Source organism: Corynebacterium sp. HMSC034A01 (genome assembly GCF_001838175.1).
In the GTDB taxonomy this organism is placed as follows: domain Bacteria; phylum Actinomycetota; class Actinomycetes; order Mycobacteriales; family Mycobacteriaceae; genus Corynebacterium.
This window is the reverse complement of the sequence record NZ_KV835974.1, coordinates 1-56,006: the sequence shown is the minus strand read 5'-3', so window position 1 is coordinate 56,006 and position 56,006 is coordinate 1. Positions and strand designations below refer to the sequence as shown.

Here is a 56,006-nt window from a genome sequence, read left to right as displayed (position 1 = left end):
TCGCTGTTTCGGGGCGTGCCGCCTCGTTGCCTACGCATGCGGGCACGGCAGGCTCACGATAGGCCCCGAAGCGCTAAAACTGTTCCATTTCCGCCCCCGAGCATGCAGGGGGCGGGCGAGTAGAGATAAGGGGTAACCCTCTATGTACGCGATCGTCAAGACCGGCGGCAAGCAGTACAAGGTTGCCGAGGGCGACCTCGTCAAGGTCGAGAAGCTTGAGGGTGAAGCAGGCGACAAGGTCGAACTCACCCCGATCCTTCTCGTTGATGGCGCAGACGTCACCTCCGGTGCCGACGCACTGTCCAAGGTCAACGTGACCGCAGAGATCGTCGAGCACGGCCGTGACAAGAAGGTCGACATTCTGAAGTACAAGAACAAGACCGGCTACAAGGTCCGCCAGGGCCACCGCCAGCCGCAGACCACCGTCAAGATCACCGGCATTAAGTAACCACTAGGAGAAATTGAACAATGGCAACCAAGAAGGGTGCATCCAGCTCCTCGAACGGTCGTGACTCTGAGTCCAAGCGCCTCGGTGTGAAGCGCTTCGGTGGCCAGCAGGTCAAGGCCGGCGAGATCCTCGTCCGTCAGCGCGGCACCAAGTTCCACCCGGGCGACAACGTCGGCCGCGGCGGCGACGACACGCTGTTCGCACTGACCGCAGGCTCCGTCCAGTTCGGCATCAAGCGTAAGCGCCGCATCGTCAACATCGTCCCGGCCGACGGCCAGGGTGTTGCTTCCGAGGTCCTCGAGCAGGCCGAGGCAGCAGGCGTTGTCGACGAAGGCACCGCCGAAGAGGCAACCGCCACCGCGTAACCGCGAGGCGTCAGCGCCGCCGGTCCAATAGGGCCGACGGCGCTTTTTGCATATCATCGTCCGTGTCCGAGAGAAAGGCGGCAAACCACCATGGCCCAATTCGTTGATCGCGCAACCCTGCACCTGCAAGCAGGCGACGGCGGCCACGGCTGCACCTCCGTCCACCGCGAAAAATTCAAGCCGCTCGGCGGCCCCGACGGCGGCAACGGCGGCCACGGCGGCGACATCATCCTCGAGGTGTCCACCCAGGTGCACACGCTGCTGGACTTCCAGTACCGCCCCCACATCAAGGCGCAGCGCGGCGCAAATGGCGCGGGCGACTGGCGCAACGGTGCACGCGGCGAGGACCTCGTGCTGGAGGTGCCGGTGGGCACGGTGGTGCGCAGCGAGGACGGCGAGGTGCTCGCGGACCTGACCGTCCCCGGCACCCGCTTCATTGCCGCGGAGGGCGGCTTCGGCGGCCTGGGCAACGCCGCCTTGGCGACGGCGAAGCGCAAAGCCCCCGGTTTCGCGCTGAAGGGCGAGCCGGGGGAGGCGCACGACCTGATCCTGGAGCTGAAGTCGATGGCGGATGTGGGCCTGGTCGGGTTCCCGTCGGCAGGCAAGTCGTCCCTTATTTCGGTGGTTTCCGCCGCGAAGCCGAAGATCGCGGACTACCCGTTCACCACGCTTGCGCCGAACCTGGGCGTGGTCAACGTCGGCCACGACACGTTCACCATCGCGGATGTGCCCGGCCTGATCCCTGGCGCGAGCGAAGGCAGGGGCCTGGGCCTGGACTTCTTGCGCCACATCGAGCGCACCGCGGTGCTCGCGCACATCGTGGACGTGGCCACGATGGAGCCGGGCCGCGACCCGATCTCCGACATCGAGGCCCTCGAGCACGAACTGGACACCTACGCCGATGCCCTCGACATGGATTCCGGCCTGGGCGACCTGCGCGAGCGCCCGCGCCTGGTGGTGCTGAACAAGATGGACATCCCGGAGGCGAAGGAGCTCGCCGACTTCTTGCGCGCGGACATCGAGGAGAAGTTCGGCTGGCCGGTGTACATGATCTCCACCGCCACCCGCGAGGGGCTGGATGAGTTGAAGTGGGCGATGTGGGACATCGTCAAGCGCACCCGCAAAAAGCGTCGCACCATGCCTATCGCCGAACCACAGGTCATCCGCCCCAAAGCCCTCAGCCGACGCGGCGAGGACGGCGGCGTCGAAGTCGTGCGCGACCCCATGTACCCGGAGGGCTGGCTGGTCACCGGCGAGAAGGTGGAGCGCTGGGTGCGCCAGACGGACTTCGAGAACGACGAGGCCGTCGGCTACCTGTCGGACCGCCTGAACAAAGCGGGCGTGGAAGACATGCTTCGCAAGGCTGGCGCCCACGAGGGCGACACGGTGACCATCGGCGAGATCTCTTTCGACTGGGAGCCGACTATCGGCGGCGACCCGACCCTGGCCGGGCGCGGCCAGGACGCGCGCCTGGGAGGCACGGACCGCACGTCCGCGGCGGAACGCAAGCGTGCTTCGCAGGCCCGCCGCGGCCTGATCGACGAGTACGACTACGGCACGGGCGAAGAAGCCGACCGCGAGCGCTGGCAGGGCTAGGGCCCTGAGCGGGTTAGCCACAGGCGTAGACTTCACACGCATGACTACGCTTCGCAACCAGATCGCCGCTGCCCGCCGCATTGTGGTCAAGCTGGGCACAAGTTCCCTGGTCAACGCCGCGGGCGAGCTGGATCCGGCGAAGATCGACCGCATCGTGGACGCTATTGAACACCGCATCGCGCGCGGTTCCGAAGTGGTCGTGGTGTCCTCGGGCGCGATCGCGGCGGGTATGGGGCCGCTGGGGCTGAAGGCGCGCCCGCGCGATTTGGCCACCAAGCAGGCGGCCGCGTCGGTGGGGCAGATCCACCTCGCGCAGGTGTGGGGCGCCTCGTTCGCGCGCTACGGCCGCACGGTCGGCCAGGTGCTGCTTACGCAAAGCGACGCCGGGTCCCGCGAGCGCGCCCGCAACGCGCAGCGCACCATCGACCGGCTGCGCCAGATGGGAGCGGTGCCGATTGTCAACGAGAACGACACCGTTGCCACCTCCGAGATGCGCTTCGGCGACAACGACCGCCTCTCTGCCATCGTGGCCACCCTCGTCTCGGCGGACGCGCTGGTGCTGCTGTCGGACGTGGACGGCCTCTACGACAAAAACCCGTCCGATCCAGGGGCGAAGCTTCTCGACGAAGTCCGTTCCGGCAATGACCTCACCGACGTTGAAGCCGGCGACGGGGGTGTGTTCGGCACCGGCGGCATGGCGGCGAAGGTGTCGGCGGCGCGCCTGGCCACCCGCGGCGGCGTGCCGGTGCTGCTGACTGCCACTGAGAGGATCGGGGACGCGCTCGGGGACGCGTCGGTGGGCACCGTCTTCCACACCCGTCCGGAGAGCAAGCTCAACGCGTGGAAGTTCTGGGCGCTTTACGCGGCGGACGCGGAGGGCGTGCTGCGCCTGGACGAGGGCGCCGTCGAGGCCGTCACCCGCGGCGGCACCAGTCTGCTCGCGGTGGGGATCACCGGCATCGAGGGCGAGTTCCACGCAGGCGACATCGTGGAGATTTTGGGCCCGGATTCGGAGGCTGTGGGGCGCGGCGAGGTGGCCTACGATGCCGCGGAGCTTGCCGCGATGTGCGGCCGCCACTCCGACGAGCTGCCCGCGCACCAGCGCCGCGCGGTGGTGCACGCGGACTACCTGAGCAACTACGCCACGCGTTTGTAGTAGCTAGTCTGGGCGGGCATGAAGTTCACGTTTTTGCCCAAGCCCAAAGACGAGCCGATCGCAGCACTGGAGGCGCAGGCCCACCAGCATGTGGCCTTGGAGGACAACCCGGACATGATCCTCTTCGGCGGCGGCCCGAAGGATTTCCCGGACAAACTGCCCGAGTCGGTCAAGGTCGTGCAGATCCAGTACGCCGGCGTGGAGAACCTGCAGGACGTCTTTGCCAAGCACTCGGCGAACGGCGTGCGTTTCGCCAACGCCGGCGGGCTGTACGACGACACCGTCGCCGAGTCCACCCTCGCCCTGCTTCTCGCTGTGGAGCACCGCATGAAGGCCGTTGACCCCGAGTGGAACAACACGCAGCTGTTCGAGGAGAAGCAGTACCTCTTCGACAACAAGAAGCTCGCGATCATCGGCGCCGGCGGCATCGGCAAAACGCTTATCCGTTTCCTCGAGCCGTTCGGTATGGAGATCACCGCTGTGAACCGCTCCGGCAACCCCGTCGAGGGCGCGGATCACACCGTGACGCTTTCCGATGACGTCTGGTCCAACCACGACTACTTCGTGCTGCTTGCCCCGCTCACCGAGGAAACACGCCACATGGTCAACGCGGAGACCATCGGGAAGATGCGGGACAGCGCCGTGATTGTGAATGTGGGGCGCGGGCCGCTCGTGGATACGCAAGCGCTCACGCAGGCACTTGCCGACGGCCACCTGCGCGGCGCCGGCCTGGATGTCACCGAACCCGAGCCGCTGCCCGCCGACCACGAGTTGTGGGGGCTGGACAATTGCGTGATCACCCCGCACGTGGCCAACATCCCGCGCTTTATGGAGCGCCGCATCGGCGGGCTGGCCGCGAAGAACTGGGAGCTGTACGAAGCGGGCGAGAAGATGGCCACAGAGGTCGACGTCGACGCTGGGTACTAGCGCTAGGATTGCTGCATGAGTGCGCAGCAGACTGACCAGCAACGACAGGCCGAGCGCGAGGAGGTGCTCGCGAAGGCGCGCCGCGCAAAGGGGGTCGCGCCCGAGGTCGCCGCGCTGCCAGCCCCGGCGAAGGACGCGGTGCTGCTGGCAGCCGCGGCGGCGCTGACGGAGCGCGCCGGGGAGATCCTCGAGGCCAACGCCCGCGACCTTGAGCACGGCCGCCAAAACGGCCTCGCGGAGTCGGTGCTGGACCGGCTTGCGCTGGACACAGACCGCATCGAAGGCATCGCCGGTGGCCTGCGCCAGGTGGCGGGCCTTAAAGACCCGGTGGGGGAGGTGCTCACCGGCCGCACGCTGCCCAACGGCATCCAGATGAAAAAGGTCCGCGTCCCGCTCGGCGTGATGGGCATGGTGTACGAGGCCCGCCCGAACGTCACCGTCGACGCATTCGGCCTGGCGCTGAAGTCCGGCAACGTGGCGCTGTTGCGCGGCTCGAAGACGGCGCGGCACTCCAACGAAAAACTGGTCCACATACTGCAGGACACCCTCGCGGCACACGACCTGCCGCGCGAAGCGGTGCAGCTGCTGCCGTGCGACTCGCACGATTCGGTCCAGGACCTCATCACCGCGCGCGGGATTGTCGACGTGGTCATCCCCCGCGGCAGCGCCCGCCTCATCGAGGCGGTGGTCACCGGCGCGACCGTGCCCACCATCGAGACGGGCACCGGCAACTGCCACTTCTACATCGACGCCTCCGCGGACCTGGACAAGGCCATCGCGATGCTCCTCAACGGCAAGACGCGCCGGGTCAGCGTGTGCAACGCCACCGAGACGGTGCTTATTGACGCCGCCCTCGCGGACGAGGACAAGCGCGCGGTCATCGCTGCGTTGCGGGAAGTGGGGGTTGAGGTGCACGGAGACGTCGAGAAGCATGCTGCGTTCGGTGCGGACGTTTCGCCTGCAACCGAGGCCGATTTCGCCGAAGAGTACCTCAGCATGGACATCGCGAGCGCCGTCGTGGACGGCGTCGAGGGGGCGATCGCCCACATCGCGCGCTACTCCAGCGGCCACACCGAGGCGATTGCGGCCCAGGACGCACATGCTTTACGACGATTCGCCGACGCCGTCGACGCCGCCGCCGTCGTACTCAACGCATCGACCGCGTTCACGGACGGGGAGCAATACGGCATGGGCGCGGAAATCGGCATCTCCACCCAAAAGTTGCACGCCCGCGGGCCGATGGCGCTGCCGGAGCTGACCACCACCAAGTGGATCCTGGAAGGTACAGGGCAGGTGCGCTAGTCTATTCGCGTGAAAAAATACCGGACTTCCTGGCGCGCCCGTATCGGCCTGTTCGCCACCGCTGTCGCCACCGCCGTGACAGCCACTGTCACCCCCGTCGCGCCCGTGCAGGAAGCCGAGGCGCAAACCCGCTGCCCGGCCGTCGCGGTCATCGCCGCCCGCGGCTCCGGCCAAAACAGCCAGATCTACCCCACGCGCTACTCCGGCGGGGCGGCCTGGACCTCCAACGGCTGGGAGGCGGAGACCATCCGCGCCTTTTTGCAGCACGCGGAGCGCCGCTACGCCGCCACCCACGGCGGCAACTCGCTGATGAAGGACGTGGAGGTCATCGGCCTCGAGCCGCGGTACTACCCGGCGACGTTCCCGGAATACGACGTGCCTGAGGTTGCCGTGCCGTCGACGCTGCTGCAGGCGTTGGGTCTTGCGGTGCAGTGGGCCAGCCCGATGTTCATGATGGCGCGCACCGCCGCGAACCAGTTCCTGGACTCGGTGAAGATCGGCCGGGGCGGTGTGATGCAGATGGTCAACGACTACGAGCGCGCCACCGGCTGCCGCCCGAAGTACATCCTGTCCGGCTACTCGCAGGGCGCGATGATCCTGCTGGAGCACGAGCGTGAACTGGCCCGCCGCGGCCAGCTCGCCGGCGTGGTCTACTTTGGCAACCCGAACACCGCAGCGGGCGACTGGTCCACCGTGGGTGTGGCTGGAGGCGGCGCGGGCGGCATCCTTGGCGCGCTGCCGTTCAACACCAAGACCGCGGCCGCGACCCGCAACCGCGTGAACTACTGCCTGCCGCTGGACGCCGTGTGCGACCTGTCGCGCCAGACGCTGGAGGCGTCGCGCCCCACCGGCGGGAACCACGCCCGCTACTTCCGCTGGCACTCCCGCTGGGACAACCAGGTCTCCGATGCGTTCGGCCGCTTTGTTGATCAGGTACGGTACGGCTAATGAAGCAGCTCATCCGGACCGCCGCCGCAGCAACAGCCTGCGTCGTCGCGCTTTCCGCCGCCCCCGCGGGCGCGGAGGCCATCAAACGCGACTCCAAGGAGCGCGTGGTGGTGGAAAAAATCTGCGAATGGGAAGTGGACGCCAACGGCAAGCCGATCCTGGACGCTGGCGGCAACCCGATCCCGGTGAAGGTGGACGGCAAGCAGGTGTGCAAGGAGAAGAAGGTCTCCTCCGGCTCCTCGAGCAGCGCCAGCAAGTGGGCGGACGACACCACTGACGAGCTGCGCATCGGCGCCGTTGTCGGCGTGATCGGCGCGCTGCTCGCCCTGCTGCTCGGCGGCGGGCTGCTGTTCATCGAGTCTGTGGACATCACCATGCTGCCCCCGGCGAGGTAGGCGCGAATGGCTGAACACTACGCCGCCTCCTTGGACGAGGCACGGCGCATCGGCGTTATGGGCGGCACGTTCGACCCCATCCACCACGGCCACCTTGTCGCCGCGAGCGAAGTGGCGGACCGGTTCAACCTGGACGAGGTCATCTTCGTGCCCACCGGCCAGCCCTGGCAGAAGGCGGGCAAGACCATCAGCCCGGCGGAGGACCGCTACCTGATGACGGTGATCGCCACCGCCTCCAACCCCCGCTTTTCCGTCTCCCGGGTAGACATTGACCGCGACGGTCCGACCTACACCATCGACACCCTGCGGGACCTGCGCCAGCAGTTCCCGGACGAGGCGTTGTACTTCATCACCGGCGCCGACGCGCTGGCCTCCATCATGTCCTGGCACGACTGGGAGGAGATGTTCCAGCTCGCCGAGTTCGTCGGCGTGACCCGCCCCGGCTACGACCTGCGCGAAGACATGCTGCCGGCCGACATTCAGAAGCGTGTGCACCTGGTGGAAATCCCGGCGATGGCCATCTCGTCCACGGACTGCCGCGCGCGTGCCGCCGAAGGCCGGCCCGTCTGGTACCTGGTGCCGGACGGGGTGGTGCAGTACATCACCAAAAACGCCCTCTACGCCTAAGTAGCACTCTTCGGCCGTGTCGTGGGACAATGGCGGAGTCTGTCCAACCAACGAAGGGTTTGCCACTTGACCGCTCCGCAGATCTCCATCGACCGGGCCAAGATTGCCGCTAAGGCGGCCGACGAGAAGCTTGGTAAGAACATCGCTGTTATCGACGTCTCCAACGTCATGGCCATCACGGACGTGTTCGTGATCGTCTCCGCCGACAACGAGCGCCAGGTCGCCGCCATCGTCCAAGAGGTCGAAGACGACCTGACGGACGAGGGCGTGGAGCCGAAGCGCCGCGAGGGCAACCGCGAAAACCGCTGGGTGCTGCTGGACTACGGCAACTTCGTCGTGCACATCCAGCGCGACGCCGAGCGCGAGTTCTACGGCCTGGACCGCCTGTACGCGGACTGCCCGGCCATCGAGGTGGACGGCCTGGAGCCGTACGAGCGCCCCGCCACCTTCGGCAACGAAGCGGAGATGCGCGAGGCCCAGAACATCGAGGACCTGCCGCTCGCGGGCGAGGGCCCGGCGGCCGCAGACGACGAGTTCTAGGCCGCGGCCATGCAACGACGTTTGATCCTGCTGCGCCACGGCGAAACGGACTACAACGCCACCTCCCGCATGCAGGGGCAGCTGGACACGACCCTGTCCGAGCGCGGCGTGAACCAGGCCCACGCCGCGGCCAAAGAGCTGCGCGACCTGGGCATTGCCAAGATCATCTCCTCCGACCTCGTGCGGGCGAAAGACACTGCTGACGTGGTGGCGGCGGATCTGGGGTTGGCTGTGGACGTCGATACGCGGCTGCGTGAAACGCACCTGGGCGACTGGCAAGGCAAGACCCACACCGAAGTGGACACCGAGCACGAAGGCGCGCGCGCAGTGTGGCGCACGGACGCGACGTGGGCGCCGCCGCGCGGCGAAAGCCGCCTCGAGGTCGCCGCACGTGCGCAAGCGGTGGTGGACGAGCTCATGCGCGACTACGACGAGTGGGACAACTCCGCGGTGCTCCTGGTTTCCCACGGCGGCACCATCGCCGCGCTGACCGCCTCACTGCTCGGCTTCGTGGTGGCGCAATACCCCGCAATCAAGGGCCTGGGCAACGCGAACACGGCGCGCCTGGTGGCAATGCCGCGCCTGGAGGAACCGACGCAGACGCGCTGGTTCCTCGAAGCCTGGAACCGGGGGCTGAACTAAATGGCAGTGCGCGTGGTAGTGGATTCCTCGGCGGGGCTGCCGCCCGAGGTGGTCCGCGAGCTGGACATCACAGTTGCAGGCATGCACGTGATGGGCAGCGGCGACGACAAGGGCACCTCCGGGCTGTCCTCGTTGGAGCTTGCGGCCTGCTACGCGCGCCAGCTGGAGCGCGGCGGCGACGACGGTGTGATCGCGCTGCACCTGTCCAAGGCGCTGTCGTCGACGTGGTCCGCGGCCGTAACCGCATCCGCGGTGTTTCCCGGCACAGTGAAAGTGGTGGAGACGGACGCCGCCGGCATGACCATCGGCGCAGCCGCCATGGCCGCCGCCACCGTGGCCCAAGAGGGCGGGGACCTGGATGCGTGCGAGGCGATGGCGAAGTCCACCTTGGCCCGCTCCGAGACGTGGGTGTACCTGCACCAGCTCGACGACCTGCGCAAGTCCGGCCGCCTGCCCACCGGCACCGCGGTGCTCTCGGCGGCGCTTCTGGCCAACAAGCCGATTTTGCGCATCCACGACGGCAAGCTGGAGCTCGCCGGCAAGACCCGCACGCAGTCGAAGGCGTTTGCCAAGCTCACGGAGCTGGTGGTCGAGCGCGCCGAGGGGCAGCCGGTGTTCGCGGCGATCCAGCACGCGGACGCCGAGGAGGCGGCCGAGCAGCTGGCGTCCTCGCTTGAGGCTCAGTTACCGCAGGGCTCGCGGGTGATGTGCGAGCCGCTTGTCGACGTCCTCGCGGTCCACACCGGACCCGGCGCCATTGGCCTGTCGGTTGTCTTTTCTTCTCGGGAATCTGCCCAGTAGGTGTGGACAACCCGCCCTGTTTGGTGACGTTGCAACAACGTTATCCACAGGTTTGCGGTTGGGGTCTTCCGGTGCGGGGTTTGTGGGCCTAGCGTGCCGGGCATGAACGCCATCGACCGCCTCCAGGAGCTCACCCGGCCTACCGGGGAAGAGGATCTCCTTGCCGTGCGCTATCCCGCGCCGCGTGTGTCTGTCCCGGTGAAGCCGGCCGCCGCGGCAGTGGTTGCGCTGCTGGTCGTGGTTGGCGCGTGGGCGGTGCTGCGCGGCGGCGGGGGCGGGGAGGATGAGGGCGTGTCGTGGGAGCAGGTGGCTTCGCCGACCGAGGTCAGTGGGGTGGTGGTTGTGGCCGTGGTGGGGGAGGTGGCCAACCCGGGGCTGATGACGCTGAACGAGGGCTCCCGCATCGCTGATGCCCTCCAGATCGCGGAGCCGCTGCCGCACGCGGATTTGCTGGCGCACAATCAGGCGCAGCTGCTTGTGGACGGCCAGCAGATCCACGTCCAGGCCGTCGGCGCCGCACCCCCGGCCGCCAGCGGCGAAGCTGCGCCCGCTGGCGCTGGCACTGTGTCGCTGAACTCCGCCACCGCCTCTGAGCTGACCGCACTTCCCGGGGTGGGCGAGTCGACCGCGGCGGCGATCGTCGCCCACCGCGAGGCCAACGGGCCGTTTACCGATGTGCAGCAGCTCATGGATGTCCGCGGCATCGGGCCCGCGAAGTTCGAGGCCATGCGCGACATGGTGGGGCTGTAACGGTGTCGGAGCTGCGGCTGGTGCCGGCTGCGCTGACGGTGTGGGCCGCGGCGGCGTGCTGCATCCTGTTCGGGGTGTGGGCGGCGTGTGCCGTCGCCGGGGTTCTCGCCGCCGCCTGCCTGTTCGCGCGCGAGTCCGGCCAGGCGGTGCTCTCCGCGGGCCTCGGTGCGGCGGCCACGTTGACGGCTGCAGTGCGACAACGCGCGAGCACGGGCGCCTCCGAGATCGTGGGGACTATCAGCGGTACCCCGAAGCAGACCGAGTCGGGCGCCTATCTGGTGCGTGTGCGTGTGCCGGGGCAGCCGTCGACGACACCGGTGTTCGCCGAGGAACTGCCGGACGGGGCGATCGCTGGCGCGCACGTGGTGGGCCGTGGGGTGTCGAAGGAATCCGGCGTGCCGGGCGTGAACCCTTTCGTGCTCAACGGCGACGTTGAGGTCCTCGGTCCGCCGCAGGGGCTGGCGGCGTTCGCGCACCACGTGCGCTCCACCTTCGCCGCGGCCGTCGAGGCGCAGGTGGGTGAGGGTGCGCGGGGGCTGATTCCGGGCATGGTGCTTGGCGACGTCTCCCTGCAACCGCCAGCCGAACAACAGATGTACATCGACACCGGGCTGTCGCACTTGTCCGCCGTGTCCGGGGCGAACATCGCGATTGTGGCCACCTTCGCCACGGTGGCCGCGGCCGCGGTTGGTGCGGGGCTGCGCGGCAGGATCGCCGCCTCAGCGGTCGCGCTTTTAGTCTACGCCGCGCTGGTGGGGCCGGAGCCGAGCGTGCTGCGCGCCTCGGTGTCCGGCCTGGTGGGGCTGGTCGCGGTGCTCGCCTCCCGGCAGGCCGAGCCCATCCACGCGCTGTGCCTGTCCGTCATCGGCTTGGTGCTGGTGGATTCGGATCTCGCGGTGCACTACGGGTTCGCCCTGTCGGTCGCGGCGACGGCGGGCATCGTGGCGCTCTACCCGCTGTTGTACCGCGCACTGGCGGTGACCGGCTGGCCGGACATCCTCGTTCGCGCCCTAGCCGTGGCGGTGGCGGCGGACCTGGCCACCATGCCGATCGTGGCGATGATGGCGGGGAAGGTCTCGCTGGTCTCTGTCGGCGCCAACGTGCTGGTCGCACCGGTGGTGGGGCCGGTGACAGTACTGGGACTCATCGCGGCGGTCGCGTCGCTTGTGCCCGGCGGGCTGGAGGTGCCGGTGCTGTGGTGCGTCGAGCCGCTGGCGTGGTGGGTGCACACGGTGGCGAAAATCGGCGCGGGGCTGCCCAGCGCCACGGTGTCGGCCACCCCCTTGACGGCACTGGTGGTCTACGGGTGGGTGCTCGCCGGGTTTCTGGCGGGCCGCCCCCGCGCCACGGTGTGCGCCACCGCTGTGTGCCTAGTGCTGTTCGTCGCGCCGGGCGAGCCCAAACCCGTCGACCCGACGGGGCTTCGCGCCCACGTCGTCGAGACCATCGAGGACGTCGAACCGGTGCCGGAGTGGGCGCAGCTCGTCGTTGTGTTGGAGGGCGGCTCGCCGCGCAGCCGCCCGGTGGTCACGCGCGAGGGGATCTCCGTCATCTTCCCCAACGACGGGACGTAAGATGGCCCGCATGCTCAACCCCGTGCACCTGGTGCTCGGCGAGGACGATTTCCTCGCAGAGCGCGCAACCAAAGCCATCGTCGCCCAAGCCGGCGAGGGCGTGGAGGTGACCACCCTGCGCGCCGGCGATGTCTCTGAAGGCGAGATCGCGATGGCGACCAGCCCGTCACTGTTCGCGGAGGACCGCGTCGTGGTGGTCAAGCACGCCGAGCTCGCCGGCAAGGAACCCACCGAAATCTTGCTGCAGGCCTGCGTGAACCCGGCGCCGGGCATCACGCTGATCATCGAGCACACCGGCGGCGGGCGTCAAAAGGCGATGGTGAAGAAGTTCGCCAAGGTCGCCGAGGTGCACAAGGCCGATCCGCTGAAGGACAACGAACGCCGCTCGTGGCTCATGGAGGAATTCCGCAGCCACGGCGTGCGCCCCACCCCGGACGTGGCCGCGGCGGTGCTGGAATCGGTCGGCTCGGACCTGCGCGAGCTTGCCTCGGCCGTCAGCCAGCTGGTCAGCGACACCGAGGGCGAGCTCACCGTCGAGGCCGTGCGCGCCTACTACGTGGGCGTGGCGGAGGTCGCCGGCTTCGACATCGCGGACCAGGCGGTGGCGGGCCGCGCGGACCGGGCACTTGCGTCGACGCGCCGCGCGCTGCAGCTGGGCACCAGCCCGGTGTCCATCGCGGCGGCGCTTGCGCGCAAGGTCGGCGACATCGCGAAGCTGCACGGCGTGCGTGGCAACCCGGACCAGCTGGCGCGCACCGTCGGCATGCACCCGTACGTGGCGAAGAAGACCATGCAGGTCGCACGCCAGTGGAGCGGGGACGCGGTCTCGCATGCCGTGATCATTGTCTCGGACCTGGACGCCGAGGTGAAGGGCCAGGGCGGCGACCCGGAGTTCGCCCTCGAGAACGCGGTGCGCCGCATTGCGGAGCTGGCATGATCGCGCCGGGCGACCTCGCGGTCATCGTCGGGCTCAACCTGGTCGGGGCTGCCGCCCCGGGCCCGGACATGGTGCTGCTCATGCGCACAGCCACCCGTTCGCGCAGGCACGCTTGGGCGACCAACCTGGGTATTCACACCGGCGCCGCGCTGTGGTTCACGCTCACCGTTTTTGGCGCGGCCGCGCTACTGCACGCTGTGCCGCAGGCAGTGGCGGCCATTCAGGTGATAGGCGGCGCGGCGCTGATCTGGATGGGCCAGCACAACCTCCGCGGCGGTCTGCGCGACAGGCACGACCCGCCCGCGGACCTGGACGAAGCGGTCCAGAGGTTGGGATCGGTGCAGGCTGCCTATCGACGTGGCGTCATGACCAACCTGGCCAACCCCAAAATCGTGGTCGCGCTCACCGCGATGATCGCGCCGCTTTTGCCCGCGACCCCCTCGCTGGCCACCGCGGTGATTGTCATCGCCGCGCTCTGGCTCAGCTCGTTCGCCCTGTTCGGAGTGATCGCGCAGGTCACCTCCGCCGAGCGCGTGCGCCGGAAGTTCCTGCGCGCCGGGCCCTACATCGACATCGTCGCGGGCGCGTTTTTCATGGTGGTCGGCGTTGTGCTCATCGCCCGCGGGCTTGTCAGCGTGTTCTAGAGGTACTGGCGCAAGAACTGCGCCGTCTGGCGCGTCGCGTCAGGCGAGGTGAACCAGGTGTGTCCGCCGCCTTCGACGCGCTCAATGCGCACGGGCTCAGCGCAACCGACGAAGTCGAAGGTGGTCACCCCGGCGGAACGGGACTGCGTGGTCAAAAGGTAGCAGTCGTTCTTGCGGGCGAAGGTGCGCGCCACAGTATCTACGGACTGGAAAGACGCGCCGTGGCGGGTGCCGCCGTTGTAGCCCACCACGTCGTCGTTGGTGCCGTGCATGATCATCGTGGGCACCTCGCCGGAAGTGCAGCCGGTGACGGTGGGGGAGTAGAACGCGCCCGCCACCGACGCAACACCGCGCACTGTTTCCGGGGCGTGGCACGCCAGCGCGGCGACCATGCCGCCGCCGTTGGACAGGCCCACCGCGACGGTGCGGGAGGTGTCGGCGTTGTAGCGCGAAGCGACGTCGTCAAGCACGGCCTTTGTGTACGCGACATCCTCATCGACGCTGGTGGATGCGTACGGCGCCCCTCCCCACGCATCGCGTACGCCCTGGCCGTAGATCACGATCGCGTCCGGGAACTGGCTCTCCAAACGGGCGTAGTCGTGCATCTGCCGCGACGTGTGCTGCCAACCGCCGAAGCCGAGCACCACCGGGTAGGACTTCTCCGGGGAGAAGCCGCGAGGCAGCACCACGTCGTACGTGCGGCTGCGCCCGTCCACCTTCAACGAGTGGGTGTGCTCGCGGTCGGGGGAGACGACGTTGCCCGACTTGACCATCGGAATCGCGATGGCGACGCTGGCCAGCAGCGCCAACAGCACTCCGAGCGCGCGCACCTGCTCCGGGTCCACACCTGGGGCGTAGCGGGCCAGCAGCGCCTCGAAATCGGGCGAGGAGCTCAGCTGCTGCGCCTCGGCCGGAGCCGGCAACGACAGAGACAGGGAAGTGGCAAGCGCAGCTGCGAGCGCGCGGCGGGAGTGTTTCACAGCATTGATTCTTTTCTCTTCAAAGGGGTCTTGACACACGAAACGCCCCGTGCACCTATGCACGGGGCGAAACACGATGGAATTAGTCCATCTTGTTCAGGGCGCGAGCCATGTTGGACTTCTTGTTCGCCGCGGAGTTGCGGTGGAACACGCCCTTGGTCACAGCCTTGTCCAGCTTGCGGGAAGCCACGCGCAGCTGCGCCTCAGCGGCAGCCTTGTCGCCGGACTCCACAGCCTCGCGGAACTTGCGGATCTCCGTGCGGGTGGCGGAGCGGACGGACTTGTTGCGCTGGCGACGCTTCTCGTTGGTGAGAACGCGCTTCTTCTGCTGCTTGATGTTAGCCATTATGAAATACCTCTTGGTTTCTCAATCGAACGTGGATGTCGTCGCCCCAGCCTGGGTGTCACGTGTGCTGCTTTGGCTATGAACGCGAACCCAAGGTCCTGCCCGCGTAGCAGCACACACCCAAACGTGGCCGGAAACGGTCAACTTGAGCAGGATAACAGCCCGTCTTTACCGGCACAAACCGCCGTTACAGCCACTGGAAGCGCTCGCGCAGCGTTTTTGCCACGCGCTCGAAGCGGCGCTGCGGCACGGTCGTGCCGCGGCGGTGCACGTCGGCCTCCGGGACCACCAGCGTTTTGTCCAAGCGTACCCAGCAGGGTTGGCCGGAGGAGTCCCAGTCGCCGGGGCCGATTTCAAACCAGCGGTCGTCCTCCGCGTGGTCTTCTTCCGGGGAGATGAGCAGGCCGAGGATGTCGCTGTGCTCGCGGCCCACCACCAGCATGGAGCGCTCCTTCGGCGGGTGCGACGGCACCGTCACCCACACCACCTCGCCGGGTTCGGCGCCGCCGTCCATGTCAGGGGCGTAGTACACGTTGCGGGGCACCGAGCCGGTGGGTCGCACGTCCACGCGTGAGGCGCGTTTGCGCCGGATCTCAATCTGGTTGGTCACCCGGTCGTGCAGCAGTGCCAGGCCTTGGTCGAGCGATGCCGTGCGCGGTCGCGCACTTTTGCGCTTAAATCGCTCGAACGCCACGTTGGCACCTCCAGGTTGCAGTTATCTGCAACCTTAAGCCGTCTCGCCTGCTGGGACAAGATGTTTCTGCTGATCTGTTGAAATCCCGTCAACATCGCGCAACGCCCACAGCAGCAGGAGGGTGCACGCGACGGTCATCAGCGACGCGCCGAGCATTTGCTGCCAACCGATGTCCGTGGCGTTCGGGTCCACCATGTCCAGCGCCCCGTAGCTGAAGAAGATCGTGTTGCTCACCGCGTGCAGCGCAACCGAAGCCTCGAGCCCGCCGGTGCGCCACGTCAGCACCGCGGTGCACACGGCGAAAATCGCGATGTCGACTAGCCCGACCCAGTTGTAGGCGTGCCCCGCCACAAACGCGATGCCCGGCAGCAGATAGGCCAGCCAGGCAGGTGCCCGCCACTGGCCCAGAATCTGCGGCAGGGCGCCGCGGAAGAGGAATTCTTCGGCCGCGGATTGCAGCGGTACGGCGATGAGCAGCGCCGCGATGAGTTTCAGCCGGAACGGGTTGACGGTGGCATCGGCGGGGGCGCCCCGGAGGACGTCGATAAGCACTTGCGCCCCGTAGACCGCGCCGACGACTAACAGCGCGCGCCCGAGCACACCCCACCGCATTCCAAGTGCGGTGCTGAACAGCGCCGACGGGCGCCGGCCGGCGATGCGCGCGGCGAGAAACGGCGCCGGCAGGATCGCCGCGATAATCAGTACCTGGATTAGCGGGCTGAGCGGGTCCGCGGAGCCCTCCACGAGCATGTCGAAGTCGCGGCCCGATAGCCCCGCGGCCACCCCGAAGGCGATCACCGACGCCACCGCCAACACAGCGACGAGCGCGACCAGCACCACGAGCTCTATCAGCGCCCGCCACCATGCGGCGGGGCGGTGGCGGGCAACGAGTCCTAAACGGTGGTAAGGCATGGTGCATACCGTAGCGCGGGGTGCGCAAAGTAGGATGTGGCAACTATGGCCGCCAAATCGAAGAATTTTGCAGAGGAAACGTTCACGGACCCCGCCCGGATCCGCAACTTCTGCATCATCGCGCACATCGACCACGGCAAGTCCACGCTGGCAGACCGCATTTTGCAGCTGTCCAACGTTGTCGGCGAGCGCGAGATGCGCGACCAGTACCTCGACAACATGGACATCGAGCGCGAACGCGGCATCACCATCAAGGCGCAAAACGTGCGCCTGCCGTGGGTGCCTTCGACGGGTGATCACGTCGGCGAGCAGATGGTGCTGCAGATGATCGACACACCGGGCCACGTCGACTTCTCCTATGAGGTCGCCCGCAGCCTGGACGCGTGCGAGGGGGCAATTTTGCTTGTCGACGCAGCCCAGGGCATCGAGGCGCAAACCCTGGCCAACCTCTACATGGCCATCGACAACGACCTCGAGATCATCCCGGTGCTGAACAAGATCGACCTGCCGGCGGCGGACCCGGAGAAGTACGCCCTGGAGATCGCCAACATCATCGGCTGCGAGCCGGAGGACGTGCTGCGTGTCTCCGGCAAGACGGGCGAGGGCGTGCCGGAGCTGCTCGACCGCGTGGTGGACCTGATCCCGGCTCCGGAGTCTGAGCACGGCGCGGATGCCCCTGCACGTGCGTTGATCTTCGACTCGGTGTACGACACCTACCGCGGCGTGGTCACCTACATCCGCATGATGGACGGCAAGCTCGAGCCGAACCAGAAGGTGCAGATGATGAACACCGGCAAGACGCTCGAGATCCTCGAGATCGGCGTCGTCTCGCCCACCATGAAGAAGACGAAGGGCTTAGGCCCCGGCGAGGTGGGCTACCTGATTACCGGCGTGAAGGACGTGCGCGACACCCGCGTCGGCGACACTGTCACCTGGGCTTCCAAGGGCGCGGAGGAGCCGCTGGAGGGTTTCGAAGAGGTCAAGCCCATGGTGTACTCGGGCCTGTTCCCGGTGAGCCAGGAAGACTTCCCCACGCTGCGCGAGAGCTTGGAGAAGCTGCAGCTTAACGACGCTTCCTTGACCTGGGAGCCGGAAACCTCCGTCGCGCTGGGCTTCGGCTTCCGTTGCGGCTTCTTGGGCCTGTTGCACATGGAGATCACCCGCACCCGCCTGGAGCGCGAGTTCGACTTGGACCTGATCTCCACCGCGCCGAGCGTGACCTACCGCGTGGTGTCCGAGGACGGCACTGAGCAGCTCGTGCACAACCCGTCGGACTGGCCCAGCGGCAAAATCCCCGAGGTCCACGAGCCGATCGTGAACATGACCATCATCGTGCCCCAGGAGTTCGTGGGCTCCACGATGGAGCTGTGCCAGTCCAAGCGCGGCCAGATGAAGAACATGGAGTACCTCTCCGAGGACCGCGTGGAGCTGCGCTACATCATGCCGCTCGGCGAGATCATCTTCGACTTCTTCGACATGCTGAAGTCCCGCACCAAGGGCTACGCCTCGCTGAACTACGAAGAGGCCGGCGAACAGCTCGCGGACCTGGTCAAGGTGGACATCCTGCTGCAGGGCGAGCCGGTGGACGCGTTTTCCGCCATCGTGCACAAGGATTCCGCGCAGTGGTACGGCAACAAGATGACCAAAAAGCTCAAGGAGCTCATCCCGCGCCAGCAGTTCGAGGTCCCGGTCCAGGCCGCCATCGGCTCGAAGATCATCGCCCGCGAGAACATCCGCGCGCTGCGCAAGGACGTGCTGTCCAAGTGCTACGGCGGCGACATCTCCCGCAAGCGCAAGCTGCTGGAGAAGCAGAAGGCCGGTAAGAAGCGCATGAAGAACATCGGTTCCGTCACCGTGCCGCAGGAGGCGTTCGTGGCGGCGCTGTCCACCGACGGCGAGGAGTAGCTACTCCTCCACGAAGCGGAGATGGCGGCCCTGCTTGTTGGCGGTCCTGAACACCGCCTGCAGGGCCCACACCAGGGCGAACATCAGCACGAAGATGATCAGCCCCATGGCCAGGTTGCCCCACAGGCCCTCCCAGCCGGCGGCCTGGGCCCAGTCCGGGGCACCGATGGCCGCGGCGACGAAGCCCAGAATCAGGTTCATCGCTTCGGAGCGCTTCGCTTCCGCCTCGGCGATTTCGCCGGTGACCTGCTCAAACTGGGTGCGGATCACGCCTTGGCGGGATTTGACCTTGGTGTCGAAGTCGTCGCGTAGCTGGTCGAAGCCGGTGGCGCGCTGCAGGCCCTTGAGCACGCGGGTGTCGATGTCGCGGCCCGGCACGCGCCGAAACCACAGCTTGTCGCGGATCTCAATGTGGTCGAGCTGCAGCTTCTCCAGGCGCTCCAGGTCCGCTTGGAGTGCCTTGCGCTGCACCTGCTCCGACCCGGCGGCGCCGTCGGCACGGCTGGTGTGCGCCGCGGAGTCGCCGATGATCTTCAGGGACTTGCGCAGGTGCGTCTCGCCCGCCTGGGCGCGCATCTGCAGCATCACCAGGTCCACGAACCGGGTGTTGGCGAGCGACCAGTAGCGCATCCCTTCGCGGCTGGCGGACTTGCTGCGCACCATGCCCACGCCGGCCTCGGAGGTCATCACGGTCCAGGATGACAGCTTCGCCGCCACGAACCCGCTTAGGGCCTCGGGCGTTTGCAGCGGCACCTGCTCGGGGTAGGAGTCCGCCCCGGTGAGGATCTGCCAGGCCCATTGCTCGTGCCATTTCCAGGTGCTTTCCGGGTCGTCGAGCACCAACGGAGCGTCGATACGCTTTGGCACCGAGCCGTTGTTGCCCTCGCTTAGGGTGTCCAGCACCGACTCCGGTCGCGCTGGGTTGGGGATCGCCACCGCCACGCGTTGCGGGGCGGGCAGCGTGAACGTGCTGGAGCATTCGCCTTTGCAGGTGGCCACGAGCCCGCCGCTGGTGGAGAGCTTCATGGAGGTCTCGCGGCCCAGGGCAGCGTCGATTTCGCCCACGGCGATGTTCACGAACTTGGTCAGGGCGTACAGCTGCGGCGGGCTGTAGTCGTAGTCGCCGGCGCGGTCGTAGAACTGCACCGAGTTGCGCGGCTTGGTCAGCGCGGCGCTTAAGAAACCCAATGTGGCCGAGGAGATGTTTTCGGCCACCACGTTGAGCACCAAAAAGTCGCTGACCACGTGCGCCGGCTCCGGCACTTTCGTAGCCAGGTTGGTCAGGCGCAGGTCGTGGAACTGCAGCACCTCCGCCGACAGCAGCCGCAGCGTGGCGGTGCCGTGGCTGCCGCGCGTGCCGCGCACCTGGTCCTCCCACGCGACTTGGTGGTCGTAGTTGACCAGCTCGAAGGCGGTTTCGTTGGGCACTTCGTCGAAGACGAGGTGGTGCGCGGCGATCGCGGGGTCCCAGCCCGCATCAGCCAGGCCCGTCTCTTCCGCGGCGGGGGCGTTTGCTTGCCGACGCCTCCGGTTGGCCTCCACCACCTCATCCAGCTCCGAGTGGTCGAACACCTCCCGGTTCGCGTGCGGGCGGGTGTCCGCGGTGCGTTTCACGTCCGCGTCCACCGAACACGCGCCCACGGCGTCGTGCACCGGCTCCAAAAACCGGTTGCGTGCGTCGTTGTAGTAGGGCCTGCCGCCTTCGACGATGATGTCGCCGTAGTAGCCCTCGCGCTCGTCGGGCTTGCGGAACACGCCGCGCGAATGGTCCCACATGGGGTTTTCAATGGTGCGCAGGCCCTTGTCGCGGCCGTAAGCCCAGCCGCGGGTACCGAGGTCGAACGGTGCGCCGTCGCGAGTCAGGCTCGCGGCTTCGGGGATGGGCAGCACCAGAGAAAAGGACGCCAACCGCCACTCCGGTAGCATCGTTGCACTGAACGATTCCGGGACGAGGAAGTCGTGTCCGATGTCCTGGTAAGAACGCACTTTCATATCTGGAGGGTATCCCATGGGCTCCACTGTCTTCTTGCCGGATGTCGCGGTGCGGGAGCACGAGATTGAGGTGCCGGTCAGCCGCGAGGATGCGTCGTTAGGCACCATCAGCGTCTTCTGCCGTGAGCTTTCTGTCGACGACTCCCTGCCCGCCATCGCCTACTTCCAGGGCGGGCCCGGCAAGCCCGGCCCCCGGATGTTGATGGACTGGATCCCGGAGGCGCTGAAGCGCTACCGCGTGTTTTTGATGGACGAGCGCGGCACGGGCCGCTCCCACAAGATCGACCGCACCACGCCAGAGCGCATCACCGCGGACATGCTCGCGCACCTGCGCCCGCCGGACGTGGCCGCGGACGCTGAGGCGATGCGCCAACATCTGGGGCTCGAGGAATGGGACCTGCTGGGCAACTCCTTTGGCGCGGCGTGCGCGGGCGCATACCTGTCCTACTTCCCGGAAGGCCTGCGGCGCGTGCATTTGGCGGGCGCGGTGCCGGAGCCGGAGATGGACGTCGACGCGTTCAACCGCCTCACCTTTCAGCTGCTCGCGCAGAGGCAGCAGGAGCTGTTCCGCGCGATCCCCTGGATCAAGGGCAGGGTCGAGGAGGTCGCCGACCACTTGGACAACCACGACGAGCGCATGCCCACCGGGGAGCGTCTGTCCGCAACACGGATGAAGATGGCTGGCGTGTTGCTGGGTGAGGAGGACGACTTTGCCCAGCTGGCCAACCTGTTCGAGGCGCCGTTTACCACCCGCGGCGGAGAGAAGCGCCTGCGCGGGGACTTCCTCGCACAGCTCGGCAGCATCATCTCGCTGGAGACCATGCCGCTGTGGGCCGTGATCCACGAAACCGTGATGGCACGTCCCGGCCACGCAGTGAACTGGTCCGCGGACCGGATCTGGCGCGAGGAGTTCGCCGACCTGCCCCTGCTTGGCAACCACTTCTTCCGCACCCACTTCGAAGAAGACCCGGCATTGCGTCCGTTCTACGGCGCGGTGGATGCGGTGCACCAGCGCACCGACCTCAAGGCGCAGGCGCAGGATACCTCCGCAAACCAGGTTCCGGCGGCGGCGATCCTGTACGAGCGTGACGTGTTCATCCCGTACGAGCTGACCATCCAGTCCGCCCGCAAAACCCCGAACTTGCAGGTGTGGACGCATTCCGAGTGGTTCCACGACGGCATCTGGGCCCGCGGCGCGGAGGTTGCCCGCGGCCTGTTCGAAAGGCTGGACTGATGCGCGAGATCGAAATCACCCGCGGCGGGTTCACCGTCTTCGCCCGCGTTCTCGGCGATCCGCACGCGCCGGCGCTGCTGTACTTGCAGGGCGGGCCGGGTTTTCCGGCGCCGCGCCAGCGCTTCGCGTGGATCACCCACGCGCTGTCCCGCGGCTACCAGGTGGTGCTGTTGGACCAGCGCGGCACCGGCCGCTCCACCCGGATCGACGCGGCGACACCTTCGCTTATCGACGCTAAAGTGCTCACGCAACTGCGCGCCGACGAGATCGTTGCCGACGCCGAAGCGCTGCGCGAGGAGATGGGGCTGAAGCAGTGGGACGTGCTGGGACAGTCCTTCGGCGGGTTCTGCCTCATGCACTACCTGGCCGCGCACCCGGAGGGTGTGGGGAGGGCGTTGTTTACCGGAGGTGTGCCGTCGATAAGCAAGGGCGCAGACGAGGTGTACCGGGCGACGTTTGCGAAGCTGAAGCGCCGCCACCTGCAGTTCAACGAGGCTTACCCGGCCGCCGAGGCGATGGTGCGCGAGGTGTGCCGCCACCTCGAGGGGGAAGAAGAACTGCTGCCGACGGGGGAGCGCCTGAGCGCACGGCGGCTGCGCACCTTAGGCATTGAGCTGGGGCGCGAGGGCGGCTTCGAGTCGCTGGCGCGGCTGTTTGAGGCGCCGTTTCACCCAAACGGGCGCCTGCGTACCGATTTTCTGGCGGAGGTGGGCGAGCGCGTCAGTTTTGCCAAAGGCCCGCTGTACGCCGCGGTGCACGAAACCATCTACGGCGGAACGGTGCCGGGTGCGACCAACTGGGCGGCCGAGAGGGTTTCCGCCGAGCTCGAGGGCTTTGCACCGGACGCACACCCGGACGATGCGGAGTTCTACCTCACCGGCGAGCACATCTTCCCGTTCCAATTCGACGAAGACCCGGCGCTGCGCCCGTTCACACAGGTCGCCCACGAGCTGGCGGAAAAGGACGACTGGTCCAACCTGTACGCGGGGTTGGGCAGCGGCTACGACGCGTACGCGGCGGTCTACACCGACGACATCTTCGTCCCGCGCGAGCTGTCGCTCGAGACCGCCTCAGCCATCGGCGCGCAGGTGTTTGCAACGGACCAGTTCCAGCACGACGGGCTGCGCCGCCACGGCGAGGCGGTGCTGGGGCGCCTGCTGGACATGGCGGGGGTGTAGCTAGCGGTCGTCCTTCTCTTCGCCTTCTTCGGCGGTGTAGCCGTCGGACCACTCGCCCGTTTCGTAGTCGTAGCCCACAGGCGTGCCCTGCTCGTCGGTGCGGCGGTACCAGTCGGTGTACTCGTCGGACGTGGAGTCAAACTCGGCGCCGGCGCCCTGGCCCACGGCGGAGGCCTCGACGGTGATTTCGAAATCGTCGCCGTACTCCTCGATGCCGCGCATCACCGCGGACTTCACGGCGTTGCGCGCGTAGGACGTGCGGATGGCCATCGGGTCCGTGGATAGATCTTTGATAAACGAGTACATCAGCAGCAGGATCACCACGGAAAACGGCATCGCGGCCACAATGGTCAGCGACTGCAGCCCGGACAGGGCGTCCTCGCCGCCGGTGAGCAGCATGACCACGGCGATGCCCATCATGGCCAAGCCCCAGAACACCACCACGAGCTTGTTGGGCGCGGGGTCGCCCTTGGAGGACATGGAGCCCATGATCACGGAGGCGGAGTCGGCTGAGGTGATGAAGAACACCGACAGGATGGCGATGAGGATGTACGGGGTGATATCGGCCAGCGGCATCTCGCCGAACATGTTGAACAGCACCTGCTGCGGGGTGGCGCTGCCGTCGAAGCCTTCCCTGCCTTCGCGGGAAAACGTGATCGCGGTGCCGCCGAAGATCGTGAACGCGCAGATCAGCACGGCGGTGGGGACGAGGGTGGTCACCACCGCGAACTGCCGCAGCGTGCGGCCGCGGGAGATGCGTGCGATGAACATGCCCACGAACGGCGCCCAGGCGATCCACCACGCCCAGTAAAAGGCTGTCCAGATCGACTGGAACTCGAGGGTGTCTTCGCCCCAAGACAGCGAGCGCGACGCCATATCGAAGAAGCGGTCGGCGTAGGTCAGCGTCCCGGACGGCAGCAGGTTGATCAGGAACAGCGTCGGCCCGGTGACGAAGATGAACAGGATCGCCAGGGAGGTCAGCGAGATGTTGATGTTGGACAGGATGCGGATGCCCTTGCCCACGCCGGAGACGGCGGAGATGACAAAGCCTGCGGTGAGCACGCCCATCACGATCAGCAGTACGCCCATCGGCGCCGCCTCGCCGCTGCGCATGATGGCGATGCCGTCGCCGATTTGGAGGGTGGAGATGCCCAGGGTGGCGGCGGTGCCGAACAGGGTGGCAACGATTGCGAGGATGTCGATGACTTTGCCGAACGGGCCGGAGCGCTTAAACACCGGCGTGAACAGCGACGACATGAGGGTGGGGCGGCCGCGCCGGTAGCAGGAGTACGCCATGGCGCCCCCGACGAGCGCGTAGAGCGCCCACGGGGAGATCCCCCAGTGGAAGTTGGCTTGGGCGATCGCTTGGTGCAGCGCTTCCTCGGTGCCGCCTTCGACTGTCAGCGGCGGCGGGTCGAGGTACATGGTCAGCGGCTCGGAGGGGCCGAAGAAGAAGATTCCCACGCCGATGCCGGCGGCGAACATCATGGCCACCCACGAGAAGAACGAGTACTCGGGTTCTTCGTCGTCTTTGCCCAGCGTGATGTTGCCGAAGCGGGAAAAGGCCAGCACCGCCATGATGACCACACAGGCGACGAGGACGATGTTGAACAGCCAGCCGAAGTTGCGAAGCCCCCAGGACAGCGCGTCGGAGGAGACGGCGGCGACTTGGTCGGGGGCCGTCACACCCCAGGCGACAAACGCCACGATCGCCGCGGCCGTGACGCCGAAGACGACCTTGTCTACTCCGAAACTGTGGCGCGATTCTTCGACGCTGATGCCGGGCACGAGGCCGGGGTGCATGTCGTCCGGGTACAGGCCTGAGGCGCGATGTACACGCATGGGCAGCTTTGAGCTTGTCGACGACCTCCGGTCGCCGCTCTTTCCGGGGGCCATCTGTGATTCTCCAGTGATGTTAGGGGGTTAAATTTCGGGCAGTTCGTCGCCCACGGACGGGTAGGACGGCTGCGCGCCGGGCCGGGTGACCGAGAACGCGCCGACGCGGCACGCGAACGCCGCGGCGTCGACCATGCTGTCGCCGTCGAGGAGGCGGTGGCAGAACGCGCCCGCGAACGAGTCGCCGGCGCCGACGGTGTCCACCGCCTCCACCGTGGGCGAGTCGATGTGGGTCAGTTCCTGAGGCGTGGCGACCAGCGCGCCCGCGGAGCCGAGCGTGAGCACCACGGAGGCGAACCCGGCGTCCAACAGGCGGCGGGCGAGTTCTTCCGGGGTGCCCGCGCCGTCGAGACCGAGCTGCTCCAAGATCAGGCCGGCTTCGTGCTCGTTGGCCATGAGCGGATCGGCGGCAATCAAGGACTTACGCGGCACGTCGACGACGGGGGCGAGGTTGACCACCACGCGCCCGCGCGCCAACTCCACGGCGCGGGCGAACCCGTCGGCGGGGATCTCGCCCTGCAGCAGCACAAGCTCCGCGGTCTGAACGGCTTCCACGTGCCTGTCCACGAATTCCGCGCCCACCAGCGCATTCGCACCGGGCACCACCAGCACCGTGTTCTCGCCGTTGGCTGCGACGGTGATCACGGCCAGGCCGGTGACCTCCTCGACTTCCTCGACGTGGCGCATGTCCACCCCGGCCTCGCGCAGGATTGCGGTGGCGGGCTCGGCGTTGGCGTCGGTGCCGGTCGCGCCGACGAGCACGACAGGGGTGCCCAGCTTCGCCGCGGCGACGGCCTGGTTCGCGCCCTTGCCGCCGGCGGTGATCCCGCCGCCCGAGCCCAGCAGGGTTTCGCCCGGGGTGGGGTGGCGCTCCACGTTGACGGTCAGGTCGGCGTTGATGGATCCGACGACGCACATACTCATGGGCGACAATCTACAGCACAGCGTCGAGCAACTCGCGCGTGTACGGGTGTTTTGGTGCCGCCCAGACCTGTTCGGTGGCACCGTGCTCCACGATGCGCCCGTGCCGCATCACCGCCACGGTGGGGCACAGCTCGCGCGCGACTGTCAGGTCGTGGGTGACAAAAATCAGCGTGTGCGTGCCGACGGTATCGCGCAGCAGGTCCAGCACCTGGTCCTGGATGGTGGCGTCGAGCGCGGAGACGGGTTCGTCGGCAAGCAAAATGCTCGGGCGTGGGGCCGCGGCGCGCGCAATCGAGATGCGCTGGCGCTGCCCGCCCGAGAACTGCCTCGGTGTGCGGTCGCCTGTGCCCTCCAACCCCACGCGCGCGAGCACGTCGTCGGCGCGGGCGGCATCCACGCCTGCCTCGCGTATCGACGCCCTCACGGACATCCGCGGATCCAGCGACGAGTACGGGTCCTGGAAGACCATCTGCACGTCGCCCGCAACGTTGACGGTGCCGGCGCTCGGCTCGCGCAGGCCCGCGATGAGGTGCAAAAGCGACGTTTTGCCGGAGCCGGACCCGCCGACGATGGCGAGGCGCTCGCCGGCGCGCACGGTCAGGTCCACGTTGTCGACGGCCAGGGTGTGCCCGCGGCGCAGGGAGACCCCGTCCAGGGTGACCACCGGCTCGCCGAGCGGGACGGGCTCGGCGGGCGGGCCGGCCACGGCAGCGGCGGCCAGTGCCTTGGCGTAGTCGGAGTTCGGCGCCATCATGCGCCCGCCCTTGAACACGAGCACCCGGTCGGTCATGCGGCGCACCACGGCGAGGTCGTGGGAGATGAACAACAGTGCCATGCCGCGCTCGCGCACGAGGCGGTCCAAGAGCTCCAGGATCTCCGCCTGCACGATGGCATCGAGTGCGGTGGTGGGCTCGTCGCAAATCAGCACGTCCGGGTTCTGCGACAGGGCGAGTGCGATGAGCACGCGTTGGCGCTGCCCGCCGGACAGCTCGTGCGGGTAGGCGTCGGGCCGGTCCACGCCGACCTCGCGCAGAAGGTCGCGGGAGACCAGTGCGCCGATTTTCTTCAGCGGGTCCAGCGCCGTCATCGGCTCCTGGAACACCATCGCGACGTTCCTGCCGCGCACACGCCGGCGCACGCGGTCCGGGGTGCCCACCATCTCGGTGCCGTCGACGGTGATGGACCCCTCTGCCGGCAGGTCGCTCAGTCCCATGATGGACAGCGCGGTGACGGACTTGCCGGAGCCGGACTCGCCGATGATGCCCACGCGCTCGCCCGGCGCGACAGAAAACGTGATGTCGTCCAGGATGCCGGGGATGGAAAGGTGATTAACGTCGATCATCAGCGTGCCCCAGAAGGTTGAAGCCCAGCACGGTCAGCGCGATGGCCGCACCCGGCCACAGCGCCAGGTGCGGGGAGGTGGCCAGATACGGCTGGGAGGCTTGCAGCATGCGCCCCCAGGAAGCGTAGGGCGCGGGGGCGCCGAGCCCCAGAAACGACAGTCCGGCTTCCGCCAAGATGGCCAGCGCGACCGCGACGGAGACCTGGGTGAGCACGAGCGTCCAGATGTTCGGCAGCACGTGCCGCCACGCGATCGCGGGACCTGAGACCTTGGCGATGCGCGCCGCCAGGATGTAGTCGTGCTGCATGACCTGCATCGTGCCTGCGCGCGCCACGCGCACGAAGGCGGGGATGCCGGCGATGCCGATGGCCAGCACCACAATCCAGATGGAGGCGCCGAACACGGCGGTGAACACGATGGCCAGCAGCAGCGCCGGGAAGGCGAGCAGCAGGTCGGCGCCGGCCATGACAAACCGTGACGCGCCGCGCCGCATGCCGGCCCAGATCCCCAGCGGCACGCCGATAAGTCCGGACAGCCCGACGGCGCCCACGGCCACGGTCAGCGTCAGCCGCGCGCCGTCCATCACGCGCGAGAGAATGTCGCGGCCGAACTGGTCGGTGCCCATCCAGTGCGCCGCGGAGGTGCCCTGCAACCGCGCGGCGACTTCGGTCTGCAGCGGGTCGTACGGCGTCCACGCCAGCGACAGAAGCGCCGCGACGGCCACCAGTGCGACGATCACCGCGCCGACTTTGCGCTGCCAGCTCATGCCTGCCTCCGAATCCGCGGGTCCACCACCGCATAGGTCAGGTCCACGATCAGGTTCACCACCAGGGTGAACGCCACGATGACCATCATCACCGTTTGTACGGTGGCTAGGTCGCGGTTGCCCACGGCGTCGAGAAGCATGGTGCCCAAACCCGGGATGGTGAACACCCGCTCGATCACCACAGCGCCGACCACCAGCGACGCCAGCTGCACACCGACGACCGTGATCACCGGCAGCGCGGCGTTTCGAAGTGCCGAGGTGAACAGCACATTGCCTATCGACGCACCAAGGGCCCTGCCCGTCCTCACATAATCTTTGCCCATCTCCTCGCGCACCGCGGCAGCGACGTAGCGCGTGAGAATCGAGGCCTGCACGAGCGCGAGCGAGGCCACCGGCAGCACCGCATGCGCCGGCGTGCCCCAGCCGTTGGCCGGCAGCCAGCCCAGGCGCACCGAAAACAGGGCGACTAAGGCGATGCCGACCAGAAACGACGGCACGATGATGCCCACCTGCGACAGCGCGCCGACGACCGCGCCGTCGGGGGAGTGGGTGCGCCGCGCCAGGTAGACGCCCACCGGCACCGCAACGGCCAGCGAGACCGCCATCGCCGCAAGTGTCAGTGTGAGCGAGACCCCGGCGCGCTCGATCACCGTGTCGGTGATGTCTTTGCCGGACGACATGGAGATGCCGAAGTCTCCGGTGAGCAGCCCTGCAACCCAGTCGACGTACTGCACCGGCAGCGGCTGATCCAGCCCGAGGCGCGCCGACAGCTCCGCGACGGCCTCCTCGGTGGCCGAGACCCCCAGCGCCACGCGCGCCGGGTCGCCGGGCACAGCGCGCAGCAGGGTGAAGATGACCACGCTCGCCGCGGCGAGCAAAAGCACGAAGCGCAGGATGTGTTTGGCCGCGGTGCGGATCATTTCTCCACCTCGTTCAACGGCAGCGAGTCGGTGACCACGTTCGGGTTCAAGCCTGAGACACCCGGGGCGTAGAGCACGATGTTCGGGGCGTTGGCCAGGGTCAGCGCCGCGGCGTCGTCCATGATCTGCTCCACCGCGCCGGCCATGTCGCCGGCGGCGATGCGCTCGCGCACCACCGCGTTGTCGTAGCCCAGGTAGTACTCCGGGTCGCCGAAGAGCATGGGCACGTCGCGCGGCTCCACGTGGGCCACCAGCGAGGCCTGGTAGTCGTGGCCCTTGAGCACCTGGTTGAGCCAGACCGCGGGGAATTCGACGGTTTCCAGGCGCACGCGGAAGCCGACGTCGCGAAGCTGCGAGTAAATCAGCTCGCTGGCTTCCTGCGCATAGGGCCGGTTGGGCACGGTGATGGTGATTTCCGGGCTGCGCCCGGCGAGCAGCTCGCGGGCCTTGTCCGGATCGAAGGGGTAGAAGTCGCGGCCCGGGTACCAGGGGTCCGTCGGCGGCACGGGCGCGCCGCCGGTGTCGGTAGCCAGGCCGTTGTAGACCACCTCGTTGACCGCCGCCCGGTCCACCGCATACGCCACGGCGCGGCGCACGTTAGGGTCGTCGAAAGGCGCGCGGGTGTTGTTCATGGAAAGCAGCACCTCACCGTTGGTGGTGCCCACCTCGACGCGGATGTCCTCCGGCAGCGTGTCAATGAGCTGCGGGGCCTGCATGCCCCACACCACGTCCGCATCACCCACGCGCAAGGCGTTCACGGCGGAGACTGGGTCGTCGAAGTAGCGGATCGCCGCGTTGCGCGCGACGTCGCCGCCCCAGTAGTCCTCGCGCGCGTCGAACTCGATGGCCTCGCCGACGTCGAAGCGGGCCACGGTGTACGGCCCGGTGCCCAGGGGAGCGGTTGCCAGCCTATCGACGCCTGCCGGTGTCATCATCGCCCCCGTCAGCGTGCCCATGGACCACAGCCACGCGTCCTCGGCAGCGGTCCCGCCCTCGACGGTCACGCGCAGGGTGCGCTCGTCCACCACCTCGACGTGTGTGACCGGGTCCATCTGGGCTTTCAGCCCGTTGGTCCACTCGTGTTGGACGTAGTGGATGGAAAACGCGGCGTCGTCGGCGGTAAACGGTGTGCCGTCGGCAAAGGTCACGCCGTCGCGCAAGTGGAACGTGAAGGTGCCGCCGCCCCGCTCGACGTGCTCGGCGAGGTGGGGCACGGGGGTGCCGGAGGCGTCGATACGCACGAGCGTTTCGTAGACGTTACCCACGAGAGCCTGGGGCGCGGCCGCGCCGCCGGTGGTGGTGAAGTCCAACCCGGCGGGTGCCGCGGAGGCCGCCACGACCACGTTGTCGCGCGGCGCGGCCTCGCCGCACGCGGCCGCGAAGGACACGGGGAGGGCCAAGGCGGCCGCGGCCGCCAGAGTCCTTGCATGCATGTGAAGTGAGGTTAGCGGATCTCGGATTCCGCCTGGAACCACAGCGGGGAAGAGTGCCCGCGCACGTTGTTCAGACCGAAGGACAGCTTGTCCACGCGGAAGATGTGCTCGGCTACCTCGAGCACCTCGCCGTTGTGGGTCAGCGCCTTGATCTTCACGCGCAGCACCGGCGCGTTCTCGGCGATGCCCAACTTGGAGGCGATGTCGGCGTCCGCCTGTTCGATGGTGAATGCGCGCGAGATGTTGTTGAAGTCCGCGCCGGCACGGATGAGCTCGCGGTGGATGGACTGCTCGGAGGTGTCCACGGTTTCGATGATCTGCGCCAGCGACGGCAGAAACGCCATCCGCTCCATCACCACCGGCTCGCCGTCGGCGCTGCGCACGCGCCGGACAACAAAGACCTCGTCGCCCGGGTTGATGCGCATGTACTCCGCCAGCTCCTCGTCGGCGGTGTCCATGCCGAACTTTTCCATTTCCTCGCTGGGGTCTTTGCCCATGCGGAAAATCCAGGAGGTGTTGGACAAAATCTCCTCGAACGTTTCGGTGCGGGTGTTCGACAGCACCAGGGAGCGGCGGCCGCGGCCGGAGGAGAGCAGCCCCTCGGCGCGTAGCGTGGCCACGGCTTGGCGCACCGGCCCGCGGGAAGTGTTGAACTGCTCGCACAGCTCCACCTCGCTGGGCAGCGACTCGCCGGCCGGGATGTGGCCCGCGAAGATCTCATCGCGCAGGTAGTCCGCGATCTCTTCGTGCTGCTGCGGGCGACGAAGCGGGCCGGTGGGCAGTTGCGCCATGTGCGGGATCACGTCCTTGTCTTAGACAACCGGGAATGTAACGACACCCGATACTAAACCAGCCAGCGCATAAGTCCTATTAGTTGGAGATGTGTCCCGCTTTAGCCCCAGGCTTGGGCAAGGATTTCCATGGACCGGCTCACCTCATCGTGGCTGCCGGCCTGCAGCGAGATCATTAGCTCGTCCGCCTGGGCAGTCTTGCGGAACGCCTCCAAGTACTCGGCGACCTGTTCGCCGGTGCCCTCGGCGGTGTAGCGCAGCATGTCGATGATCTGGCGGCCCTGGTAGGAGTTGACCACGGTGTCCAGCTGGTCGTCGGAAAGCTGCTTGCCCTGGCGCCCCATAAACGCGCGCACGCGGTTTCTGTGCACCACCTTCGTCTGGCGCTTCGCATCCTCCTCGCTGTCGGCGGCGGTGACGTTGACCGCCGCGATGCAGTACGGCTCCGGGTGGCGCTCGGACGGCTGGTAGTTGTCGCGGTAGTAGGCGGTGGCCTGCTCCAAATGCTGCGGGGCGAAGTGGGAGGCGAACGCGTACGGCAGCCCCAGCTGCGCGGCCAGAGAGGCGCCGAACATGGACGAGCCCAAAATGATCAGCGGCACGTTGGTGTTAAAACCCGGCATGGCGGTCACGCCCGGCAGCGGCGACTGGTTGGACAGCCAGGCCTGCAGCTCCTGGACGTCCTGCGGGAAGTTCTCCGCGGCGCGCGGGTCGCGGCGCAGCGCCCGGCCCAGGGTCTGCTGGTCGGTGCCGGGCGCCCGGCCCAACCCCAGGTCGATGCGGCCGGGGTAGAGCTCCTCCAGCATGCCGAACTGCTCGGCGATGACGTACGGGGAGTGGTTCGGCAGCATCACGCCGCCGGCGCCCAACCGGATGCGGCTGGTCTTCGCGCCGATGTGGCTGATCAGCACCGCCGGCGACGAGGAGACGATGCTGGACATGTTGTGGTGCTCGGCGTACCAGATGCGCGAATAACCTAAGGCCTCCGCCTGCTGGGCGAAGGCCACGGATCGCTGCGTCGCCTCACCGACGGATTCGCCGGGGTAGCGGGTGCAGAAATCGATAAGAGAAAGTGGGGCGTTCATGCGCCCCACCGTACTAGTCCTTTGCTTGCAGAACGGGGACCGCGTCGCCCTCCGCAGACAGGTCCTCGCCCTCGACGGACTCCATCGTGCCCGGGATCATGGCGGGCTTGGGACGGACAAAGTCCACGACCAGGCCGATGACAAACGTGGTGACAACCGGGACAACCCAGCCAAGGCCAGCGTCGAACAGCGGCGCCCACGCAACGATCGGGCTCAGGGCGTCTGCGCCCCACTCCAGGGAAATGAACGTCTCGATGGCGGACCACACCACGGCCGTCCACAGCGGCAGGAAGAACGCCCAGCTGAAGCGGGTGCGGGCACGGAACGCCGGCTCAATGAGGGTCAGTGCGATCAGGGTGATCGCCGGCGGGTAGAGGAAGCCGATTACCGGCGCGGCGATCGCCATGACGAACTCCAGGCCCTGGGTGGCAATGATCATGGAGGCCACGGCAAAGATGACGGCCCAGACGTGGTAGGAGCCGGGGAACTGCTCGGAGAAGTACTCGCCGGTTGCGGTGATCAGGCCCACCGCGGTGGTCAGGCAGGCCAGCAGCACGATGGCGGAGAACACGGCCTGGCCGGCGCCGCCCATGGTCAGGTTCGCGGCCTCCGCCAACAGTCCCGCGCCGTTGTCGAACTCGCCGGCGTTCGGCATGACGCGGCCGATCAGCCCCAGGCCGATGTAGACCAGGCCCAGCATAATGCCTGCGCCGACACCTGCGGCGATGGTGCCGTTGACAAGCTCCTTGCCCTCGCTGAAGCCGCGGTGGCGCAGGGTGGAGATGACCACGATGGAAAACGCCAGGGCGGCGATGGAGTCCATGGTGAGGTAGCCCTCGAGCAGGCCGGCGGTCAGCGGGCCGTCGTCGTACGGCTCGCTCGGGGTGACCGGCTCGGCGGACCAGCGGAACGCGGCCACGGAGATCATCACAACCAGCAGCACCAGAAGCGCCGGGGTGAGGAACTTGCCCAGCTTCTCCATGATGGTGGTGGGGTTCCAGGACAGCGCCAGCGCGATGCCGAAGAACGCCACGTTGAACACGGCGGACGAGGCAAAGGATTCGAGGCCGAACAGCGGGGTGATCGCCGTTTCAAACGAGACGGCGCCGGTGCGCGGCAGGGCGTAGAACGCGCCGATGGACAAATACGCCAGCACCGGGAAGACCACACCGAAGATGGAGCCGGCGCGCTGCGCCAGGTCGCGCAGGTTCGAGCCGGACAGCGCAATGGCGATCACGGCCAGCACCGGCAGGAGGGAAGCGGTGGTGAGGAAGCCGATCAGCGCCGGCCAGAAGTTGTCGCCGGCTTCCACGGCCAGCATGGGCGGGAAGATGAGGTTGCCCGCGCCGAAGAACATCGAAAACAGCGCGAGCCCGGTGACGATGATCGCGCTGGTGGAGCGCTTCGAACCGCCGTCGGGCTGTGACACCACTGTGGAACCCATGGTCGTTCCTCTCTAGTTGGGTTGGAGTTCTCTAGAGTGTAGACCACCCGACCGCTAGATGGGAACAAGGTTCCATGAGGTGAAATGCTAAAGCTTTGCGACGGCTCCGCCAATCCGCCGCACCGCCTCCTCCAGGATCTCTGGGCTGGTGGCGAAGTTCAGCCTTGCGCGGTGCTCGCCGCCGGGGCCGAAGTCCATTCCCTCGTTCATGGCCACCTTGGCGTGGCGGCGCAGCCACGCGGCGGGTTTTTCGTCGGCAAGCTTGGTGTCCTTGAAGTTCAAAAACATCAGGTAGGTCGCCGCCGGCACCTCGATCTCGATGCCCGGCACCGCCTGCGGCAGGTTTTCCACCAGCCAGTCGCGGTTGGCCTTGAGCTGCGCGATCTCCTCGTCCAGGAACTCGCGGCCGTGGTCGTAGCAGGCCTCCGCCGCGATAATGCCCAGGGTGCCCACGCCGTCCTTGGCCACGCCCGACATCGCGTTCCAGGTCTGCACATCCTCGTCGTTGGAGAAGATCATCTGCGCGCACTTGAGCCCCGCGACGTTCCACGCCTTGGACGTCGCCGTGACCGTGATGCACACGTCCGGGTTGTTCGCCGCGGCGCAGACGTGGGCGCCGTCGTAGACCAGCGGGGCGTGGATCTCGTCCACGATCACCCGGGCGCCGTACTTGCGGGCCAGCGCGCAGACCTCGTCGAGCTGTTCCTCGGAGAACACGTAGCCGCCCGGGTTGAACGGGTTGGTCACGATGATGCTGCCCGCGCCGTTTTGGAATGCGGTCTCCACTTCCGCCAGATCGAGGCCGCCGGCGGAGCTGACGTCGATACGCCCCCGGCCTGCGACCTCCGCGACATCGAGGAAGGGGAAGTAGGCGGGGACCGGGACCACCACATCGCCCTTTGTGAAGTACTGGATAGCCAACATCACGCCGCGCACCACGTCCGCGACCGGGAAGATCTTCTCCGCGTCCGGACGCCAGCCGTAACGGTCCGCGTAGAAGTCGGACACGGCCTCGCCGAGCCGGTGCGCGTGCGGGGCGGGGGTGTAGCCGAACATCTCGCGCTCGGCGGCGTCCACGATCGCCTGCTTCACAGCGGGCGCGGTGGGAAAATCGCTCTCCGCGATAAACAGCGGCAACACGTCAGGGTTGAACTGCGTCCACTTCCTGGTGCCGCGGGCTTGCAGGGTAGTTAGATCGGGGAATTGCATGGGGCCTACGGTAGCCATCATCTTCTCTGCGTTGGGTCAGCGCCCACGCGGCGAACACCGCGGCGGTGAGCAGCGTCCACCACACCACGGACGACATGACCCAGTCGCTGAGCACCCGGTCGCGCCCGGCGATTGTGTCCATGTTTTTAAACTGCGAGTGCGGCACGAACACGGTGGAAAGGCCCAGGTAGGTGAGCATGGTGAGCAGTGCGGCAACCTCGCGGTGGCGCCACGCGAACTCGCCGATGATGAACACGCCCGGCAGCATCCACGCCCACGCGAACGGCGGGGCCAAGGAGGATGTGGTGAGTGCCACTAGCGCTAGGCTGAGCGCCGCCATCGGGGCCTCGTCGCGCTGAATAAAAACGCGGGCGGCGTAGATCAGCGCGCCGCTCGCGCACGCTAGGTTGGGAGGCATGGACGAACGTAGCCGTGGAAGGCATACCCTTTCGGTACAGCGCGGGCGCTCCGCGACGATATTGACGAGTGGGTTGACCAAAGCATCGCACCACGCCTGTAGCTTCCATAGATCCAGCTAGTAGGACCCCGTTATCCGCCGAAAAAACGCGAATAGCTGGGTCTTACTAGCTGGATTTGGCGCGAGAGGTGCGTGGGGCGCGGGGTGGGGGTTACTGCGCCGCATCCGCGCCGTCCTCCCCGTCCTCGTTCTCGTCGTCCGCGCCGTCGACGTGGAACCCGAACGCCTTGAGCCGCTCCCGGTCCGCGGCGGACGACGACGCCGTCAGGCGCAAAAGCTCGGAGTAGATGCCGCCGGAAACCGCCAGCTCGGAAGGTGAGCCGATCTCGTCGACGTGGCCGTCGCGAAGTGTGATGATCGTGTCCACCCCCGCGATGGTGGAAAGCCGGTGCGCGATCATGATGGTGGTGCGGCCTTCCATGAGCTGGTCCAGGCCGGCCTGCACGGCGCGCTCGGCCTTGGTGTCCAGGGCGGAGGTGGCCTCGTCCAGGATCAGGATCGGCGCGTCCTTGAGCATGGCGCGCGCCACGGCCACGCGCTGGCGCTGCCCGCCGGAAAGGCGCAGGCCGCGCTCACCGATGACGGTGTCGTAGCCGTCGGCGAACTTCATGATGAACTCGTGCGCGTTCGCCCGCTTCGCCACCTCCACGACTTCCTCCAGCGTGGCGTCCGGCTTGCCGTAGGCGATGTTCTCAAACACTGACCCGGAAAATAGTGCAGCCTCCTGGAACACCACGCCGGTGGTGGCGCGCAGCTTCTCCACGTCCAGCTCGGACAGCTCCTCGCCGCACACGCGCAGCCGGCCGCGGGTGATGGGGTACAGCCCCAAAAGCAGGTTCACAATGGTGGATTTGCCGCCGCCGGATTCGCCGACAAGGGCGACGGTTTCGCCTTCGTGGGCGGCGAAGTTGACGTCGTGCAGCACAGGCTCGCCCTCGATGTATTCGAAGGTGACGTCCTCGAACGCGATGACCGGCTCGCGCACCTGCAGCGGAGCCTGCTGCTTTGCGACGACCTCCGGCATGCCCGACGCCTGCGTCGCCGCCACGAGCTGGCGGTTCGCTGTCGGCTCGACCGGCTCGTCCATCACCTTGAAGTAGTCGCGCGAGCCGGCGATGGCGCGCTGGGCGGAATCCACGATCCAGCTCATCATCGTCACCGGCTGGCGCGCCATGGTGACCATCTGGATGAGCATGACCATCTCGCCGACAGTGAAGTGCCCGTTCAGGGTGCGGGTGAACAGGATCAGGTAGATGCCCAAAAAGATCAGGTTCATAGCCACGCCGCGCAGCGTGTCCATGGAGTGCCACCAGCGCGACTGGGGGCGGGTGATGTCCACGGTGTTGGTGTAGTGGCGGCCGAACTTCTCCAGCTCGCGCACCTCCGCGCCGTAGGACTTCGTCACCTTCACCTGGCCCACGACCTCGGCGAAGCGGCCGTTGCCCTCGTCGATGTTGGCGTTTTTCTCCTTCTCAAACACCTGCCAGCGCTTCGACGTCAGCGCGGTGAGCCAGGTGTAGAGCGGGAACAACAGGGCCAGCAGCACGGTCAGCGGCCAGTAGTAGTAGTAGTAGTAGGCGGTGATGCCCAAAATCGCCACCACCTGCATCAGCATGGGCAAAAAGTTGTTGGTGAAGGATTGGATGAACTGCGTGACGTTGGCGATCGAGCGGTCCAGCCGGGCGATGATCGTGCCGGTGACCTGGTTGTCGTAGTAGCGCTGCGGCAGCGCCAGCAGCTTGGCAAAATACCGGGTGGACAGGATCTGGCGGATACGGGCGACCATCACGTCGCCCAAGTACCCGGAGACGTTGCGCAGCACCGAGGCCAGCGCCTCGGCGGCGAACAGTGCGAACGCGAGCCAGATGACGGTGCGGGTGGGGTCGGGCAAGGAATCGTCGCCAAGCTTGGCCACGATGGTGTCCGTCGCCTCCCGCAACAAAAACGGGGTGACCAAACCCAGACCAGCCACCAGCGTGGAGACCGCCACCACGGCGATATAAAACGGCCAGAGGGCGGAGGCACTGCGGATCACGCGCATCATCGACTGCATAATTTCGACACCCTACTAGGGCTGTAAAGTGGGGCAGAACTGTCAAAACCACCCCTAAGAAGAAGAGGCGTACATGTCCCACCGCACCCGCCGCCCCAAGGCCGCACTGACCGCCGCAGCCCTGGCAGCCGCCTTGGCGCTTTCCGCCTGCGCGGACGCCGAGATGGGGGAGGACACCATCAGCTCCACCCAGGTCACCGCCGCGGAGGACGCTCCGCAGGGCCAGGCGGACGACCGCATCGGTGTGCAGCGCAAGCCCTTCGAAGTCAACGAGGCGGACCCGTTGGTCAGCGACAAAACCAACGGCGAGCGGGTGGAGGACCCGGCGATGGAGCTCTCCTACAAGTGGCAGGGCACTTCGTACGCGCCCAACGGCGGCTCGGTTGTTGTGGTGGCGATCACCAACGAGTCGGACGCGCCGCTGCCGGAGGACGCGCTCGAGCCGACGCTGCGCTACAACGTCAACTCCACCTCCAACCCGGACATGAAGGACGCGAAGTTCGTCCCCGTCGCGGAGGAGGCCGGCGTGGACATCGTGGGCCTGGACCGCCCGCTGGGCCCGGGCGCGACCGTGAACGCGAAGTACCCCTTCGACGTGACCACCGGAAACCTGTGGGACGCGGAGTTCACCATCGGCAACGTCACCTTCAAAGGCAACCTGAACAACTAGCGGGCGAACTGGGCGATCGCGCCAGGGTCCAGCGCGTCTTCGACGCGGATGTGGGCGAGCTCGGCGAGCTCGGAGGCGTCGTGGGGCTGCGGGCCCAGCGGTCCGAAGCACTTTGCGTATCGACGGTAGCTCCGCCCCACCCTCGCCGGCCGCTGTTCCGCCAACTCGTTGAGCGAGTCGCGCGTCAGCGGCGCGGACAGCAGGTAGCGCACGATCCACTTGCGCTTGGCGTACGGCGCGCGCGGGAAGACGGGGCTGGCGGCCCACACGCGGCGGAACTCGCCGGCGTAGTGGTCGCGCCGGCACAGCCACAGCGCAACGGCCGCCTCCTCGCCGGCGCCGACGACGGTGACGTTGGTGGGATCGCCCCCGAACGCTTCGATGTTGCGCTGGATCCAGCGCAACGCGAGCTTGACGTCCGCCACGCCGCGGAAGTGCCCGATGGCGTCGGCGGCGAACGGGAGGAAGCCTTCGAAGCCGTCGCGGTGGGGCACATGCACGTGGACGAACCCGTCGCCCAGCTCGGTCGGCTTGGATAACCACACCACCACCGGGCAATCCGTGCCCGGGCGCGCGCCGAGCGGGGCACTGATGGAAAGGGCGTTCGGGTGCGGCGCGGTGGCGCCGAGAAGCAATCCCTGCTTTACGGCCACCGGGTCGTCGAAGGGGCGGGACTCGGCGATAAACGGGATGGCGCCGAAAAGCCTCGCGTTATCGCGGACAGTGCCCACGATGGTGCCGGCCGCGCATGTGATTTCCGTTTCACCCATGCGGCAGATCGTATCCGCATACACTGACCGCCATGACAAACCCGCTTCTGACCCCCTCGACCCTGCCGTACAACCTGCCGGACTTCGCCGCGATCCGCCTCGAGCACGTGGAGCCCGCGTTTGAAGAGGCGCTGAAGCGCCACGCCGCGGAAATCGCCGAGATCACCACCACAGACGCGCCGACGTGGGAAAACACCGTCGAAGCCTTCGAGCTGGCCGGCCAAGACTTGGACCGGGTGATGTCCTGGTTTTTCAACCTGCAGGGCACCGACGCCACCGACGAGTTCGACGCGGTGGCCGACCGCATCGTGCCGAAGCTGTCGGCGCACGTGGACTCGATCTACCAGAACGACGCGCTCTACCAGCGCATCAAGGGCGTCGAGGTGCCGGCGGACGCGGAGTCGCAGAGGCTTCACAGCGAGCTGTTGCGCCGCTTCACCCGCCGCGGCGCGGACCTTAACGCCGCCGGGAAGTCCCGCCTGCAGGAGATCAACCAGCGTTTGTCTGAGCTGTCGGAGCGCTTCGGCCGCAACCTGCTCGCGGACACGAAGAAGCTCGCGGTGGAGTTTTCGCGCGAGGAGCTCGCCGGGCTGTCGGACGACCAGCTGGCCGCGTACGAGGACGGCGGCCGCTACGTCGTGCCGATCGAGCTGCCCACCACCCAGGCGCTGCAGTCGGAGCTGGACACCTCTTCTGCGCGCCACAAGCTTTTCGACGCCTCCCGCGCCCGCGGCCGCGACACCAACCCGGACATCGTGCTGGAGTCCGTGAAGCTGCGCCAGGAGCGCGCGAAGTTGCTCGGCTTTGACACGCACGCCGACTACGTCATCGCGGAGGAAACCGCCGGCACCGCCGCGGCAGCGCGCCAGCTCATCGCGGACCTGGCACCGGCGGCGGCCGCCAACGCCGAGGCCGAGCGCAAGCTCGCCGGCGAACTGGCCGGCGAGGAGCTGGGCGGCGCGGACTGGCCGTACTGGCAAGCCAAGCGCCGCGAGGAAGAACTTGGCATCGACGAAGCGGAGCTGCGCAAGTACTTCCCACTCGAGCAGGTGCTGACCGACGGCGTCTTCTTTGCCGCCAACCTGCTCTACGGCATCACGGTGGAAAAGCGCGAGGATCTGGCCGGCTACCGCGAGGACGTGGACGTGTGGGAGGTGAAGGAAGAAGACGGCACCGGTATCGGGCTGCTTCTGACCGACTACAACGCCCGCCCGTCCAAGCGCGGCGGCGCCTGGATGAGCTCGTTCGTGGACCAGTCGCACCTCGCCGGCACGAAGCCGGTGGTGGTCAACGTCATGTCGATCAGCTCCAACCTGCTCACCATCGACGAGGTGACCACCCTGTTCCACGAGTTCGGCCACGCCCTGCACGGCCTGCTCTCCGACGTGCGCTACCCGTCGCACTCCGGCACCAACGTCCCCCGCGACTGGGTGGAGTTCCCCTCCCAGATCAACGAGAACTACGCCTTCGCCCCGGAGATTGCCCGCAACTACGCCCGCCACGTGGACACCGGCGAGGTCATCCCGGCGCCACTTCTGCAGGCGATGGAGGCCTCGCGCCAGTTCGGCCAGGGTTTCACCACCGCCGAGTACCTTGCGGCGAGCGCGATCGACCTTGCGTGGCACTCGCTTGCCGGCGACATCCCGTCGGATATCGACGCCTTCGAAGAAAACGTCCTGCGCGAGCTCGGCCTGAACGTCGAAGGGCTGGAGCCGCGCTACCGCTCCACCTGGTTCAACCACATCTTCGCCGGCGGCTACTCCGCGGGCTACTACTCCTACCTGTGGGCCGAGGCACTCGACGCGGACGGCTACCAGCTCGTCGCCGAGGAGGGTATCAACCGGCAAACGGGCGCGAAGTTCCGCGAGACGATCCTGTCCAAGGGCTCCTCGCGCGACTACGCGGAGGCCTACCGCGCCTTCCGCGGCCGCGACAAGGACACCCGCCCGCTGCTTGAGCGCCGCGGGCTCGCAGGCACAGACGTGTAATTCCGCGGGTTCGTGCTGTACAGTTCCGGGGAAACCTTTAAAAGACAAGACAAGGAAAGCTGTATGGCGAACGCAACTGTGCGACGTCCCCGCGTGGGCGCACGCGTTGCTGCGTTCGCCGCGGCGTCCGCGCTGGCAGCGTCCGGTCTCGTGGTGGGGGATACGGCGCCGGCGGCGGAACGTCTCGTCGTGAAGCAAGGCGCCCGCATGTTCGTGGACAACCTCGGCGACGACAACCTCACCGCCTGCACCATCGGCTACAACGACCCCGCGCAGCGCCGCAGCTACACAGCCGGGCACTGCGTCGACAACGGCCAATACGGGTGGCAAACCGGGGCGATGGTCTACCTCGCCGACAGCAAGGGCCGCGAAATGTCCACCCCAGCCGGCATGATCTACCCGGCCGCCGCCTACTACGGCGCCTCCAACGTCAACGACTGGGCGGTGATCTACTGGTTCAACGGCGTCGAGGTCGGCGGAAACCCCTACGGCGGCGAATACGTGCCCATCCAGGACCTCGAACCCGGCGAGACCCTCTGCTACCACGGCTACGCCTCCCACGGCGGCACCACCGACGCCGCCTGCGGGCCGTTCGTGGGCATGATTGAGAAAACCATCTACTTCGACGCCCCCGGCATACCGGACTACGGCGACTCCGGCGGGCCCGTCTACGCGCCGGGCCGCGGGCTCGTCGGCGTGATGTCCGGGGCGAACGCGCTGGTGGACGAGCGCGGCGACGAGGTGGTCGGCTTCGAGCGCGCCAGCTCCCTGCAAAGCGGTGCGCTTTACGACGACTCCCGCATCGACGCCTTCCTCCGTTCCCACTACGGTGCGTCGGCCGCGAAGACGACGACCACGCCGGCGGTGCCTTCTCCGGTGCGCAGCACCGTGGTGAACCCCGTTGCGGAGGTCACGCGAGACCTGAAGCCTGCCGCGGAGGCGCCGGGGGCGTCGCTGGAGCCGAAGCGTGAGCCGTCGCCTGCTGTGACCTCCGTGTCGGGCAACTCCATCCACATCTCTGGGCCGACCTCAAAGTCCGTGATCATCCCGGCCGCCACGTTGCAACGGCCGATTCCGGTCGGGGCGGCCACCCCGTCGAGTGTGCCGAGTGAGGCGCCCGTCGTTACGCCTGAGGCCACGGCGGGGGATGAGGCGCAAAGCAGCGAGGACACCGTGGAGGAGCCGCGCGACAACAACATCGCCAAGGCGCTGCTGATCACCCTCGGCGTCGTGGCCGCCGTTGCGGCGCTCGTGCCGGCGGTCGGCTACGCGATGGGCCTGATCTGATGAGCAGCGCTCTCTTCGGCTGGATGATGGGCCTAAGCCCTTGGCTGCAGGTCCCCGCGATCCTCGCTGTGGCCGCGCCGGTGTGCGCCGCGGTAGGGTACGCGCTGCTGCGCCTTGTCGACGGTGTCGCGCATGCCGCCGCGCGCCTGTTTTCCCGCCGCTAGCCCGCGGCGCTAGGCTTACACACCATGGCCAACCCGGAAGAGCTGCGCAAGCAGGACCAGAAGCTGCCCAAGCCGCAGCGCAAGTACCCGCAGTCGCGGGTGACCCAGGTGATGTGGGTGCTCATCGCGCTCGTGGTCGTCGCGGCAATTATTAGCGCCCTCTAGCGCTCGCTTTGGCGATGCGCGCGAACAGCGCAACGTCGGGCAGGTCTTCGATGAGGACGGGGGTGCCGGAGGCGTCGCAAAGCGGGATGCACCAGTTGGAGTACATCTCGCGGTTGGTGCCCGGCTGGTTTTGAATGCGGGTGTCGCCCACCATGTCCACCAGGTTCGTGCACGTCATCGCGGACGGGGTGGAGGCGATAAACCGCGTCAGCCCCTCGACGAGGGCGTCCACGTCGTCGTACTCGCCGAGGTCCCGGTCGAGGAAGTCCACGTCAGCGAGCGGGGAGTTGTCGAACGCCCCCTCCGCCTGCGCCGCGGCGAGCACCTGCGAGATCCACACGGCGTCGGTGGCGTTGAGCTCCTCCAGCGACTCCTTGACCAGACCGAGCTTGTGGCGCAGCGCATTGTGCGCGCCCTCCAGGTACCCGGCGGTGGGCGGCAGGTCGTGGGTGCCCACGGCGGTCAGCGCCAGGTTGCGGTACTGCTGCGACGGGCGCGGCGCCTCCGGCGGCACGGACTCGAACCACAGCACGGAGGTGCCCAGGATGCCCTTGTCGCGCAGCACGTCTTGGACCCACGGCTCGAACGTGCCTAGGTCTTCGCCCACCACCACGGCACCGGCGCGCTGCGCCTCCAGCACTAACACGCCGACCATGGCCTCGAAGTCGTAGTTCATGTACGCGCCGTGCGCCGGGGTGTCCATGCGCGGCAGCCAGAACAGGCGGAACAGCCCCAAAACGTGGTCCACCCTGATTCCACCCGAGTGGCGCAGCACCGTGCGCAGCAAATCGCGCCACGGCCCGTAGCCGGCTGAAGCCAGCTGCTGCGGGTTCCACGGCGGCTGCGACCAGTCCTGGCCCTGCTGCGAGTACTGGTCCGGCGGCGCGCCCACCGAGGCATCCGGCACCAGCACCTCGTGCAGCGTCGCCGCGTCCGCCCCGCCGGGGTGGATACCCACGGCCAGGTCCGTCATGATGCCCAGCCGCATCCCGGCCGCCACCGCCCGCTCCTGCGCCACGCGGCGCTGCTCGTCGGCGATGAACTGCAGCCACATGTAGAACTGCACCAGCTCCTGCGGGTCCTCGCCGGCGTGCCGCGGCGCGCCGTGGTGCTCCGACTCGCTCGCCTTTGCTGCGCACCATTCGGCGAACTGGCGCAGGCCCTCGCCTTCAACGTCGCAGAACAGCTCGAAGTCCCGCGTGCGCGCCTCATCCGCGGCCGAGAGGTAAAACAGCGTGCGCAGCGCCGCCAGCTTCGCGGCGAAAATCCGGTCGCGCTCCAAGGGGTCTGCGGTGTGATTCATCGCCTTGAACTCCGCAGCAAGCTTCTCGACGTCCTCCCGGTCCCCCTCGTCCAACAGCCCATACTCCGGCACCTGCTCCACCGCGATGTAGATGGGGTTAACAAAACGGCGGGAGGTGGGCAGGTACGGCGAGTCCTCGATGGGCGGGACGGGTTCGGCGGCGTGCACCGGGTTGATTAGCAGGTAGTCCGCGCCCTCCGCGGCCACCGCCTCGGCGATCGCGCCCAAGTCGTTGAAGTCGCCGATGCCCCAGGAGCCCAGCGAGCGCACCGAGTACAGCTGCGCCATCACACCCCACACCGGCTCGCGCACCACCTCGGCGTTGGTGGACAGCGCCGCCGGCACCACGATCAGCGGGCAGACCTCGTCTAAATTGTCGGATTCCAAGTGCAGCTCGTGGTAGCCGGCCGGCAGATCGCCCGGCACGTGGAACGTGGCTTCGCCCCAGACCACGCCGTCGGCGGCGGTAAATGGCGGGGCCCAGTTCTCGTCCTGGTACGCGTCGCGCGACGAGCCGTCCTCGAGCCGGATCCAGCAGTGCGCCCAGTGCCCGTCGTGCACGTGCACGTTGAAGTGCGTTTCCGCGCCCTCGGTGGCCACTACGCACGGCGGCATGGGGCTGGTCGCCCAAAATTCTTTGCGGGCATCGAGGTGGAATTGGAGTTCTTCGTCCGACGGGTCGTCGTGAAGCGAAAGCCCCAAGGCCCGCAGCAGCTTGATAAACGACTCGGCGGGCGGCTCGGTGACCAGCCCGTTCGAGGCGAGGTAGGACGTGCCGAAGCCATAGGACTCGGCGAGGGCGTGGAGCAGGGCAACGTTGGTCACGCCCCGCATTGTGCCAAAGCTAGGGCCGGCACGCTGGGGTAGTCTTGGACACCATGCCTTCAAACGCGCACACCACGGAACTTGGATTCACGCTCAACGACACGGACACGTGCCTCAGCCGACTGATCCGCACCTGCGAGCAGAGCCCCCACCTGGTGCTGTACTACCGGCCGCGCAACTACGAGTGGGTCTCGGTCACGGCGGCGGAGTTTTTGGAGGAGGTCTACGAGGTTGCGAAAGGCCTGATCGCCGCGGGCGTGGAGCCGGGGGACCGCGTGGCCATTTTGTCGTCGACGCGCTACGAGTGGTCGCTGGTGGACTTCGCCATCTGGGCCGCCGGCGCCGCCTCGGTGCCGATCTACCCGTCGAGTTCGATGCACCAGATCCAGTGGATCCTGGAGGACTCCGGCGCGAAGATCGCCTTTACCGAAACCCGCGACCACACCCAGCTGATGAGCCCGTTCTTGCTGGACGAGACGGGCAAGCCGAAGTTCGCGGACTCCCCGTCAAAGCTCAAGCGCATCTACGAGTTCAACGCCTCGGGCGTGGAGACGCTGAAGTTTGAGGGGCGAGACGTCGAGCAATCGCTTATCGACGAACGCGTGGCCGCCACCCGCCATAACACCCTGGGCTCCATCGTCTACACCTCCGGCACCACCGGCCGGCCCAAGGGCGTGGAGATTTCCCACGGCAACTGGGCGTACCAGTGCTGGGCGCTTTTGGAAAACGAGATCGGCTCGGTGTCCTTCCCCGGCCAGCGCATGGTGACGTTTTTGCCGCTGGCGCACGTGTTGGCGCGCGCGGTGTCGCTGGCGTGGACGATCTCGGGCGCGACGCAGTCGCACTGGTCGGACACCTCGACGCTGATGGTGGAGCTGCAGCGTGTGCGCCCGAACCTGGTCGTGGGCGTGCCGCGCGTGTTTGAGAAGGTGCGCGAGGGCGCCTACAACAAGGCTGCCGACGGCTCCGCGATTGGCAAGCGCATGTTCTTGGAGGCCGAGAAGGCCGCCATTGAATACTCGAAGGCGCTGGAGACCGCTGAGGGCCCGTCGCGGGTGCAGAAGGCGAAGCGGGCGGTCTACGACAAGGTCGTCTACGGCAAGATCAAGGAGGCCATGGGCGGCTCCGTCTGGTACGGCATCACCGGCGGGTCCGCGATGAGCGCGGATCTGTCGCACTTCTTCCGCGGCATGGGCGTGCCGGTCTACGAGGGCTACGGCCTGACCGAGACCTGCGCGGCGGCGTGTGTGAACAACGCCAACGCCAACAAGATCGGCACGGTGGGCCGGCCGGTCAACGGCTACTCGGTGCGCATCAACGACGACGGCGAGATTGAGTTCAAGGGCCCCGGCGTGTTTGACAAGTACTGGAAGAACCCGGCCGCCACCGAGGAGGCGCTCACGGACGGCTGGTTCAACACCGGCGACCTCGGCGAGGTGGACGACGACGGCTACGTGTCCATCACCGGCCGCAAGAAGGACCTGATCGTCACCGCCGGCGGCAAGAACATCTCGCCCGGCCCGATGGAGGAGATCATCCGCCAGGACCCGCTGATCTCGAACGCGCTGGTGGTCGGCGACGGCAAGCCGTTCGTCGGCGTGCTGGTCACCCTGGACGAGGAAGAGCTCAAGCGCTGGAAGGCCAACCACAACATCCCGGCGAACAAGAAGGTCTCCGAGCTCGCCCAGGACCCGGCGCTGCGCGCGGAGGTCCAGGACGCGGTGAACCTGGCCAACGCCACCGTCTCTCGCACCGAGGCGATCAAGAAGTTCCGCATCCTGGACCGCGACCTATCCGAGCAGCACGACGAGATGACCCCGACGATGAAGGTCAAGCGCAACGTGGTGTTCCAGCGTTTCCAGGACGACATCGACAAGCTGTATCAGCGCTAGTTCGGCGCGCCTTCCTTTTTCCTTGGAGGCTGTGGCATAGCATGCCAATTTGTCACTTCCCACAGGCGTTTCCAAGGAGGGCTTGCGATGCACAAGACTGCCGCCGTGCTGCGGCACCGCGAGCTCACGCAGGAGATTTACAACATCGGCGACGAGGTGGCGGAGTACACCGAACACCTCGCTGAGGCCATCGCGGATTACGACGGCGAGCTCACCGAAGACTGCCTGGCCGAGTTCGTGGAGATCGTCGACGATGCGCGTCAGGACGCCCGCCGCGTGGTGGCGGAGCTGATCGGTTTGCGCCAGGCGCTGACCTCGGGCCGCGCCGCCGGCCACCTGTCCGCGGGCGCGAAGCCGGAGGAGCGTATCCCGGAGCCCGAGCTTCTCGACGCCTCCGGCTTGCACGACCTCTTCCCCCTGAAAGCCCCGTTTTCGGTGCAGACCATGCAGGACGCGCTGACCGGCCGCACCGACTTGGTGGTGCAGCACTTGGGCGAGATCGTGTCGTACTGCCTGGAGCAGACCGACATGGTCGCCCGCGAACTCGGCGTGGTGTCGCTGCCGCAGATGTACGCCCGTGTCGGCGAGATCGTCGAGGAGGCCGTGGTGGGCTGGGTGGAGACCGTCTGCCTGGACCACCCGGCGTTCGTGCGCACCATGCGCGGGTCCAACCCGCCGGAGTTTTTGGAGGAGCGCGCCCGCATCGACCGGATCGTGGCCAAGGTCGCCGCGAAGCGTTCCCGCCGCGGCGCCTAGCCTTAAGGCCATGGATTCATTCGGCGTCTACGTCCACGTCCCGTTTTGCGCCACGCGCTGCGGGTACTGCGACTTCAACACCTACACACCCACCGAGGTGGACTCCTCCCACGCCCAGTACTTGGACGCCCTGGAGCGCGAGTTGGAGCTCGCCGCCGCCCGCGGCCTGCCCAAAGCCGACACGGTGTTCGTCGGCGGCGGCACCCCGAGCCTCCTCGGCGCAGACGGCCTCGCCCGCATCCTCGCCGCCGTCCGCAACACCTTCGGCCTCGTGGACGGCGCGGAGGTGACCACCGAGTCCAACCCGGAATCCACCAGCCCCGACTACTTCGCCGGGCTGCTGGACGCCGGTTTCACCCGCGTCTCCCTGGGCATGCAGTCCGCCTCCACGCCGGTGCTCAAGGTGCTGGACCGCCAGCACACCCCGGGCCGCGCCGTCGCCGCCGCCCGCGAGGCCCGCGACGCCGGTTTCGCGCACGTGAACCTGGACATGATCTACGGCACGCCCACCGAAACCGACGACGACGTCCGCCGCACCCTCGACGCCATCCTGGACACGGACGTCGACCACGTCAGCGCGTATTCGCTCATCGTCGAAGACGGCACCGCCATGGCCCGCAAGATCCGCCGCGGCGAACTGCCCGCGCCCAAGGAGGACGTCTACGCGGACCGCTACGAGATCATCGCCGACACGCTCGCCGCCCACGGCTACGACTGGTACGAGGTCTCCAACTGGGCCAAACCCGGAGGAGAGTGCCGCCACAACCTCATCTACTGGCGCAACCAGCAGTGGTGGGGTGCGGGCCCGGGCGCGCACAGCTTCATCGGCGCTGAGCGTTTCTTCAACGTCAAGCGCCCCGAGCGATATGCGCAGTTGCTTGCCGACGCCACGCTGCCCATCCAGGACCGCGAAACCATCACCGACGAAGAAGCCCACACCGAGGCCGTCATGCTCGGCCTGCGGCTGAAGGAAGGGATCCCGTCGGGGTGGATCGGGGCGGGGGCACGGGAGGTCGTCGATAGGCATGTGCGCGCGGGGCTGCTTGAGAATAGCGACAGGCTGCGGCTGACCGACAAAGGGCGGCTGCTTGCAGACGGCATCATCACCGATATCCTGGCAGCCGAGTAAGGAGGCGTAATGGGTACTGCGGACCAGCGGCGCCAAGCGGTGCTGCGCGCGATCGTGGCGGACTACATTGCAAGCCAGGAGCCGGTGGGGTCGAAATCCCTGGTGGAGCGGCACAAGATGGGGGTGTCGTCCGCGACGGTGCGCAACGACATGGCGGTGCTGGAGCAGCAGGGCTACATCTCGCAGACCCACGCCTCGTCGGGCCGCATCCCCACCGAGGCGGGCTACCGCGCGTTCGTGGACGCGCTGCACGACGTCAAGCCGTTGAGCGCCGCCGAGCGCCACGCCATTTTGGACTTTTTGGAAAACGGCGTGGATTTGGAGGACGTGCTGCGCCGCTCCGTGCAGCTGCTCGCGCAGCTGACCAACCAGGCGGCGGTGGTGCAGCTGCCCACGCTGACCATTTCGCGCGTGAAGCACTGCGAGGTGGTGGAGCTCACCCCAACAAGGCTGCTGCTCGTGCTGATCACCGACGCGGGGCGCGTGGACCAGCGCAACGTGGAGCTTTCGGCGCCGATCGGGCCGGAGGGGGTGCGGCTATTGCGCGACCTGCTCAACGAGGCCCTGGTGGGCCAAACCATGCGCGACGCCTCCGATGCGCTTTCTCGCTTATCGACGAAAGCTCCGCCCCACCTCGCCGACCCCACCTCACGCGCCGCAGAAGTGCTGATCACCACGCTGGTGGACGCGGCGCCGGACCGGCTGATCATTGCGGGCTCGTCGAACCTGGTCGTGCCGTCGGGAGGCTTGCAGGGCGTCATCGACGCGCTTGAGCAGCAGGTGGTGGTGCTGAAACTGCTGGCCGGCGCGCAGGAACTCGAGCGGGTCAGCGTGCGCATCGGGCGCGAAAACGAGGACGAGGAATTTTCGCACGCCTCGATTGTTACAACAGCGTACGGTTCGGGCGACGAGGCACTCGGCGGCCTCGGGGTAGTGGGTCCGACCCACATGGACTACCCCGGTACCATGCAAAAGGTTGCCACCGTGGCCCGCTACATCAGCCGCATCCTGCGGGGCGAATAGAAGGGAAGATATGGCTCGCGATTACTACGGCATCCTCGGCGTGGACCAGGAAGCCACCGAGCAGGAGATTAAGAAGGCGTACCGCAAGCTGGCGCGCAAGTACCACCCGGACGTCAACCCGTCCGAGGAGGCGGCCGAGAAGTTCGCGGAGATCGCGGCTGCCCAGGAGGTGCTGCTGGATCCGCAGAAGCGCGCGATCGTGGACCGCGGCGGCGACCCGATGGAGGCCGGCGGCGGTATGGGTGGCGCGGCCGGTTTCGGCGGCGGGGGACTCGGCGACATCTTCGAGGCGTTCTTCGGCGGTGGAGGCACCCGCCAGCCGCGCTCGCGCGTGCAGCCGGGCAACGACGCGCTGTTGCGCACCGCCATCACGCTCGAAGAAGCCTTCGCGGGTGTGAAAAAGGACGTCACCGTGGACACCGCCGTGCTGTGCGAGAAGTGCCACGGCACCGGCTCGAAAACCGAGGCGAAGCCGGTGCCCTGCGGCACCTGCGGCGGCGCCGGCCAGGTCCAGGAGATGCAGCAGTCGTTTTTGGGCAACGTCATGACCACCCGCGAGTGCCCCACCTGCCACGGCTACGGCGAGGTGATCAAGGACCCGTGCACCCAGTGCGCCGGCGACGGCCGCGTGCGCGCCACCCGCGACCTGACCGTGAACATCCCGGCCGGCATCAACTCCAGCATGCGCATCCGCATGGCGGACCAGGGCGAGGTCGGCCACGGCGGCGGCCCCGCCGGCGACCTCTACGTGGAGGTGCAGGTCCAGCCTCACCCGGTGTTCGTGCGCGAGAACAACGACCTGCACGTGCGCCTGACCGTGCCGATGTACGACGCCGCGCTCGGCACCGAGCTGACCGTGGACAACCTCGCCGGCGAGCAAACCGTCATCGAGGTGCCCGGCGGCACCCAGCCCGGCGACACCATCCACTTGCAAGGCGAGGGCATGCCGCGGCTGCGCGCCGAGGGCGCCGGCGACATGATCGCCCACGTGCAGGTCACCGTGCCCACCGCCCTGACCAACGACGAGCGCGCCGCCCTGCAAGATCTGCGCGACGGCCACCCGGACAACCCGCAAGTCCACGTGGAGTCCGACGAGCACGGCGAGGGCTTCTTCTCCCGCATGCGCGACCGCTTCCGCCGATGAGCCTGCCGTACTTCCTCTCCGACGACCCCGCCGCCGGCACGCTCACCGGCGCGGAGGCAAAGCACGCCCACGTCAAGCGCATCCAACCCGGCGAGCGCATCATGCTTGTCGACGGCCAAGGGTCCACCGCGCTCACCCGCGTCACGTCGGTGGGGGCTGGTCGGGTTGACGGAGTCGTCGAGAAGCAAGAGTTCGTGCCGCAGCCCACGCCGCGCGTGACGGTGGTGCAGGCGGTGCCGAAGGGCGAGCGCGCCGAGCTCGCCGTGGACCTGGCGGTGCAGGCCGGAGCAGATGCGATTGTGCCGTGGATTTCGCACCGCACGATCGCGCGGTGGCCGGCGAACAAGCAGGCCAAGCAGGTGGAGAAGTGGCGCGCGCAGGCGCTGTCCAGCGCGAAGCAGGCGCGGCGGGCGTGGGTGCCGGAGGTGCGCGAGCCGGTGACGACGAACCAGCTGTCCGAGTTGCTGCACGACGCGGGGAACGCGCTGGTGCTGCACGAGGACGCCACCGACTCCATCCGCGACGTCGAGTTCGGCGAGGACGTGTGGCTGATCGTCGGGCCCGAAGGCGGCATCGGCGACGACGAACTGGACATCCTCGGCGCGCACCCGGTCAAGCTCGGACCCGAGGTGCTGCGCACCGCCTCGGCCGCGTTCGCGGGGCTTTGCGCCATCGGGGCGTTGACCTCCCGCTGGTAGGGTTGGCCCCCATGGAAGAAATGGTGACGCGCAAGGTCGAACTCGACTCGGCGTACGCACAGTCCGTCCTGGGGATCAACGACGAGAACCTGCGGGTCTTGGAGGACCAGCTCGGGGTGGGCTTCCACGCCCGCGGCACCGAGCTGACCGTCAAAGGGCACGCGGAGCAGGCGGCGCACGCGCTGCGCGTCGTCGAGGAGCTGGAGTCTATGGCGCGCCGCGGCGTGCCACTGGGGGCGGACACGGTGATCCAGGCGGTGCGCATCATGGAGGCCGAGGCCCCCGGTGCCGTCGCGGACATCCTCGGCGAGGAGATCATTTCGCGCCGCGGCAAGGTTATCCGCCCGAAGACGGCCGGGCAGCGCGCGTACGTCGATGCGATCGACGACAACCCCATCACCTTCGGCATCGGCCCCGCCGGTTCTGGCAAGACGTACCTCGCGGTGGCGAAGGCGGTCCAGGCGCTGCAGAACAAAGAGGTCAAGCGCATCATCCTCACCCGCCCGGCTGTGGAGGCGGGCGAGAAGCTCGGCTTTTTGCCCGGCACGCTCTCGGACAAGATCGACCCGTACCTGCGCCCGTTGTACGACTCGTTGCGCGACATGATGGACCCGGAGGCCATCCCGAAGCTCATCGAGGCCGGCATCATCGAGGTCGCGCCCCTGGCCTACATGCGCGGGCGCACCCTGTCGGACGCGTTTGTCATCCTGGATGAGGCGCAGAACACCACCGGCGCGCAGATGAAGATGTTCCTGACGCGCCTCGGCTTCCGCTCGAAGATGGTGGTCACGGGCGACACGTCCCAGGTGGACTTGCCGCGCGGCACCGTCTCCGGTTTGCGCGTGGCGCGCCGGATTCTCGGGGAGATCGACGACATTTCGTTCCAGGAGCTCGGCGCCACCGACGTGGTGCGCCACCACCTGATTTCGCGCATCGTCGCGGCGTACGACCGCCACGACGCGCAGAACGCCCTGCGCTACGAGAAGCGCCAGCAGGCGATTGAGGCCGAGCGGGAAGCGGAGGCAAACCAGTGAGCATTGAAGTCTTAAACGAGTCGGGCGAGGCGGAGGTCAATGAGCAAATGCTTATCGACGTCGCGTCGTTCGCCATGCGCTCCATGGACGTCCACCCCGACGCCGAGGCCACCATCACGCTCGTGGACGAGCCCACGATGGCGGATTTGCATGTGCGCTGGATGGACCTCGAAGGCCCGACGGACGTGATGAGCTTTCCCATGGACGAGCTCACCCCCGGCGGCGGCCGCCCCGACGCGGACATGCCGGGGCCGGCGATGCTCGGCGACATCATCCTGTGCCCGGCCTACGACCGCAAGCAGGCCGACATGGCCGGCCACGACCTCGCGCACGAGATGGCGCTGCTCACCGTCCACGGCGTGCTGCACCTGCTCGGCTACGACCACATCGAGCCGAAAGACGAGCGCGAAATGTTCGCCCTGCAAAACGAGATCCTGGCGGACTGGTACGACGACCTGGCCCGCCGCGGCATGGAGTACCAGCCGAAGCCGACCGGCCCGCACGCCTTCCCCTCGGCCGCGGACCGCGACGAGCTGGACAAGCTGATGAAGGGCATCGAGTGACGCTCACCTTCGTCTACGCGGCCGTCACCGTCGCCGCGCTGCTTTTGTCCGGCCTGCTCGGCTCCATCGAGTCCGCGCTCGCCCCGATTTCGCGTGCCCGCGTCGAGGGCATGGTCAAAGACGACACTCCGGGCGCGGAGGCGCTGCTGCGGGTGGTCAACCACCGCGCGAACCACGTCAACACGCTCGTGCTGGTGCGGACGGTTTTGGACGTTCTCGCGTCCGTGACCGCGGCGATGCTCGCGATGGACCTGCTCGACTCCGACGGGTGGGCGATTGCGGTGGCGGTGATCGTCGTCACGCTGCTGCAATTTTCCATCGTCGGGGTGTTCGCGCGCACCGCGGGCAAGCGCAACCCCTACACCATCTCGCTCAAGGCGGCGCAGGGCTTGGGGGTGTTCCAGGTGGTGCTCGGGCCCGTCGCGAAGCTGTTGATTTGGGTTGGCAACCTGTTCCACCCCGGCGAGGACTTCCGCGACGGCCCCTACGCCACCGAGATCGAACTGCGCGAGATGGTCGAGGTCGCGCAGGAAAAGGGTGTGGTGGAAACCACCGAGGGCCGCATGATCCAAAACATCTTCGACCTCGCGTCCAACTACGCGCGCCAGGTCATGGTGCCGCGGCCCGAGATGGTGTGGATCGAAGGCGAGAAAACCGCCCGCCAGGCCACCGCGCTGATGGTGCGCTCCGGGCATTCGCGCGTGCCGGTGATCGGCGAGAGCGTCGACGAGATCGTCGGCATCGCGTACCTGAAGGACATGTTCGACGACCGCGGCACCCCGCTCGACCCGAAGACCCCGATCACCGACTTCATGCGCGAGCCGCTGTTCATCCCGGACTCGAAGCCGCTGGATGTGCTGCTCAAGGAGATGCAGCAGGCGAACACACACATCGCCATGCTTATCGACGAATACGGCACCGTCGCCGGCCTCCTCACCATGGAAGACCTGCTGGAAGAAATCGTCGGCGAAATCACCGACGAATACGACGAGGACGAGGAAGCCCCTGTCACCGAAGTGGAGCCGCGCGTGTTCCGCGTTCAGGCGCGCCTGCCGTTGGATGATCTGGTGGATTACCTCGCCGACAACCTGGACTACGAGCTGGAGTACGCCGAGGACGTCACCGACAACGTCGACACGGTGGCGGGGCTGTTGTCCTACGAGCTGGGGCGCGTGCCGCTGCCGGGCGCGTCCATTCTGCGCGACGGGGTGCGCTACACCGCCGAGGGCGGGCGCGACCGCCGCGGCCGGATCAAGACCCGCACCGTGCTGGTGTCCGTCGCTGAGCAGCTGGAGCCGCTGCCCGGCGATTAGTCTCACTTTTCGGTAGAATTGTGCACGTAAGCAGGTTTTCACCGAGAGGAGCTTCACATGCGCGCTGTACGTTACTACGGCCAGAAGGACATCCGCGTCGAGGAGATCGACGCCCCGGAGGCAGGCAAGGGCGAGGTGCTCATCGACGTCGCCTGGTGCGGCATCTGCGGCACCGACCTCCACGAATACCTGGAAGGCCCGATCTTCTGCCCGAAGCCGGGCCACCCGCACCCGATCACCGGCGAGGAACCGCCGGTCACGCTCGGCCACGAGTTCTCCGGCGTCGTCGCCGCACTGGGCGAGGGCGTGGACGATCTTGAGGTCGGCCAGCATGTCGTCGTCGAGCCGTACGTGCTTCCCGACGATGTCGACCCCAAGGAGCCGGGCCCGTACAACCTCCACCCGGACGTGAACTTCATCGGGCTTGCCGGCGGTGGCGGCGGCCTGTCCGAGAAGATCGCGGTGCAGCGCCGCTGGGTCCACCCGATCAACAACGACGTGCCGCTGGACGAGGCCGCGCTCATCGAGCCGCTGTCCGTCGCCCACCACGCCTTCGTCGCCTCCGAGGCGAAGGAGGGCGACGTGGCGCTGATCGGCGGAGCTGGCCCGATCGGCGTGCTCACGGCTGCCGTCGCTAAGGCATACGGCTGCACCGTGATCGTCTCCGAGCTGTCCGAGCTGCGCCGCCAGAAGGCCCTCGACGCCGGCGTCGCCGACCACGCCATCGACCCGTCCAAGCAGGACCTGAAGGAAGAAATCCAGAAGATCACCGACGGCAAGGGCGTCGATGTCGCCTTCGAGTGCACCTCCGTCAACGTCGTGCTCGACCAGCTCGTCGATTGCCTGAAGCTCAAGGGCACCCTGGTCGTCGAGTCCATCTGGTCCAAGAAGGCCGAGCTGGACATCCACGCCGTGGTGATGAAGGAGCTGACCATCCGCGGCATCATCGGCTACGCCCACGACCACGAGCAGACCATCAAGCTCGTCGAGGAGGGCAAGGTCGACCTCAAGCCGTTCATCACCGGCAAGATCGGCTTCGACGGTGTCGTCGACGAGGGCTTCGACACCCTGATCAACCGCAACGAGACCGCCGTGAAGATTCTGGTGTCGCCAGAACTCTAACGGGGAGCTCTAAAATGCTCGTATGAGCAACATTCTCTCCATCCAGTCCGCTGTCGCGTATGGCCATGTCGGCAACTCGGCAGCGGTCTTTCCTTTGCAGCGCATCGGCCACGAGGTGTGGCCGGTGTACACCGTGAACTACTCCAACCACACCGGCTACGGCGCGTGGGGCGGGCCGATCATCCCTGCCGACGACGTCGCCGCGGTGCTGGGCGGCATCCGCGACCGTGGCGCCTTTTCGCTCATCGACGGCATCCTCACCGGCTACCAGGCATCCCCCGAAATCGCCGACGTGATCGTAGGCACCGTGCGCGACATCAAGGCGGAGAACCCGGACGCGCTCTACACATGCGACCCGGTGATGGGGTCGGCGACATCCGGCTGCTTCGTCGCCGACACTATCCCGCCGCTGTTCCGCTCGACGATCGTGCCGGCAGCCGACATCATCACCCCGAACCAGTTCGAGCTGGGGTATCTGACCGAGCGCGACGTCACCGACCTCGATTCCACCCTGGCCGCCGTGGACGCCGCCCGCGAGATGGGCCCGTCCACCGTGCTGGTCACCTCGGTGCAACGCCCGGAGACGCCGGAGGACGCGATCGAGATGATCGCCGTCGACGATAACGGTAAGTGGATCGTGCGCACCCCGCGCCTGCCGTTCAAGCGCAACGGCTCCGGCGATGTCACCGCCGCGCTGTTCACCGGCCACTACCTGCGCGCCCGCGACGCGAAGGACGCCCTGGCCAAGACGGCCTCCTCGGTCTACGACCTGCTGCGCGTCACCCTTGAGGCAGACTCCCAGGAGCTCCAGCTCGTCGAGGCGCAGGAGTTCTACGCCAACCCGCAGCTCCAATTCGAGGTCGAGGCCCTCTAGCCGTTTTTGGGCATGCCGATGGGCCCGCCCTTTTTGGGCGGGTTTTCGGTGT

The 56,006-nt window shown here is 67.4% G+C and carries 54 protein-coding genes; 35 read left to right on the top strand and 19 right to left on the bottom strand.

What is annotated here, in order from left to right; all coding sequences use genetic code 11:
* The first annotated feature begins 142 nt into the window (after nt 1-142).
* From rplU to HMPREF2791_RS08860, 16 genes are all read left to right on the top strand, one after another.
* On the top strand, nt 143-448 hold the full coding sequence (gene rplU / locus HMPREF2791_RS08935; RefSeq protein ID WP_070845077.1) for a 50S ribosomal protein L21: 306 nt from the start codon (nt 143-145) through the stop codon (nt 446-448).
* A 20-nt stretch (nt 449-468) separates the two neighbouring features.
* Nucleotides 469-813 (top strand): 50S ribosomal protein L27, encoded by a 345-nt coding sequence (gene rpmA, locus HMPREF2791_RS08930; RefSeq protein WP_070473701.1) that lies wholly within the window; start codon nt 469-471, stop codon nt 811-813.
* A 90-nt stretch (nt 814-903) separates the two neighbouring features.
* Complete coding sequence (gene obgE / locus HMPREF2791_RS08925; RefSeq protein ID WP_070845076.1) at nt 904-2,409, top strand: GTPase ObgE; 1,506 nt, start codon at nt 904-906, stop codon at nt 2,407-2,409.
* A 40-nt stretch (nt 2,410-2,449) separates the two neighbouring features.
* The gene (proB, locus tag HMPREF2791_RS08920) at nt 2,450-3,565 is read left to right on the top strand and encodes a glutamate 5-kinase (RefSeq protein WP_070473696.1); all 1,116 of its coding nucleotides are present in this window, start codon (nt 2,450-2,452) and stop codon (nt 3,563-3,565) included.
* Between the two features lie 18 nt (nt 3,566-3,583).
* Entirely contained in the window at nt 3,584-4,492 is a 909-nt protein-coding gene (locus HMPREF2791_RS08915) for a D-isomer specific 2-hydroxyacid dehydrogenase family protein (RefSeq protein ID WP_070845075.1), read from the top strand.
* 15 nt (nt 4,493-4,507) lie between these two features.
* On the top strand, nt 4,508-5,794 hold the full coding sequence (locus HMPREF2791_RS08910) for a glutamate-5-semialdehyde dehydrogenase (protein ID WP_070845074.1): 1,287 nt from the start codon (nt 4,508-4,510) through the stop codon (nt 5,792-5,794).
* Between the two features lie 9 nt (nt 5,795-5,803).
* Nucleotides 5,804-6,742 carry a cutinase family protein gene (locus HMPREF2791_RS08905; RefSeq protein ID WP_168168300.1) on the top strand — a complete coding sequence of 313 codons (939 nt, stop codon included), beginning with the start codon at nt 5,804-5,806 and terminating at the stop codon, nt 6,740-6,742.
* Nucleotides 6,742-7,137 carry a hypothetical protein gene (locus tag HMPREF2791_RS08900; protein WP_070845073.1) on the top strand — a complete coding sequence of 132 codons (396 nt, stop codon included), beginning with the start codon at nt 6,742-6,744 and terminating at the stop codon, nt 7,135-7,137. The genes HMPREF2791_RS08905 and HMPREF2791_RS08900 overlap by 1 nt, the downstream gene beginning before the upstream one ends.
* Nucleotides 7,138-7,143: 6 nt before the next feature.
* Nucleotides 7,144-7,764 carry a nicotinate-nucleotide adenylyltransferase gene (gene nadD / locus HMPREF2791_RS08895; RefSeq protein ID WP_070473689.1) on the top strand — a complete coding sequence of 207 codons (621 nt, stop codon included), beginning with the start codon at nt 7,144-7,146 and terminating at the stop codon, nt 7,762-7,764.
* Nucleotides 7,765-7,830: 66 nt separating this feature from the next.
* Nucleotides 7,831-8,304 (top strand): ribosome silencing factor, encoded by a 474-nt coding sequence (gene rsfS, locus HMPREF2791_RS08890; RefSeq protein ID WP_070473687.1) that lies wholly within the window; start codon nt 7,831-7,833, stop codon nt 8,302-8,304.
* A gap of 9 nt (nt 8,305-8,313) precedes the next feature.
* Complete coding sequence (locus HMPREF2791_RS08885; RefSeq protein ID WP_070845072.1) at nt 8,314-8,946, top strand: histidine phosphatase family protein; 633 nt, start codon at nt 8,314-8,316, stop codon at nt 8,944-8,946.
* A complete protein-coding gene (locus tag HMPREF2791_RS08880; protein WP_070845071.1) occupies nt 8,947-9,747 on the top strand; it encodes a DegV family protein in 801 nt (266 codons plus the stop codon). It begins immediately after the preceding gene.
* A 102-nt stretch (nt 9,748-9,849) separates the two neighbouring features.
* Nucleotides 9,850-10,497: a ComEA family DNA-binding protein gene (locus HMPREF2791_RS08875; RefSeq protein ID WP_070473683.1), complete on the top strand. Its 648-nt coding sequence runs from the start codon at nt 9,850-9,852 to the stop codon at nt 10,495-10,497.
* A gap of 2 nt (nt 10,498-10,499) precedes the next feature.
* Nucleotides 10,500-12,071 carry a ComEC/Rec2 family competence protein gene (locus tag HMPREF2791_RS08870; RefSeq protein ID WP_070845070.1) on the top strand — a complete coding sequence of 524 codons (1,572 nt, stop codon included), beginning with the start codon at nt 10,500-10,502 and terminating at the stop codon, nt 12,069-12,071.
* 1 nt (nt 12,072) lies between these two features.
* Nucleotides 12,073-13,008 carry a DNA polymerase III subunit delta gene (gene holA / locus HMPREF2791_RS08865; RefSeq protein WP_070473680.1) on the top strand — a complete coding sequence of 312 codons (936 nt, stop codon included), beginning with the start codon at nt 12,073-12,075 and terminating at the stop codon, nt 13,006-13,008.
* On the top strand, nt 13,005-13,652 hold the full coding sequence (locus tag HMPREF2791_RS08860) for a LysE family translocator (RefSeq protein ID WP_070473678.1): 648 nt from the start codon (nt 13,005-13,007) through the stop codon (nt 13,650-13,652). Before holA ends, HMPREF2791_RS08860 begins: the two co-directional genes overlap by 4 nt.
* Here HMPREF2791_RS08860 and HMPREF2791_RS08855 read toward each other — a convergent pair.
* The 4 genes from HMPREF2791_RS08855 to HMPREF2791_RS08840 form a co-directional block, all read right to left on the bottom strand.
* Complete coding sequence (locus tag HMPREF2791_RS08855; RefSeq protein ID WP_070845069.1) at nt 13,649-14,632, bottom strand: CE1 family esterase; 984 nt, start codon at nt 14,630-14,632, stop codon at nt 13,649-13,651. The genes HMPREF2791_RS08860 and HMPREF2791_RS08855 overlap by 4 nt on opposite strands.
* Before the next feature lie 82 nt (nt 14,633-14,714).
* Nucleotides 14,715-14,978, bottom strand: a complete 264-nt coding sequence (gene rpsT / locus HMPREF2791_RS08850; protein WP_034998260.1) for a 30S ribosomal protein S20 — start codon at nt 14,976-14,978, stop codon at nt 14,715-14,717.
* Between the two features lie 187 nt (nt 14,979-15,165).
* Nucleotides 15,166-15,672 carry a type II toxin-antitoxin system PemK/MazF family toxin gene (locus HMPREF2791_RS08845; RefSeq protein ID WP_070473674.1) on the bottom strand — a complete coding sequence of 169 codons (507 nt, stop codon included), beginning with the start codon at nt 15,670-15,672 and terminating at the stop codon, nt 15,166-15,168.
* A 33-nt stretch (nt 15,673-15,705) separates the two neighbouring features.
* Nucleotides 15,706-16,584, bottom strand: a complete 879-nt coding sequence (locus HMPREF2791_RS08840; protein ID WP_083290170.1) for a CPBP family intramembrane glutamic endopeptidase — start codon at nt 16,582-16,584, stop codon at nt 15,706-15,708.
* 45 nt (nt 16,585-16,629) lie between these two features.
* Here HMPREF2791_RS08840 and lepA point away from each other — a divergent pair, with 45 nt between their 5' ends.
* On the top strand, nt 16,630-18,489 hold the full coding sequence (gene lepA, locus HMPREF2791_RS08835) for a translation elongation factor 4 (protein ID WP_070845068.1): 1,860 nt from the start codon (nt 16,630-16,632) through the stop codon (nt 18,487-18,489).
* On the opposite strand, the gene HMPREF2791_RS08830 is transcribed toward lepA, so the two are convergent.
* Nucleotides 18,490-20,481 carry a hypothetical protein gene (locus HMPREF2791_RS08830; RefSeq protein WP_070845067.1) on the bottom strand — a complete coding sequence of 664 codons (1,992 nt, stop codon included), beginning with the start codon at nt 20,479-20,481 and terminating at the stop codon, nt 18,490-18,492.
* Between the two features lie 16 nt (nt 20,482-20,497).
* On the opposite strand from HMPREF2791_RS08830, the gene HMPREF2791_RS08825 reads away from it, so the two are divergent.
* Both HMPREF2791_RS08825 and HMPREF2791_RS08820 read left to right on the top strand, forming a co-directional pair.
* Nucleotides 20,498-21,715, top strand: coding sequence for an alpha/beta fold hydrolase (locus HMPREF2791_RS08825; protein ID WP_070845066.1), 1,218 nt, complete (start codon nt 20,498-20,500; stop codon nt 21,713-21,715).
* Nucleotides 21,715-22,893, top strand: a complete 1,179-nt coding sequence (locus HMPREF2791_RS08820; protein ID WP_246825492.1) for an alpha/beta fold hydrolase — start codon at nt 21,715-21,717, stop codon at nt 22,891-22,893. Before HMPREF2791_RS08825 ends, HMPREF2791_RS08820 begins: the two co-directional genes overlap by 1 nt.
* Here the strand turns inward: HMPREF2791_RS08820 and HMPREF2791_RS08815 are convergent, their stop codons facing one another.
* The 12 genes from HMPREF2791_RS08815 to HMPREF2791_RS08760 all read right to left on the bottom strand — a co-directional run bounded on the left by HMPREF2791_RS08815 (nt 22,894) and on the right by HMPREF2791_RS08760 (nt 37,234).
* Nucleotides 22,894-24,735, bottom strand: coding sequence for a BCCT family transporter (locus HMPREF2791_RS08815; protein WP_070845065.1), 1,842 nt, complete (start codon nt 24,733-24,735; stop codon nt 22,894-22,896).
* 81 nt (nt 24,736-24,816) lie between these two features.
* Nucleotides 24,817-25,713, bottom strand: a complete 897-nt coding sequence (locus tag HMPREF2791_RS08810; protein ID WP_070845064.1) for a ribokinase — start codon at nt 25,711-25,713, stop codon at nt 24,817-24,819.
* A 10-nt stretch (nt 25,714-25,723) separates the two neighbouring features.
* The gene (locus HMPREF2791_RS08805) at nt 25,724-27,055 is read right to left on the bottom strand and encodes an ATP-binding cassette domain-containing protein (RefSeq protein ID WP_070845063.1); all 1,332 of its coding nucleotides are present in this window, start codon (nt 27,053-27,055) and stop codon (nt 25,724-25,726) included.
* Nucleotides 27,042-27,821: an ABC transporter permease gene (locus HMPREF2791_RS08800; RefSeq protein ID WP_070845062.1), complete on the bottom strand. Its 780-nt coding sequence runs from the start codon at nt 27,819-27,821 to the stop codon at nt 27,042-27,044. Before HMPREF2791_RS08800 ends, HMPREF2791_RS08805 begins: the two co-directional genes overlap by 14 nt.
* The gene (locus HMPREF2791_RS08795; RefSeq protein WP_070845061.1) at nt 27,818-28,741 is read right to left on the bottom strand and encodes an ABC transporter permease; all 924 of its coding nucleotides are present in this window, start codon (nt 28,739-28,741) and stop codon (nt 27,818-27,820) included. Before HMPREF2791_RS08795 ends, HMPREF2791_RS08800 begins: the two co-directional genes overlap by 4 nt.
* A complete protein-coding gene (locus HMPREF2791_RS08790) occupies nt 28,738-30,174 on the bottom strand; it encodes an ABC transporter substrate-binding protein (protein ID WP_083327954.1) in 1,437 nt (478 codons plus the stop codon). The genes HMPREF2791_RS08795 and HMPREF2791_RS08790 overlap by 4 nt, the downstream gene beginning before the upstream one ends.
* Nucleotides 30,175-30,185: 11 nt before the next feature.
* Nucleotides 30,186-30,965, bottom strand: coding sequence for a GntR family transcriptional regulator (locus HMPREF2791_RS08785; protein ID WP_070845086.1), 780 nt, complete (start codon nt 30,963-30,965; stop codon nt 30,186-30,188).
* A 101-nt stretch (nt 30,966-31,066) separates the two neighbouring features.
* Nucleotides 31,067-32,050 carry an LLM class flavin-dependent oxidoreductase gene (locus tag HMPREF2791_RS08780; protein ID WP_070845060.1) on the bottom strand — a complete coding sequence of 328 codons (984 nt, stop codon included), beginning with the start codon at nt 32,048-32,050 and terminating at the stop codon, nt 31,067-31,069.
* A 13-nt stretch (nt 32,051-32,063) separates the two neighbouring features.
* Nucleotides 32,064-33,494, bottom strand: a complete 1,431-nt coding sequence (brnQ, locus tag HMPREF2791_RS08775; RefSeq protein WP_070845059.1) for a branched-chain amino acid transport system II carrier protein — start codon at nt 33,492-33,494, stop codon at nt 32,064-32,066.
* A gap of 87 nt (nt 33,495-33,581) precedes the next feature.
* On the bottom strand, nt 33,582-34,703 hold the full coding sequence (locus HMPREF2791_RS08770) for a MalY/PatB family protein (protein WP_070845058.1): 1,122 nt from the start codon (nt 34,701-34,703) through the stop codon (nt 33,582-33,584).
* Nucleotides 34,636-35,121 (bottom strand): hypothetical protein, encoded by a 486-nt coding sequence (locus HMPREF2791_RS08765; RefSeq protein WP_070845057.1) that lies wholly within the window; start codon nt 35,119-35,121, stop codon nt 34,636-34,638. The genes HMPREF2791_RS08770 and HMPREF2791_RS08765 overlap by 68 nt, the downstream gene beginning before the upstream one ends.
* Before the next feature lie 211 nt (nt 35,122-35,332).
* Nucleotides 35,333-37,234: an ABC transporter ATP-binding protein gene (locus HMPREF2791_RS08760; protein ID WP_070845056.1), complete on the bottom strand. Its 1,902-nt coding sequence runs from the start codon at nt 37,232-37,234 to the stop codon at nt 35,333-35,335.
* Between the two features lie 73 nt (nt 37,235-37,307).
* On the opposite strand from HMPREF2791_RS08760, the gene HMPREF2791_RS08755 reads away from it, so the two are divergent.
* Entirely contained in the window at nt 37,308-37,904 is a 597-nt protein-coding gene (locus tag HMPREF2791_RS08755; protein ID WP_070473647.1) for a hypothetical protein, read from the top strand.
* On the opposite strand, the gene HMPREF2791_RS08750 is transcribed toward HMPREF2791_RS08755, so the two are convergent.
* The gene (locus tag HMPREF2791_RS08750) at nt 37,901-38,674 is read right to left on the bottom strand and encodes a carboxylesterase family protein (protein ID WP_070845055.1); all 774 of its coding nucleotides are present in this window, start codon (nt 38,672-38,674) and stop codon (nt 37,901-37,903) included. The genes HMPREF2791_RS08755 and HMPREF2791_RS08750 overlap by 4 nt on opposite strands.
* Nucleotides 38,675-38,706: 32 nt before the next feature.
* Between HMPREF2791_RS08750 and HMPREF2791_RS08745 the strand changes: the two genes are divergently transcribed.
* From HMPREF2791_RS08745 to HMPREF2791_RS12085, 4 genes are all read left to right on the top strand, one after another.
* Nucleotides 38,707-40,662, top strand: coding sequence for a M3 family metallopeptidase (locus tag HMPREF2791_RS08745; RefSeq protein WP_070845054.1), 1,956 nt, complete (start codon nt 38,707-38,709; stop codon nt 40,660-40,662).
* A gap of 63 nt (nt 40,663-40,725) precedes the next feature.
* Nucleotides 40,726-41,949 carry a chymotrypsin family serine protease gene (locus HMPREF2791_RS08740; RefSeq protein WP_141764956.1) on the top strand — a complete coding sequence of 408 codons (1,224 nt, stop codon included), beginning with the start codon at nt 40,726-40,728 and terminating at the stop codon, nt 41,947-41,949.
* Nucleotides 41,949-42,113, top strand: a complete 165-nt coding sequence (locus HMPREF2791_RS12090) for a hypothetical protein (RefSeq protein WP_168168299.1) — start codon at nt 41,949-41,951, stop codon at nt 42,111-42,113. Before HMPREF2791_RS08740 ends, HMPREF2791_RS12090 begins: the two co-directional genes overlap by 1 nt.
* Nucleotides 42,114-42,137: 24 nt before the next feature.
* Nucleotides 42,138-42,278, top strand: a complete 141-nt coding sequence (locus HMPREF2791_RS12085; RefSeq protein ID WP_168160592.1) for a hypothetical protein — start codon at nt 42,138-42,140, stop codon at nt 42,276-42,278.
* Here HMPREF2791_RS12085 and malQ read toward each other — a convergent pair.
* On the bottom strand, nt 42,265-44,406 hold the full coding sequence (gene malQ / locus HMPREF2791_RS08735; protein WP_141764955.1) for a 4-alpha-glucanotransferase: 2,142 nt from the start codon (nt 44,404-44,406) through the stop codon (nt 42,265-42,267). The genes HMPREF2791_RS12085 and malQ overlap by 14 nt on opposite strands.
* A gap of 53 nt (nt 44,407-44,459) precedes the next feature.
* On the opposite strand from malQ, the gene HMPREF2791_RS08730 reads away from it, so the two are divergent.
* From HMPREF2791_RS08730 to pdxY, 11 genes are all read left to right on the top strand, one after another.
* The gene (locus HMPREF2791_RS08730) at nt 44,460-46,298 is read left to right on the top strand and encodes an AMP-dependent synthetase/ligase (protein WP_070845085.1); all 1,839 of its coding nucleotides are present in this window, start codon (nt 44,460-44,462) and stop codon (nt 46,296-46,298) included.
* An 87-nt stretch (nt 46,299-46,385) separates the two neighbouring features.
* Entirely contained in the window at nt 46,386-47,054 is a 669-nt protein-coding gene (locus HMPREF2791_RS08725) for a hypothetical protein (RefSeq protein WP_070845051.1), read from the top strand.
* Between the two features lie 10 nt (nt 47,055-47,064).
* Nucleotides 47,065-48,183, top strand: a complete 1,119-nt coding sequence (hemW, locus tag HMPREF2791_RS08720; RefSeq protein WP_070845050.1) for a radical SAM family heme chaperone HemW — start codon at nt 47,065-47,067, stop codon at nt 48,181-48,183.
* Nucleotides 48,184-48,192: 9 nt separating this feature from the next.
* Complete coding sequence (gene hrcA / locus HMPREF2791_RS08715) at nt 48,193-49,206, top strand: heat-inducible transcriptional repressor HrcA (protein ID WP_070473635.1); 1,014 nt, start codon at nt 48,193-48,195, stop codon at nt 49,204-49,206.
* A gap of 10 nt (nt 49,207-49,216) precedes the next feature.
* Nucleotides 49,217-50,350 carry a molecular chaperone DnaJ gene (gene dnaJ / locus HMPREF2791_RS08710; protein WP_070845049.1) on the top strand — a complete coding sequence of 378 codons (1,134 nt, stop codon included), beginning with the start codon at nt 49,217-49,219 and terminating at the stop codon, nt 50,348-50,350.
* Nucleotides 50,347-51,048, top strand: a complete 702-nt coding sequence (locus HMPREF2791_RS08705) for a 16S rRNA (uracil(1498)-N(3))-methyltransferase (RefSeq protein WP_070845048.1) — start codon at nt 50,347-50,349, stop codon at nt 51,046-51,048. The genes dnaJ and HMPREF2791_RS08705 overlap by 4 nt, the downstream gene beginning before the upstream one ends.
* A gap of 11 nt (nt 51,049-51,059) precedes the next feature.
* Nucleotides 51,060-52,082, top strand: coding sequence for a PhoH family protein (locus HMPREF2791_RS08700; protein ID WP_070845047.1), 1,023 nt, complete (start codon nt 51,060-51,062; stop codon nt 52,080-52,082).
* The gene (gene ybeY / locus HMPREF2791_RS08695) at nt 52,079-52,645 is read left to right on the top strand and encodes an rRNA maturation RNase YbeY (RefSeq protein ID WP_070845046.1); all 567 of its coding nucleotides are present in this window, start codon (nt 52,079-52,081) and stop codon (nt 52,643-52,645) included. Before HMPREF2791_RS08700 ends, ybeY begins: the two co-directional genes overlap by 4 nt.
* A complete protein-coding gene (locus HMPREF2791_RS08690; RefSeq protein ID WP_070845045.1) occupies nt 52,642-53,958 on the top strand; it encodes a hemolysin family protein in 1,317 nt (438 codons plus the stop codon). The genes ybeY and HMPREF2791_RS08690 overlap by 4 nt, the downstream gene beginning before the upstream one ends.
* Before the next feature lie 57 nt (nt 53,959-54,015).
* On the top strand, nt 54,016-55,080 hold the full coding sequence (locus HMPREF2791_RS08685; RefSeq protein WP_070845044.1) for a 2,3-butanediol dehydrogenase: 1,065 nt from the start codon (nt 54,016-54,018) through the stop codon (nt 55,078-55,080).
* Between the two features lie 22 nt (nt 55,081-55,102).
* Entirely contained in the window at nt 55,103-55,954 is an 852-nt protein-coding gene (gene pdxY / locus HMPREF2791_RS08680; RefSeq protein ID WP_070473618.1) for a pyridoxal kinase PdxY, read from the top strand.
* The last annotated feature ends 52 nt before the right edge of the window (nt 55,955-56,006 follow it).

What these genes read in the sequence shown, in the direction of transcription:
- HMPREF2791_RS08730 (WP_070845085.1), top strand. Translation starts at nt 44,460, where the DNA reads ATGCCTTCAAACGCGCACACCACGGAACTTGGATTCACGCTCAACGAC.
- HMPREF2791_RS08820 (WP_246825492.1), top strand. Translation starts at nt 21,715, where the DNA reads ATGCGCGAGATCGAAATCACCCGCGGCGGGTTCACCGTCTTCGCCCGC.
- HMPREF2791_RS08800 (WP_070845062.1), bottom strand. Translation starts at nt 27,821, where the DNA reads ATGAGCTGGCAGCGCAAAGTCGGCGCGGTGATCGTCGCACTGGTGGCC.
- dnaJ (WP_070845049.1), top strand. Translation starts at nt 49,217, where the DNA reads ATGGCTCGCGATTACTACGGCATCCTCGGCGTGGACCAGGAAGCCACC.
- HMPREF2791_RS08745 (WP_070845054.1), top strand. Translation starts at nt 38,707, where the DNA reads ATGACAAACCCGCTTCTGACCCCCTCGACCCTGCCGTACAACCTGCCG.
- HMPREF2791_RS08810 (WP_070845064.1), bottom strand. Translation starts at nt 25,713, where the DNA reads ATGAGTATGTGCGTCGTCGGATCCATCAACGCCGACCTGACCGTCAAC.
- HMPREF2791_RS08785 (WP_070845086.1), bottom strand. Translation starts at nt 30,965, where the DNA reads ATGGCGCAACTGCCCACCGGCCCGCTTCGTCGCCCGCAGCAGCACGAA.
- HMPREF2791_RS12085 (WP_168160592.1), top strand. Translation starts at nt 42,138, where the DNA reads ATGGCCAACCCGGAAGAGCTGCGCAAGCAGGACCAGAAGCTGCCCAAG.
- obgE (WP_070845076.1), top strand. Translation starts at nt 904, where the DNA reads ATGGCCCAATTCGTTGATCGCGCAACCCTGCACCTGCAAGCAGGCGAC.
- HMPREF2791_RS08825 (WP_070845066.1), top strand. Translation starts at nt 20,498, where the DNA reads ATGGGCTCCACTGTCTTCTTGCCGGATGTCGCGGTGCGGGAGCACGAG.
- HMPREF2791_RS08805 (WP_070845063.1), bottom strand. Translation starts at nt 27,055, where the DNA reads ATGATCGACGTTAATCACCTTTCCATCCCCGGCATCCTGGACGACATC.
- rpsT (WP_034998260.1), bottom strand. Translation starts at nt 14,978, where the DNA reads ATGGCTAACATCAAGCAGCAGAAGAAGCGCGTTCTCACCAACGAGAAG.
- HMPREF2791_RS08755 (WP_070473647.1), top strand. Translation starts at nt 37,308, where the DNA reads ATGTCCCACCGCACCCGCCGCCCCAAGGCCGCACTGACCGCCGCAGCC.
- brnQ (WP_070845059.1), bottom strand. Translation starts at nt 33,494, where the DNA reads ATGGGTTCCACAGTGGTGTCACAGCCCGACGGCGGTTCGAAGCGCTCC.
- HMPREF2791_RS08860 (WP_070473678.1), top strand. Translation starts at nt 13,005, where the DNA reads ATGATCGCGCCGGGCGACCTCGCGGTCATCGTCGGGCTCAACCTGGTC.
- hemW (WP_070845050.1), top strand. Translation starts at nt 47,065, where the DNA reads ATGGATTCATTCGGCGTCTACGTCCACGTCCCGTTTTGCGCCACGCGC.
- HMPREF2791_RS08750 (WP_070845055.1), bottom strand. Translation starts at nt 38,674, where the DNA reads ATGGGTGAAACGGAAATCACATGCGCGGCCGGCACCATCGTGGGCACT.
- HMPREF2791_RS08875 (WP_070473683.1), top strand. Translation starts at nt 9,850, where the DNA reads ATGAACGCCATCGACCGCCTCCAGGAGCTCACCCGGCCTACCGGGGAA.
- pdxY (WP_070473618.1), top strand. Translation starts at nt 55,103, where the DNA reads ATGAGCAACATTCTCTCCATCCAGTCCGCTGTCGCGTATGGCCATGTC.
- HMPREF2791_RS08760 (WP_070845056.1), bottom strand. Translation starts at nt 37,234, where the DNA reads ATGCAGTCGATGATGCGCGTGATCCGCAGTGCCTCCGCCCTCTGGCCG.
- HMPREF2791_RS08780 (WP_070845060.1), bottom strand. Translation starts at nt 32,050, where the DNA reads ATGAACGCCCCACTTTCTCTTATCGATTTCTGCACCCGCTACCCCGGC.
- HMPREF2791_RS08685 (WP_070845044.1), top strand. Translation starts at nt 54,016, where the DNA reads ATGCGCGCTGTACGTTACTACGGCCAGAAGGACATCCGCGTCGAGGAG.
- lepA (WP_070845068.1), top strand. Translation starts at nt 16,630, where the DNA reads ATGGCCGCCAAATCGAAGAATTTTGCAGAGGAAACGTTCACGGACCCC.
- HMPREF2791_RS08815 (WP_070845065.1), bottom strand. Translation starts at nt 24,735, where the DNA reads ATGCGTGTACATCGCGCCTCAGGCCTGTACCCGGACGACATGCACCCC.
- HMPREF2791_RS08740 (WP_141764956.1), top strand. Translation starts at nt 40,726, where the DNA reads ATGGCGAACGCAACTGTGCGACGTCCCCGCGTGGGCGCACGCGTTGCT.
- proB (WP_070473696.1), top strand. Translation starts at nt 2,450, where the DNA reads ATGACTACGCTTCGCAACCAGATCGCCGCTGCCCGCCGCATTGTGGTC.
- HMPREF2791_RS08790 (WP_083327954.1), bottom strand. Translation starts at nt 30,174, where the DNA reads ATGCATGCAAGGACTCTGGCGGCCGCGGCCGCCTTGGCCCTCCCCGTG.
- HMPREF2791_RS08915 (WP_070845075.1), top strand. Translation starts at nt 3,584, where the DNA reads ATGAAGTTCACGTTTTTGCCCAAGCCCAAAGACGAGCCGATCGCAGCA.
- rplU (WP_070845077.1), top strand. Translation starts at nt 143, where the DNA reads ATGTACGCGATCGTCAAGACCGGCGGCAAGCAGTACAAGGTTGCCGAG.
- HMPREF2791_RS08795 (WP_070845061.1), bottom strand. Translation starts at nt 28,741, where the DNA reads ATGATCCGCACCGCGGCCAAACACATCCTGCGCTTCGTGCTTTTGCTC.
- HMPREF2791_RS08900 (WP_070845073.1), top strand. Translation starts at nt 6,742, where the DNA reads ATGAAGCAGCTCATCCGGACCGCCGCCGCAGCAACAGCCTGCGTCGTC.
- HMPREF2791_RS08705 (WP_070845048.1), top strand. Translation starts at nt 50,347, where the DNA reads ATGAGCCTGCCGTACTTCCTCTCCGACGACCCCGCCGCCGGCACGCTC.
- HMPREF2791_RS08880 (WP_070845071.1), top strand. Translation starts at nt 8,947, where the DNA reads ATGGCAGTGCGCGTGGTAGTGGATTCCTCGGCGGGGCTGCCGCCCGAG.
- HMPREF2791_RS08885 (WP_070845072.1), top strand. Translation starts at nt 8,314, where the DNA reads ATGCAACGACGTTTGATCCTGCTGCGCCACGGCGAAACGGACTACAAC.
- hrcA (WP_070473635.1), top strand. Translation starts at nt 48,193, where the DNA reads ATGGGTACTGCGGACCAGCGGCGCCAAGCGGTGCTGCGCGCGATCGTG.
- holA (WP_070473680.1), top strand. Translation starts at nt 12,073, where the DNA reads ATGGCCCGCATGCTCAACCCCGTGCACCTGGTGCTCGGCGAGGACGAT.
- HMPREF2791_RS08770 (WP_070845058.1), bottom strand. Translation starts at nt 34,703, where the DNA reads ATGCAATTCCCCGATCTAACTACCCTGCAAGCCCGCGGCACCAGGAAG.
- HMPREF2791_RS08700 (WP_070845047.1), top strand. Translation starts at nt 51,060, where the DNA reads ATGGAAGAAATGGTGACGCGCAAGGTCGAACTCGACTCGGCGTACGCA.
- nadD (WP_070473689.1), top strand. Translation starts at nt 7,144, where the DNA reads ATGGCTGAACACTACGCCGCCTCCTTGGACGAGGCACGGCGCATCGGC.
- HMPREF2791_RS08765 (WP_070845057.1), bottom strand. Translation starts at nt 35,121, where the DNA reads ATGCCTCCCAACCTAGCGTGCGCGAGCGGCGCGCTGATCTACGCCGCC.
- HMPREF2791_RS12090 (WP_168168299.1), top strand. Translation starts at nt 41,949, where the DNA reads ATGAGCAGCGCTCTCTTCGGCTGGATGATGGGCCTAAGCCCTTGGCTG.
- HMPREF2791_RS08910 (WP_070845074.1), top strand. Translation starts at nt 4,508, where the DNA reads ATGAGTGCGCAGCAGACTGACCAGCAACGACAGGCCGAGCGCGAGGAG.
- HMPREF2791_RS08830 (WP_070845067.1), bottom strand. Translation starts at nt 20,481, where the DNA reads ATGAAAGTGCGTTCTTACCAGGACATCGGACACGACTTCCTCGTCCCG.
- HMPREF2791_RS08840 (WP_083290170.1), bottom strand. Translation starts at nt 16,584, where the DNA reads ATGCCTTACCACCGTTTAGGACTCGTTGCCCGCCACCGCCCCGCCGCA.
- rpmA (WP_070473701.1), top strand. Translation starts at nt 469, where the DNA reads ATGGCAACCAAGAAGGGTGCATCCAGCTCCTCGAACGGTCGTGACTCT.
- HMPREF2791_RS08725 (WP_070845051.1), top strand. Translation starts at nt 46,386, where the DNA reads ATGCACAAGACTGCCGCCGTGCTGCGGCACCGCGAGCTCACGCAGGAG.